Genomic DNA, 47,275 nt, shown 5'->3' with positions numbered 1-47,275 from the left:
TAACGCTCGGGCACATCGCGCCACGGGCTCCCGGTGCGGAACCGCCACATCACCGCGTTCAGGCGCATTCGCAGGTCAGGGATCGGCCCGCGCTCCCCCAACGGCAAGTGCGGCTCGATCAACTCCCACTCGGAATCAGTCAGATCACCACGCGTCACCCGATACATCTACCGCTTCGCGGCCACCCGACGGGCCGCATTTGACCGAACAGTGATCTGAACCTGGAACAGGCCCTAAAGCCACACCCAGGCCCCCGGGTCTCCCGATCGTACGAAGGACCGGAATCAACCCGCCAACACGGTAAGGAGCGCTTCAGTTGGCGGGTGAGTGCGCTACTTGGCGGAGCTGTGCGTTGTAGTTGGCGGGCTGGCTGTCAGGACGCTGATGGCCGGCCTGCCAACTACCTGCCCCACGGCGGTTGCCTGGAGTCGGCAACGTGGGGCCTGGGTTCTCTGCCCACTGTCTGCGTTACTTGCCTGCTTCTGCCGGTGGATGCTGTGACCCGTCGGAATCGAGGGTGAAACGCGCACGTCGCGGGTGCTGTGCGATGGGCCTTGGTACCTATGCGCTCAAATGGCGCCCGAGAGTTCGAGGTACGGGGGAGGAAAAATGGCTGAGGCGGCGTGGAAGCCGGGGCTGCGGGCGGTGGTCTGGATGCTGGTCGCCCTGCTGGTGGCCGGTCTCGGGGTGGCGATGGCCAGCGAGGTTCGCGGGGCGCTGGAGCGGGAGCGGGAGTTCCGGGCCGCGCCGGACTGCGCTTCCGTGCCGGTGAAGGTGTCGGCCTGTCTCTGGGAGCAGGACTTCACCGTCCGCAAGGCCGCACTGCACCGCGGGAAGAAGGGCAAGTCGCCGGAGGCGGAGCTGGTGCTGCCCAGCGGCAAGCCGTGGCACGTGACGTTCCGCAACACCGGTCAGGTGGTGTCGGAGATGGAGCCGGATGACAAGGTCGCCGGCCTGATCTGGTACGGGGATGTCGTCGAGGTCCGGGACGCCGACGGGCGGCGGCAGCAGACGTCCGACGGGCCCGTGAGCTGGCCGGAGGACCGGCTCGGTGGGGCGATCGGCTGCATATCGTTCGGTGCGGTGGCCTTCATCGGCGGTCTGTGGGGGCTGCTCGGCCGCCGCAGCCAGCGGCAGGTGGTGGCCGCGGCCGCCGTGCGGTGGCACGGCCTCGGGATAGGCGCCGCCGCCATCGTGACCCTGTGGGTGCACGCGGCCGCCGGCTGGCCGATGTGGTCGATTCCCGTGGGCTGGGGCGTACTGACGCTGCTCTTGCTGGGCTCCGCGGTTGGCTTTGTCGTCGCCGCACTCCGCGGCGCCATCAAATGACCAGGGGGTGAGCGCCCGGCTTTCCGGCCGTCGAGGGCTCCGCCTATACGTGCAGTCCTCGAGTCGCAGGTGAGGAGACGTGCCGCTCCCCAGCCCACCATCTGAAGCACTCAACCCGCCAACCCAAGCGCTCATCCGCCAACTCAAGGACTCAGTCTCAGGACCTTGAGACTTAGTGCTGTAGCCGACGGGCATACAGGCACACCGGCGCCGCTCGGCCCCTTCGGCCGCTGCGTGACGTGGGCCCGCGAACGTCGACGACTGTCCGCTCTGATGCGCCGGCGCACCGCTGTGGTGGAGGTCAGACGGTGATTGTGAAGACCCACAGGTGAGGGTCGGGACCCAAGAGGATCACGTAGTGGACGATGGCGGCGCTCGTCGTGATGACGCGCACCGTCTCGTCCATCTCGTACTTGTCGGCCTGTGGCCAGGACCAGGGATCAGAGCACGCGCGCAGCACCGCGGCGTGGAGTTCGCCCTTGGCCGGGCCCGGCAGGTTCTTGATCGTCTCGCCAACGTTCGCGGCGAACCGTGCGGGGATGGCCGTCACGCGCCGAAGACCTCATCCATGTCCATCGAGCCCTGTTCGGGCCGGCCGTCGCTCAGCCACTTCTTGTAGGCCACCGCGGCATGCATCCGGGCGCGAGCCTCGCGCATCTCCGGGCTGCCCGACGCGGCGGCCAGATCCGCCTCAAGCACCGACGCGACGTAGTCGCCGATGTCCATGCCGGCCCGCTCGGCGGCCAAGCGCACCCGGTCCGCCAGCTCTATGGGCACTCGAGAGTTCAACTGAGTCTTAGCCATAGCAGAATCCTAGCGATTCGCTACGCACCACGGGAAGGGCGTCATGCAGGACCAGTGCCGGATCCGGTTGGGCTCTCAGCGCGGGCGACGATGTCCAGGCGACCGGCGACCTCGCCCGCCGCGTCTTGCAGGCACTGCTGTCCTTCACCACGGACGGCGACGACCCGCAGGAGGTACGGGCCCTGTTTGCCCACCTGCGGGCAGACGCCCTGGATCATTCGTAATTCGCCGTTCAAGCTGGGTCGTCGCCCTCGACGCCGACACCCGCCGCCTCACGCAGATCGTCCGCCTCAACGACGCCCAGAACGCCGTCCAGGAGACGCTGTTCGACATGGGTGCCGGCATCCCGTGCCTGAACCCTTCTGGTCGATGGTGGAGGGCCAGCGCCCGGTGGTGCTCTGCGGGCCGCTGCACGGCGAGCCCACCACCCAGAACATGCACAGCGCCAAGGCAGCCGGAACGCTGAGAGGCATCGACGCGCGCTCACTGATCACATGACCGGGAAACCTCTGAGGTGGGACATCTTCGCTGTCACCGGTCAATCTCCCGCGTCGGTGGAGCCCGGTCCCGCGCCGTAACAGGACTCGTCGCGCACGGGCGCCGCAGCCCGGTCGGCGGGTCATTCGCGGAACGCGGCGAGGGTGCGGGTGGCGGCGGCGAGGAGGGTGGCAAGACCCAAGCGGGTCTCAGGTGCGTCCGTGCGCGGGGTGCGCCGCGCGAGCGAGTCGGCGATGGAGAAGGCGGCGGCGGACGCAATCTGTCGGTACCGCGCGACGGCGAACACGCCTGCCGCCTCCATGTCGGCAGTCAGGATTCCCTCGGAGGCGTACTGGCTCACCTCGGCTTCGGTCTCCCGGTACAGGGCGTCGGTCGTCCAGGTGCGGCCCGTGTGGGGTGTGGCGCCGAGCGCGGTGAGTTCTCTGACAGCCTGGCGGTCAGGGCGCTGGTCGGCGCGACGTACCGGGCGGGGGCCAGGTAGTGGTGGGAGAGTCCTTCGCCGCGAAGGGCCTCCTGTCAGACCACGAGATCGCCGACGCGGAGGCGTGGGTGCAGGGTGGCGGCCGTCCCGACCGTGATCACGACGCGGATTCCGAGGGCGATGAGCTGTTCCAGGACGAGTCCTGCGGCCGGGGTGCCCCGCCCGAAGCCGGAGCAGATCACGACGTTGCCGCGGATCAGGTGCAGATTGCCCGATACCCAACGCCCCAGCGGCTCCGCGCCATTGCCGCGTGCAGCCTCGTGGGCGAGGGCCTGCTGGTAAACAAGGATGGCGCCGGCGGTGTGGGTGAGGTCGGCGCCGGGGTGGCGGCGGCGGACATGGCGGCGTGTTCGCGGGGGTCGGTGAGCGCGGGCAGGGTGTGCTTGCCGGGGAAGTCCGTGGACGTCAGGGGGCCGGTGCCGGTCACCAGGTGGCCATCCGCTCGTCGAGGGCAGCCTGCAGCCGCTGCTCCTCCTTTGGGTCCGCCTCGTTGACGGTGTGCCAGGGCAGGACTGCGTCGTCGAAGTGCCGCAGGTGGCGGTCGAAGTCGAGGCCGTGGCCATCCAGGATGCGCAGCAGCTCTTCGCGGTCCAGGACTGTCAGGTCGGCGCCGCTGTCGTAGAGGTCCTCCAGGACGTGGCCGACGCGCCGGTCGCCCCGCAGGCAGATGGCTTCCAGGTAGAGGCGGCTTGTCTCCCCGTACAGCACCCGGTAGTGCGCGTCGAAGACCTGCTGGCCGACAAGGCTGCGCAGCCGGTCGGTGATCTCTTCGACGTAGCCGTCGAGGAGGGCCGGGTCTGTCATCTGCAGCCGCTGGGCGGGGGTTCCGGGTTCGGGCAGGAACTGGTGGATTTTGACGATCACGCTGGCGTCCGGCCGGCCGAGCCGTTCGCGGATCTCTTTGGCGCGGTCGGCGATGGAGAGGCGGTCCTGGGGCCGCTCTCCTGGTGCGCCGACGATGAAGTACAGCATGATCGTGTTGATGGCGTCCGAGGCTTCTCGGCACCGGTCGATGGCGCGGTTGACGCGCTCGGGCGTCATGGTCTTGCCGTGCAGGGAGATGAGGTCGGGGTCGGCGAATTCGGGGGCGATGGTGATGATGCCGCGGGCTTGGGTGAGGTTCAGCTCGGTGAACAGGTGCCCGAAGTCGCCGAGTTCGTTGACGTCGCGCAGGTAGTGGGGGGTCATTTCGTCGGCGCGGACCGAGCCGATGATCGTGCTCACGTTGATTCCGCGGGCCGCGGCGCGGTCGCGGTAGGAGCGGATATGGGCCAGCAGTTGCTCCCGGTGCCGGTACTGGGTGAAGGTGGGGGCGCTGATGATGATCTTCGGGACGCCGAGTGCTTCGAGGCGGTCGAGGTAGGCGGTGAGCATGTCCAGCGGTGCCTCGCGGTAGGGCGGGACGCGCAGGGTGCAGAAGTCGCAGGAGTGCTTGCAGCCGATCACGGGGATGAGGCCGGCGGCGGTGCCGTCGGTGATCGGGTAGGCGAAATGGGCCGCGTGGAGTTCGGCCAGCGAGAGCCACTGCGCGTGAACGGCCGCCGGGATGGCGGGGGGTTCGGGGCCTGACCGCGCTGACGCCGCCCCCGTCGACCAGGTCGCAGTCGCCGTCGAACCGAGCTTGGCCGAGAAGGGGATGTTCGGTGGTGGGGTCGCGCAGGGCGTCGAGTATCCGGGCCAGCAGGTCTTCGGTGAACGGGGTGCCGCGGTGGTCGATGTCGGCGCCGGAGGCCAGAGTACCCAGGTAGGCTGCGCGGTCAGCTTCGTCCAGGTGGGCCAGGCACGCAGTGTGTCCGGGGGCGTGGATGCCGCGGCAGCCGACCGGGTCCTCCTCGGTGGCGCCGTAGCCGCAATGCGGGCACAGCGGTGGGGTGATGGACGGTGGTTCGGGCGTTGCAGACGTCATGCCCTAGGGACGATCGGCGCGGCCAGGCAGTTGCCGCCCCGGTCGGGGAGCACTGAAGAACGTACTGAAAGGAATCGTGCGGGACACGTGGACCACCAGCGACTCCAGTAGTTGGCAACAAATAGCCGATAGTTACGGGGGGCTAGGGGTTGCGGGTATGACTCGCCACGGCGCATGCTTTCGATAGCTGCAGGCCAAGGAGCCCCGGCTCTCCGCCTATTGGGAGGCAATCATGATCCACATCACGCTGGGACAGATGCGCTACGTCAACCCCGACGAGGACGGTCTGGGTCGCGACCACGTCGGCTGGGACGCACACATGGACGACGCGGCCCTGTTCCGCGCCAACCGGGGATGCTGGGTCCTGGGGGAGCGGGCCGACCGGGAGCAGTACGCCCTGCTGTCCTTCAAGAACGTCGTGCGCCAGGCAATCGAGATTGACCGCCTGGTTCCGGTGACCGGCGGCAGGCGGGCCATCGAGGGACGGTTCCTGGAGGCGGGGCACCCTGTATACGACGCGTACGTCGGACAGGATCAGCCCGTCGCACCGGCCAGGAACCCAGTGACGTACTTCGAGTCGTCCCACGCGGCGCGGGATTGCGGATGCGGTTGCGGTGCGCCGGTCACCCTGGGCTGGTTCCTGACTGGTCATGACCAAAAGGCCCTGCACGACCGCGTTGCGAAGATCGGCACGGTCCACCAGTTCATCGAGTGGTTCGACCGCACGCACACGGGATGACGGTGCCCGCACGCGAGATCCGGTGCCAGAGAGAGGACCGGTGATGCGGGGGAACGGCAGGCATGTTCGCTCGCCAGGCTGGTCTTCTCCTGTGAACGCTTCGAGGTCGCTGGTCTTGTGATAACTCTGATCCGGTGGAATGGATCTTTGCGCGGGTGGGCCAATGTCGTTGACTTCTCAACTGGGTAACGGGGAACTGAGCACGTGGTGTGCCCGCCGGTTCACCGGTTCGGCGGAGGCTGTCGGCCGGTTGGCCATCGCCACCCGCGGCCGCAGGCGCGTGTTCCCGAGCGGGCAGGTCGACGGACGGCACTGGGCCTCGATCGGCGGCGCGTTCGGCGCCCGCCTGGCCGCCCTGGTGCAGCCCGCACCGCCGTACTACGCGCTGCATGGCCTGGTGACCGCCGGGCTGGTCAGCCGTGAATGGGCCGACGAGCAGGCCGCGCTCTACCCGACCCACGCCGGCCTCGGCAAGCGGGAACGCTCCAGGGCGCTCGACGTACGCCCGACCACAGCGGGGTGGCTGGACCTCGAACCCCCATCCCGGTCCGCACGGTCACGACGCAGCCCCAGTACGGAACTCGACAGCATCGTCACCGGCATCATGCGGCCGGGCTCCCGGGCCGACCGGCACATGGCGGCGGAGCCGGTGCTGGCAAACCTGTTCGACCGTACCCGCGCCTACTTCGCCCAGCACGCGCCCCCGGGACGCCTCGGCACCCCCGGCGCCGAGGCCGGACTCGCCCGTGTCTGCTGGCTGCTGGACATGTTCGAGGACGTCTACCGCTCCGGCACCATCCACGAGTCGATGCACCAGGTCTTCCGCCCGCGCGTCCCCACCGTGGAGAGGATGCGCGCGGCCGCGAGCGAAGCGGTCGTGGACGAGCTGACACGGTTGGCACGGCAGACAGAGATCCACGGCGCCCTGGCCGAGATCCGCCGACTGGCAGGCGATCCACCCGAGGGCCGGCCACTGGGCATCGCCGGGCCCGTCTTCGTCAACCACTGGGCCGACGGCGACCTGCTGATACCCGGCCCGACCGGCTCCACGCTGATCGACGTCAAGACGGTGGTCAAGACCGACAGACAGGACCGCTCCGTACGCTGGCTGTGGCAGCTGATCGCCTACGCCTGGCTGGACATCGCCGACCGCTACCGCATCCGCCACGTCGCGCTGTACCTGGCCCGGCACGGCGTGCTCGTCACCTGGAGCCTGGACTCGCTGACCAGCACCCTGCTGCGCGGCGGCGACCAGAACGAGGCACGCGCCGAGTTCCGCGCCCTGGCCCAGCGGGTGCTCATTGAGGAGGGAGCACGGCTGCCCGGCGCGGACGCGGACCTCCCGCGGTAGGCCGACGGTCGAGCCGCCGAGTCGGACGCTGCGACTCCCGTGACGCAGGGGGTGGCGCGACCGCCGCGGACCGGCAACGGCCTTCCCGTAGCAGAGGCGGTTCGTCAAGCCCAGACAAAGATCGCAGCAGGCTGGTCCTGTGACAGCGTGTGGACTGATTGCCACGGAAGTTGGCCACCGGTTTGTGACAGCGAAGACTGATCGCTCGAACGGCGGATTACGAATGGTCCAGGGCGTCTGCCCGCAGGTGGTCAAACAGGGCCCGTACCTCCTGCGGGTCGTCTCCGTCCGTGGTGAAGGACAGCAGTGCCTGCAGGATGCGGCGGGCGAGGTCGCCGGTCGCCTGGACGTCCTCGCCCGCGGTGAGAGCCCAACCGGACATCATGCTCAGTGCCACCGTGGTCATGTACGAGATGAGGCCCTCCCGCAACTCCGCCAGCGCCTTCTGCCGGTCAACCCCGTCCAGGCCTGCAATGCCGGTGACGACAAGCACCATGCTCTGCAGTCGGCTGGCGCCGTACTGGGCGACCAGTTCCGCAAGCGATCGCTCGCCATGCCCGCTGCGCGCCAGAGCGGCCAGTGCGTCATCGTCACCGGCCCACGCCGCTTCCAGCGCGGAAACCGCGCGCATGACCTGATCCGGGGTCAGCTCTGGTGACATGGGCAACACCGTACGTGAGTTGGACGGTGGCCTCGTAGCGGACAGCGAGCTTGTCGTACCGGATGGCGACGCCTCTGGCCTGCTTCAACAGGCCGATCCTGCATTCGGCCTTGTGCCTGCGCTTGTACATTTCGCGGTCGAAACCGGGTGGCCGGCCGCCCGCCGAGCCTCGATGGAGACGGTGTCCGGCCTGGTCCCGTTTCTCCGGGATGGTGTGCGGGATCTGCCGTCGGCGCAGAAACTCGCGGATCTCCCGGGACGAGTACGCCCGGTTCGGCCAGGACGCTGCCGGGCCGGGTGCGCGGGCTGCTGTCCAGATCCGCATACCAGTTATCACGCCACGTCAATCGTGCAGCAGGCGAACCGGACCAATCTCGACTACGCAACGCCCCTGTGTGACGAGCACGTCCCAGACGCGTCATCCGGACGGCACGGACCCGACGGGACCAGATTCGGCCATCACTTCCCTGTCGCACGTTCTTCCGGTCGCCATTCTCTGAGCGCTCGGAGACTATCGCGGATCCCGATGGATGCGAGGGGTTCTGCTGGTGACGGCGAGACTCCAGGGGATAGGATATCGCGCGCTGCTCGCGATGGCGGTCAGTGAGGTCGGGGTGGGGGCGAAGGCACCGTGATTGAGCTGCAAAAACACGCAACCCAGTGCGGTCTGCCCGCGGTCGTGAACGCGCGTTTGTTTTTCCTGGCCTGCCGCGCTTACAACTCACCCACAATGATCACCACAAAGCGGTCCACGCAACAGCAGTGGGCCCTTTTTTCTTCCGTGACGTTCGCGACCGGCGTCCGCGCCTGGGGTCACGAAGTGGACGTGTAGCGAGAAGCGAGTGCTTCGTTTTCACGACAAGAGAAGTGTGGAGTGTGATGCCATGAACCGACTCGGCAGAGACTCGCGCCGATTAGTCTGGAGGCTTGTGGAGCCGTCGGCGCGCATCGCGTTATCTGTTCTTTTGCTGGCAGGCGGCGCCGTGGGAGCGACGGCTGGACCGGCCGCCGCTTCGACCGCCGACGGCACGCTGACAGTTGAGGTACTGCGCGACTTCTTCGGCACCGGCGTGATCAACGCGACGATGGACGTGCCGCAGCGGGGCATGAAGGTGGAGATCTCCGACCCCGCTGGACACGTTGTCACCGGCGTCACGGATGCCACCGGAAAGATCGTGGTGTCGCGGTCGACCGTGCTGAGCGGCGGCCAGTACCGCGTCGACGTCAGCATCCCGGCGCCGTACAGCGGCTATCTGCAGGCGGCGCCTGCGTCGACGGCGGGGAACCACTTCGACAGCTTCACGTCGTTCGTGGATGTGTCGGGCGGAAAGAACGCCTCGGTGGTGACGGGGGTGTGGGATCCGGCCGACTACGCGCTGCCGGACTCGCGGTACTTCGTGCCGATCCACAACGGCGCCAACGGGACCGACAACCGGGCGTTGGTGGCGTTCGGGACGAAGACCCGGGGCACGTGTCCCACCGATGTGGCGTGCCCGACCACGCTGGCCACGCAGGACCAGGTGGGCACGACGTTCGGGTTGGCGTACGACAAGTACCGGACCCGGCTGTTCCAGAGCGCGTTCGCCCGCCGGTACGCCCCGTACGGGCCGCAGGGCGGGGGCGCGATCTACACGGTGCCGGTCAACGGCTCGGGTGCGCCGGAGCTGTTCGCGCGGGTGCCGGACGCCGCGGTGACGCGGCACGACACCGCCAACATGATCAAGGATCCCGGGTTCACCGACGCGCCGGGCAAGGAGAGCATCGGTGGCCTGGCCCTGTCGGAGGACGGCTCCACGCTGTACGCGGTGAACCTGCGGACCCGCAGCCTGGTGAGCTTCGACGCGACAGGGGCCACCGCCGCGGCGCCCAAGTCGACGGTCCCCATCCCGGACCCGGGGTGCGCGAGCCCCGACGACTGGCGGCCGTTCGGTCTCCAGGTCCACAACAACACGCTGCACGTCGGCGGCGTGTGCAGCGGGGAGAGCACGCAGCAGCGCGCGGACCTGAAAGCCTTCGTCTCCACCTACGACGGCAACCGGTTCACCACGGTGCTGAGCCACCCGCTCACGGACGAACGCGGCAGCGTCTACGGTTCCGGCGACAAGGCCACCCACTGGAACCCGTGGAACACCAGCCTGGACACGTGGGACGACCGGAAGACGGGCAACACCTTCATCGATCCGCAGCCGGAGCTGGCCTCCCTCGCCTTCGCCCGCGACGGCTCGATGATCCTGGGTTTCCGCGACCGGTTCATGGACGTGCTCAGTTGGGGAGGGCTGGACCCCCGCCCGGGGAACAACACGGCGGAAAACGGCATGTCCGGTGGTGACATCACCATGGTCTGCGCCACTCCCACCGGTGAATACCAGTGGGAAGGCACCGGGAGCTGCCCCAACCACGCCACCCCCACCAACAATGGCGGCCAGGCCGCCGATGTCGTCGAATACTTCCCGGGCGACTTTTACACCACCGCGCACCAGGAGACCGCACTGGGGTCGGTGGCCTATATCCCGCAGCAGCAGTGGGTCGTCAGCACGGAGTTCGACCCGGTCGTCAACGTCGCGACCTCAGGGACCGGCTACCACAACATCACGACCGGTCAGGGCCCGGGCAACAACCCGACCGCCAACGGGTTCCAGTTCGTCAGCCGGGAACAAGGCGGGTTCGGCAAGGCCGGCGGGCTCGGTGACATCGCGTACGCGGCGGCGAACGCGCCAATCCAGATCGGCAACGTCGTGTGGTTCGACGGCGACCACAACGGGATCCAGGACCCGGGGCACGTGCTGCTGCCGGGGGCGACGATCAACCTGCTGGACGCGGACGGCAAACAGGTCGCCACGACCAGGACCAATGCCGCCGGCGAGTACTACTTCGGTGGCGTCGGCGCCGCGTACGAGCTCACGCCGGACGCGAAGTACACGGTGCAGTTCGACGTGTGCACCGCGGACACCAGCCAGGTGCCCGAGCAGCCCCCGGCGAGCGAGCTGAGGTTCACGCTCCCACGGGCCGGTGCCAACCGTGCGCACGACTCCAATGTGACCCCGCCGACCACCGGACCGTTGTGCAACGGCAACGCGCCTGTCACGGCGCCGGACAAGCCGGGCGGGGTCGATCACACGATCGACGCCGGGGTGTACATCCCGAAGGAAACGCCGCCCCCGACCCCGACGCCGACTCCCACACCGACACCGACGCCGCCCGCGGCCTCCACGCCGCCGTCGCCCGCGCCGCCTGCCAACCAGCCGGCCCCGGCCGGTGGAGGCGGGGGTTCGCTGGCGAACACCGGTACGCCCGGGCTGGCGGAGATGATCGGCATCGTCGGTCTGCTGGTGGGTTCGGGCCTGGTCATCGCGTTCGTGACCCGGAATCGTCGCGCCCGGCAACACTGAGCGAACCGCACAACGGTGATCAGCCCGTCCGCGATCCGGACGGCGCGGACGGGCAGATCACGTCTCGGCCGGTCCACGAGGGCCGGCCGTGGCGTGGTCTGCCACCGGACTGCCGAGTGCCGCCGCGAGCCCGCGGCGGCCGGACGGTGTGGTGATCGAAAGGATGAATCGGAGAGTGTCAGCGTCGAACCGCGTGCGGAGCGTGAGAATCCGGCAAGCCCCACCGGGTCGTCCGGCTGACCGGCGCCGATGGCCGCGGTCGCGCCGGGCCGCGGCCGTCATCGGCATCGCGGCCGTCGCGGTGGCTGCGGTGGCCGCGGTGGCCGCGTTCCTGGTCGCCGACGGCGGCTCCGGCGCCGGCGGTCCGCGCCCGCTGACGACGGATGAGGCGAGCCGGCTGGCGATCACGCGATTCCGTAACTACCAGGCGCAGGGCCGCGCGGTGACGATCACCGTGCCGGGCACTGCCGGCGGGCTGACCGTCACCGGGTCCGTCGACTATCGGCGCAAGGTCGGTTACGGCGTGGTACACGGCACCGGGCGCGGCAAGTCCAGCGACGGGCTGATCCAGTGGACGCCCACCTCGGTGCACGTCCGCCCGATGACGGACGCCCCGGCGCACGCACCCGCGTCGCCGCCCCGTTCGGGGTGGTACGACCGTCCGCTGCTGTCGTCCGGCAGCGCGCTGGACACCTCCCTGTCCATCGCGCTCGGTCTCGGCGGCGACCGGCCGGACAACGCCGAACTGCTGCCGCAGAACGGCGCCGCCTGGTGGGGGCGGGAGCAGGTGGACGGGCGCTGGGTGGACATCATGACCGGGCCGTCCTCCCCTCACCGCTCCGGTACGGCGGGCAACGTGCGCTACTGGATCGGCTCCGACGGCACCATGTACCGGGTCCGCGTCAGCGTGGGTTCGCAGCCGGAGCCGGTGGTCATCGATTTCGACACCCACAAGTACGTTCCGGTCAAGCCGGCACCCGGAACCACCCCGACCCGGTAGCCGCTGTTCAGGACGTTTGCACCCGCGCGTTCGCGGCGAGCAGGGACGCCGGCGGCAGCCGGATGCCCTCCGTCTTCGGCAGGGCCGGGACGGGCGGGACAGCGGTGGGGCCCGCGGTGGCGGCGTCGGGGAACTGCGGCTGCGGAGCAGGCGCCGCGACCTCGGTGAACGGGATGCCACCGGGTGCCGTCGGCGCCGCCCACGTGCCGGCCGGCGAGGACGACCCGGCCGGAAGCGGGCAGGCCGCAGTCGTCGCGAGCCGGGCGGGCACGGTGATGCGCAGATCGTTGCCCCGCAGGCAGTTGCCCCGTCCCCGCGTGGCGGTGGGGAACATCCAGCCGACGTCGACGCCATTGCCGGTGAACGTGTTGTCCACGATCTGGTTGCCGACCGGAGGTATGTCGGCGGTCGCGGTGATCACCAGCCCGGCGTTGCGGTTGCCGGCGATGCGGTTGCGGATGAACCGGTTGTCGCTGCCGCCGTCGATGCCGGCGCCGATGCCCCACCCGCCGTCGGCCTGCTCCGGGGTGGCCGTCTGCTGGTTGGCGGCGATCAGATTGCCCGCGATGACGGAGCCCTTCTGCGGGAGCAGTTTCTCCTGGTGGTCGGAGTTGGTGGTGAGTCCGACCCGGTTGCCGACCAGGCGGTTGCCGACCACGTACATGTCCTCGCTGGCGTTGGTGCCTTCGTAACCGACCGCGTTGAGTTCGGCGACGTTGTCCCGCACCACGATGTTGCAGGGCTTGCACTGGCCGACATAGATCCCCGAGTCGGCGCCGCCCGACGCGTATGAGTGCTCGATGACACCGTTCTGGGCGGAGAACGCGTAGATGCCGTACAGAGCGTTGCGAGTCGCGGTCACGTGGGAGACCAGGAACGACTTCAGGAAGGTGACGGGCTCGTCGCCGGTGTCGTAGCCGCCGCTTCCCCCGGGCAGGCCGTCGGCCGCCTTCGCCGAACCGGTGACAAGGACCCCGTTCTGCGTGTTGTTCTCCACGGTCAGGTTCTCCACGGCCACCCCGGGCGCCGAGACGACGACGCCGTTCGGCTGCTGCAACCGCCCGTCGATGACGACCTTGTCCCGGGACAAACCGCGAAGAGTGATGCGCGCCGTGTCGATCTTCACCGACTCGTGGTACACGCCCGGCGCGACCAGCACCAGGTCACCGGGCCGAGCCAAGGACACCGCATCCGAGATCGTCGGGGCATCGGCAGGTACTCGGATCGTCACATGCGCACCGGCCGGGCGCCGGCCTTCGCCCGATCCGCCATCGCCGCCGCAGCCAACCACCAGTGTCAGCGTGCCCACTACCGCCGCCAACACGCGAAGAGCTAATCGAGGCATGATCCCAGTCTGGCATGACGCCCAATTCCACGCCAGAATCGCGAGGTTGACCGGCACGAACAATTCGGGTGTGGCACTCTGCACCCCATGCGCCGAGCCGATCACCACCCGTCACGCCGCACGTTCCTCGACGTCACCGGCGCCATGATGGCCGCCGGTCTGACCGCCGGGTGCACATCGGACTCCGCCCAGCCAGGCCAGCACGCCCCTACCCCAGGGGCCACGCCAAAGCCGGTTCCGGCGACGGGCCGCCATCAGGCAGGCATCACGCTCCCCCAGCCGGCACAGCCCAACCTGCTCGCCGTGGTGGCCGACCTCGGTGCCACCGTGGCTCCCGGCCCGTTACTGGCCGAACTCGGCCAGGCCATCCGCACACTCACAGCGGGGACCGACACGCGGCTGCTGGGCCTGCCGCCGGGCGACCTCACCGTGACCGTCGGCGTGGGCCCCCGGCTGGTGCGCACGGCCGGTGCCTCGCTGCCCGGCGCGGCCGACCTCCCGCGATTCTCCCGCGAGCGGATTGCCCCGCAAGCACGCGGCGGTGACCTGCTGATACAGATCTGCGCCAGCGACGCGCTGCTCTTACCGGTCGTCGCCTCCGCGCTTCTGGACCAGGCCGGTGACCGCATCCGCGAACGCTGGCGCCAGTCCGCACGCCGCGGTACGAACGTGTCCGTCGGCAACGGCCTTACCGCGCCACGCAACCCGCTAGGTTTCATCGATGGCATCGTGGGCCCGCACACGACCGCCGAACAACAACGCGACCTGTGGCTGGCGGGGCCCCCTACGGTCGCCGGCGGCACCCTTGCCGTACTGCGGCGTATGGAACTCAACCTGCCGCGGTTCGCCGCCCTGTCCGTAGCCGAACAGGAAGCGGTCTTCGGGCGGCGCCGGGCCAGCGGCGTCCCCCTCTCCGGCGGCCCCGCCGCCTCGGGCCCGGAACTCGGAGCCAAGACACCAGACGGGCGCTATCTCGTCCCCGCGGACGCCCACGTGCGCAGAGCGCACGCCACCGTGGTCGGGGTCGGGCTCATGCTCCGCCGCTCCTACAGCACCGACGAGCCCGCCCCCGGCCTGCTCTTCATCAGCTTCCAGAACGACCTGCGGACCTTCACCGCCACCCTCACCCACATGGACACCTCCGACGCACTGCTGCCCTTCACCACCACAACCGCCAGCGCCACATTCCTGATCCTTCCCGGCTTCGACCGGCAACACCCGCTCGGTTCCCAGCTGTTCGGCTGATCACGATCAACTTGAGGGCGGGGAGACCGCGATGCCTCACACTGCCTGTCGATTTGCATGCGTCGACGCACAGCTGACTGTCCTGGCATCGCCAGTCGCCCGGTCCGCAGGGGCTCGTTCTCGGCTACGCAGCGACCGCACCGGGGGCCATCGCGGAGGGCGTGGCCGTGTTTGGCGGACACTGCGCGCACTTGCCTGATGGTGGAACGCGACCGTGGTCCCACCGGAGAGCGCAGATGCAACCCGCAAGCGTCCCGATTCACTCGCGGATGGTCGTCGCCGCGGGCCCTGCCGCTCACGCGGCAGGGCCAAAACCCAACATCTTCATCGGCCTTCTAGCGGTCCTCGACGCTGATCTCGACCGGATCGCCGAACGCCACTGACCTGCCCCGGAAACCTGGGAATCTGGATGTGTCGGCGTGGGCTTGAACGCGGCCGAGACCCGAGAACCCTGCAGGTAGATGCGTTTGGTCGGTGCCCTCAGGGAGCAGCGTTGAGCAGCTGGGCGAACCGCGCGGGCACCAGTGCTGTGGAGTTCTGGTAGTGGGGGAAGAGCCAGGACTGGCGGCGGCAGAAGTCGCGCAGGTCGTGTCCGAGCCGGTCCGGCTCTCCGCTGATGCTGACCCGGTCGAAGCAGAACAGTGTCGGCTCCGCCTCCGCGCCGGGCCGGATGACGGCCAGTCGGAGTGTTCCGGCGCTGTCCCCGGCCGGCTGCCGTACGACGTTCCACGCCTCTTCGGTCTCGGGGTCGGCCACCCACCACTGGCCCTCCCCTGTGGGTTCAACGGCCAGGCCCTTGTGGGCCAGCCGGTCCAGCCAGGCCCCCGTCAGTGCCTGTACCGCCTCAGCCAGGGCGGGACCGTTGAGCGGACGAGGCTGCAGCTGCCGTTTCACCACGGCCGGGATTCCGGCCGCCAGCACCCGCGCGGGCAGCGACCGGTTGACCAGAGCCCGGGCGGCGACCTGGGTGTGGGCGCCGACCGTGACGCCGGGCAGCACACCCACGTCGTACGCCAGCCACACCCCGCCCCCGATCGTGATGCCCGCGAAGATGCCCGCGAACCCGTCCGCCGCGGCATGTCCGCTGTGGTGGCCGTGTGTCCACAGCGCGACTCTCGCGCTTATCCCCACGTCGTCGCCGATCGTCACCGGCTCGGTGGGGTTGACCCACACGTCCGGGGCGATCTGGCAGCACGAGCCGACCGTGAGCGTCGAGCGTGCCTCCATGCGCGCCCCCAGGCCCACCCGCAGCCGATGACCGAGATAGGTGGAATCACCCACCGTCATCGACCGGCACGTGACCTCGCTGCCGCCATCGAGGACCGATGCCCTGCCCAGCACGAAGCGGTCGGCCGCCAAGACCCGCGTGCTCTCACCCACGCGCGCATCGGCGGCGAGCGTCAGCCGCGCCCAGCGCAGATCGCAGCCCGCACCGATCCGCACGCCATCGCCGATCCGTCGGCGCCCGACCTTGAACCTCACCCCGGGAAACTCCGCTTCCCCCATGGGGACCACCTCCTGGCGATGCCGGCAACTGGCCACCGGGTCTACGGGCGGCGTGCGATGAGCAGGTGCGCCTGCGTCTCGTCCCGAAAGCGCCCGGAGGGGTCGTGCTCCAGGAGCCGGGCCCGCAGATCCTCCTCGAACGCGGGCCGCCGGGCGCCGAGTACGGCGGGGGAGGAGAACGCCTTCGACAGCTGCCGGCCGACGATCTGCTCCAGCGTGTAGTCGACTACGTAGGGGGCGACCACGGCCGTCACATCGCCGAAAGCCGACCGGCGCAGCACCGACTCGTGATCCTCGGACAGCACCTCGGTATACCCGCGGCCGTCAACACCCTTGTGACCTCGCAGGAACTTCTCGCGGACCAGCTCCACCGCCGCGTGCCACGCAGGCCTGCCGCACCCGGGAGCCCGGCGCGAGAGCACCGCGATGAACGCGCCGCGCAGTGTGAGGAGTTCATCCAGAGTGCGCAGCGCCCTGTCCCGGTTCATCCAGTGAAAGGCGTCCGCGATCGTAACCCCCGCCAAGCGGTGCAGGCTCTCGGACGGCAGATGATCCGAATCGCCGACCAGCCACTCGATCCCCCCGGCCCGCACTCGGCGGCGGCCCTGCGCCCCACGTCAAGCATGTCGGGGTTGGGGTCCAGAGCCACGACCGGGATTCCGGGCCCGGCCAGCGCGATGGCCACTGTGCCCGGGCCGGAGCCGAGATCACACACCCGACCGTCCGGGCGGACGAGCGCGGCCACCCGGTCCACCAGCTCATCCGGATACGGCGGGCGGTAGCGGGCGTAGTACCGCGCGGTGCCCGCGAAGATTTCCCCAGGCGGCAGGGGCGTGACTGCCCCACTGGTTCCCCGGCTGCTGATGTCGTCCACGGTGGCCCTCGATTCCGTCGGCTGCCATCCATAGCAACGCAGCCAGGGCTAACCGGGGGCCGGGGTTCGCAAGGTTCACGCTGTCGGTCGCCCCGGAGATGACCTGGTGCGCCCTAGCGTTCCCTTATGTCCGCACAGCAGAAGAAGCGGCGGGAGCGGGTTCTTGCCGTTGCCGCGCACGCAGACGATGAGACCCTCGGAGCCGGCGGGACACTGGCCACGCACGCAGCCGCAGGATCGGATCTGTGCCTGCTCATCCTGAGCACCAGCGCTCTCAGCCGCCCCGGGGCCGACCACGCCGCCGTCAACGCCCACCGCCGCAGCTGTGCGCAGCAGGTCGCCGCGCTCTACGGCGCTCAGCTGCACCTCGAAGATCTCCCGGACAACCAGTTCGACACCCGCCCTCTCCTGGACGTCACCCGGCGCATCGAGAGTGTGATCGCCGACTTCGCCCCCACCCTGGTGTACACCCACGCCGCAGCCGACCTCAGCCGCGATCACCAGATCACCGCGCACGCCACCGCCGCCGCCACCCGTCCTCAGCCCGGAACCAGCGTACGAACGGTCCTCGCCTACGAAGTGCCCTCCGCGACCGGCTGGGGCATCACCACGGCGTTTCGCCCCACCTGGCACCAGCCTCTCTCCACACACGCCGTCAAGGTGAAGATGCAAGCCCTGAGAATCTACGACTCCGAAATGCGCCGCTGGCCGCACTCGCGTTCAGTCGAAGCGATCCGCGCTCAACTCGCCCATCGAGGAGCGCACGTCGGGGTGAACGCTTCGGAAGCATTCGAGGTGATCCGCCACATGGCGTGATCCTTTTACACAGCCGCTTCACGGTCCCCAGGGATGTCCGCGGCAGGGGGCAGAAACGACGCTTCGGCGCTCCCGCTGATCGCCTGCTGCAGTTTCTGCAGAGACCTTGCGTCGAGCCGAGGCAGGCCGTCACGCGGAAACCAGGCCACCTCCACCGACTCCTCGTCGTGCACATGGGCCTCCCCGGAGACCGGCGTACAGAGGAAGACCAGCTCCAGGTACTGCGCACGGTCCCCGTTCGGATGAACCCTGGGTGGGGAGACCGTCACACCCGTCAGCCGCTCCACGCGGACCCGCACCCCGGTCTCCTCGAAAACCTCACGCACCACCCCGTCCGCTGGTTCCTCGCCCGGATCGAGAATGCCACTCAGCAACGACCACACACCGTTGTCCGAGCGGCGATGCAGGAGCACACACCCGTCACCGTCCACCACGATCGCGTTCACTCCGGGCAGCCACAGCAGGTGCTCTGGGCCAACCAGCACGCGCAACTGGTGCGCATAGTCAGGAATCGACATGCCAACACTCTACGAAGACCGCAACCCGGTGACCAACGACGGCCGACCCTACTCAACGCCCAAGTTGCCCTGCTGCTCTGTACAAACCGGTAGTAGATCACAGTGAGTCATCGCGAGGCATTGCCCAACTCTTCACCGGAGCAGCCCAATTCGCCGCCCACCTGCGCCGTCCCGCCCTGCCCATGTTCATCCGGCACGAAGACAGCCGAGTCCTGGGTGCCTCAGGTGCCGTACACCAGCACAGCCGATCCCGACAAGGGAAGACTGGCTCTCGGCGCTCGCGCCAGGCCCGCCGTCTGGGGGCTTCCATCCGGCAGGGCCGGGAGGCCAGTTCCCGCCGGGGTGTGAGAGTCCCGCTGAAAGGCCCGTTCGGCATGGCGCGCTGGTCGGCGGTAACTGCTCCCCTGGTCAGGGAGCCAGCCGCCCTGTACGGCTTTACAGGTAGAGGCGGCTGGTGGGTGCGCACCCGGCGAGGGATCTACTAGGGCATAAGCGGCAATTTGGCTACATCAAACGCCCTCTCAGGCGACCCTATCCAGCCGCGGTGGGCGCGGGCAGACGCCGCAGAGTCATCACGCACGCACGGCGCCCGTCGAGACGGGGCAGCACCCGGTTCGCCTCGCGCAGCATGTTCTCCGACTGGACGTCACCGAGGTGGCGTCGAAGGGCGGCCTGGTGGGCGATCCACAGCCCGTACAGGCGCCGCCACATGGCGGGTTCGCCGGGCCGTTCGTCGATGTGCTCTCGGCGTTCTTGGCCTGCTCGCCGTAAGCCGTGCCGGAGTCCTTCCGTACCGCGCGGGTGATCATCGCGCGGCCGGGGTGCAGGATGCGGTGGATCTCCCGCAGGGCCGCAGTCCGGTCGGTGGCGTTGCTCATCGCGTCCACGCAGACGACTCCATGCGCATGGCCGCCGGGCAGGCCGGTCGCCTCCAGTGTCCCCACCCGGAACTGCGCCCGGCCCTGGGGGAGGAAGGCGGGGCGGCGGGCGGCGGCGAGTTCGATGGCGGTGGGGGAGATGTCGACTCCGGTCAGGCGCAGGGCGAGAGCGCGGGCCAGCCACAGGCCCACGCCGCCGGTGCCGCAGCCGATATCGGCAAGGACCTGGCCGGGCCGCAGGCACAGCCGAGTGACCATCGTGCCCAGGAGAGTGAAGTCGCAGGAGCTGGACGCGGCCACCTCCACGGGGTAGGCGTCGCCCATCGCTTCGGCGTACAGCCTGGTGACCAGATCGCTCGCCGCCCGTGCGGCGTGGAAGGCGTTGAAGTGCTTCTGGAGTTCCTGCTCGGTGGCGGACAGCGCGCTCATCGGCGGATCGACCTCCTGATCCGCCGATTGGCGGATCAAGGCGGGCGCGCACGTCACGCGCTTCGTAGAGTGGCGAGAATCCCTGGAAAGGACTGGCACGAACCCGTGACACCACAGATCGATTACCAGGCGCTGTTCGCGGCCACGCCCAGTCCGTACCTGGTGCTGGGCCCCGACCTGGTGATCGTCGACGTCAACGAGGCATACCTGCGGGCGACCGGCCGGAGCAGACAGGACCTGGTCGGGCAGTACCTCTTCGAAGCCTTCCCGGACAATCCGGCGGACCCCGACGCGGACGGAGTGCGGAACCTGGACTCCTCGCTGCACCGGGTCCTGCGCTCGAAAGAGCCGGACACGATGGCGGTGCAGAAGTACGACATCCCCGTCTCAGGTCAGGCTGGGGTGTTCGAGGAGCGGTGGTGGTCCCCGATCAACACCCCCGTGCTCGCCCCCGACGGGCAGGTGGCCGTGATCATCCACAGGGTGGAGGACGTGACCGAGTTCGTACTGTCCCACCCGAGCCACCGCCCGGCAGCGGGCGGTGAGGCGCTCAGCAACCGGGAGGCAATGGAGAGCGAACTGTACGCGCGAGCACGGGAACTGCAGCGGCTGAACGAGGAACTGCGCCAGTCCCACGCCCGGGAGCGCCAGGTCGCCGTCACCTTGCAAGAAGCCATGCTCCACGTGCCGGACCTGGCCCGGCACCGGGACGTCGCGGTGCGCTACCTGCCCGCCGTCGGGTCGCTGAACGTGTGCGGCGACTGGTACGACGTGGTCAACCTGTCCGACGACTGCATCGGCGTCGCGGTCGGCGACGTCGTCGGACACGGCTTGCAGGCCGCCGCCGTCATGGGCATGCTCCGCAGCGCGCTGAGCGCCGCCGTCAGAGCCGTCGACGGGCCCGCGAAAGCCCTGGAAGTCCTGGGTCTGTACGCCCGGGCCGTGGAAGGCGCGCTGGCCACCACCGCGGCCCAAGCTGTCATCGACACCCGCAGCCGCCGGATCACCTACAGCAGCGCCGGCCACCCGCCCCCCGTCCTGCTGCACCCCGACGGCACCTGCGACCTGCTGGACCGGGCCACCGACCCGCCCCTGGGAGCCCGCCCCCGACACGTCCCCCGCCCCCAGACCGACCTTCCCTACACCCGAGGCGACACCCTCGTCCTGTACACCGACGGGCTCATCGAACGCCGCGGCGAGGACATCGACGCCGGCCTGCGCCGGCTGACCGATGCGCTGGCTCTCTACAGCCGCCTGGGCCCAGAACGCCTCGCCGACGCACTGCTGGCGCGTCTCGGCGTGCCCAGCGGAGCCCGCGACGACATCGCCTTGATCGTCTTGCGCCTATGAACCCGCGCGCCGCGGGCCGCTGCCTCACTCCCGCAGGTCTTGGTGCAACCGCCGCGGCACAAACACCGCGTCGACACCCGCCCATTGCTCGAGCAGCCCCCGCACGGGCATCCTCTTCGTCCCATACGGCCGCCAGTCCCCGATGGTGTCGTGCTGCAGCGCCGGATGGTACACGCTCACTTTCACGGTCTCACCGCTCTGCGTGCGCGCCCCGCAGCCGTGAACAACTGCTGTCGCGAGCCGTGAATAAAGCCACCGCTGGTGCGCAGCAGGGCCACGCCGTGCAGGGCGGTGCCGAGCGGGCTGGCCAGCTCATGGACGTCACTGCCGAGCGCTGCACCGTCCTCGGCAGCGAGGGGCCATGAGGTCCTGACCGTCATCAATGTGCGGCGGAACTGTCAGCTTCAGCTGGTCGCAGTCGCGTGACTTCGGGAGTCTCCACGTGTTGAGGCAGATAGCACTCCTGGCGCTCCGGTTCGGATCGTACGGGCGTGATCCCGGAGGTGGACCATCACTATTCCAGAGCGGCCATCACCGCGCGTGCGGTTGCTTCGTCTGCGGTGGTGACGTCCAGGGCCACCAGGCCGCGCTCAGGTGCAGTGCGCTCTGGTTGTCGCGGCCGGTCTCCAGCAGCATGTGCTGCATGCCTACGGCGAGGGCGTGGTCTTCGAGGTTGCGCAGGATGAGACGTCCGAGTCCGTGGCCGCGTATCTCGGGGACGACGTACATGCGTTTGATCTCGGCGGTGGTGGCATCGCGTCGCCGTCATCCTCCGCAGGCCGCCGGCCCTGAGCGCAGATCGGCGAGGAGGAACAGTCCGTTGGGCGGGGCGTAGCCGGCTGGCGGGGTGTCGTCGGGGGTGGTCGGCGAATCCGTAGAGCTCGCGTTGCTCGTCGTGCAGGCGGTGCAGGAGCACCTGCGCGTCGGGGGGTGGCTGTAGGCGCGGACGGTGAGACGGGCCGCTGGTGCGGGGCGGTGCCGGGTCATCTGCCAGAGAGTGCCGCATCGAGCGCCTGGCGGGTATCCCGCGTCGGGCCCCGGACCCCGGGCTGCGCCGGTGCGGACGTGGCGGAGCATGGCGCGGCATCGTAGGGAGCTGAGGTGGCCGATGCCGTGCGCGGCCTGGACTACGGAACCCGGCTACGAGTATCAATGTCAGACCCTGCTCGTAGCGTCGTGGGTGAGGGCCTGGACCGGCCGGGCCTCTTCGCGCACGGGAGCGGGCCATGAGCGAGATCATTGTGAGCAGGCAGTACCTGGACCGGTTGCTCGCCGACAGTGCGAGCACGTATGGGGCGCCCTACCAGCGGGCCTTCACCGAGCTCGCCGAGACGCACCGCGGCCGTCCCGTAGCCGAGATCCTGCCGCTGCTGCGCCGGGCCGCCGACCAGGCTCTGCTCGGGTTCGCCCACGCCGATCTGCGTGAGCAGGCCGAGGCGATCAGCGCCGGTGAGCGGTACGTCCTGCGCGTCACCGTTGTCTGAAGCACCCGGTCGGCGCTCACCCGTCAAAGGGCTTGGGCAGCGAGGGCTGCACGCAGGTTCCTGGCTGATCCTGTTGCTGTGGCGATGGTGACGGAGCGCGCGGCGAGGTCGGCTGCCGTATCCCGGTCGCCGCTGGCCGCGTAGATGCGGGCGCTCGCGGTCAGCATTTCGGCTGAGCCGCGGACCATCGCGGCCGGCCAGGCGGCGCGGGCTTCATCGAGTGCGTTCTTGCCCGTGCTGAGGAAGGACGTGTTCCGCTGGACGAGGCCGACCATGGCGTGGCCGACCCATTTGCCCAGTTCGGCGGGGCCCAGGTAGCCGATGTAGGGGGGTTTCTCGCCGTCGTCGGCGCGCTCCAGCAGGTTCCAGGCGGTGTTGAGGTCGCTCTGTGAGGCGCGGGCGTTGCCGAGGCGGGCGTGGTGGTGGGCGCGTACGGCGTGCAGCCAGGACCGTACGGCGGGGTGGGCTTTGGTGCCGGACAGGCCAAGGGCGCTGTCGGAGAGCGTGCGGGCGCGGCGGTAGTAACCCTGGTCGGCGAGGATGCGGCTCATCTGCCCAATCAGGTGAGTGCAGGAGGACAGGTCACCCGCCTGCCGGGCGTCGGCGGCGGCGTCGCGGTAGTGCGCGGCGGCGTTCTCGGACATGCCCAGGTCGTAGGTCAGGAAGCCGACGAAGCCGCCGGTATCGGCTGCCAATGCGGCGATGCGCTGCCGCTCGGCCGGGCTTTTCGCGCTCAGGCCGGGCGCCGTGCTGGGGACAACGTCAAAGAGAGCACCCAGGGCTGGTCGGAGAGCATCTCGACGTCCCGGCGGCGGAGGACGCCGGTCAGCACCGCGCGCTCAGCGGCTTCATGACGCAACTCTCGCACTGCCCAGGACCTTCTTCTACTCACTGGAGGGCGCCTGCCGGAGGCGGATCAGAACGGTGAGCTCCCTCGCCTCCGGGGCGTGCATGGCTGACTGGGCGGCGCATACGGATGAAGGACACTCGCAGCTGGTGCGGACGCGAGGTCCCGTATGCCGACGTCGCCCGCAGTGCACGGTCGGCGGCCGGACCGTCGTTGCGCTCCGACTTCATGGTGCGGACGGGACTGCGGGTGAGCGAGTAAGCCAGCGTCCCCGTCTCCCGCTTCTGCGTGAATAAAAGGTACTCAAGGTGCATTACCGGTAATGTCGGCACGGGGTCAAGATCTCCTTTTGTCCCGCATGGTGACTCTCCCGGTGAAGGGGGGCATGGATGGATGATGTGCCACTCAGCCTCGCAGGTTTGCCGGGTGTGGTCGCCGGTCCGATTCTGCGCAGGGTCACTCGCACGCATGCCTCCGTCTGGGTGGCCCTGACACGCCCAGACGACATCACGCTTCACGTACGTCTGGCGGGGCGGCCAGAGACCGAGATCGCTGCTGGGACCGCAGTGCCGACGCAGATCGGCAGCAATCTGTGGATTACCGTCGTGACGGGTTCCGCGCCCGGCGGCGGCTTCGCCGCTGGCAACCTCTACGAGTACAGGCTCACCTTGCCGGGGTGGCCGGAGCCCGCGTGGGCGGATGTCGCCATCGGGACGGCGCTGCCCGCGTTCCCCGGGCCGCCGGCCGCGGTCGAGGACCTTGTCGTCCTGCACACCTCGTGCCGGAAGGTGCACGGACACGGCCGGGACGGTCTGGCCAGTGCGGCCGAACTGATCCGCGGAAGGATCACCGCGGGAGTGGCCCAGCCTCGGCCGCACCTGCTGCTGATGTCGGGTGACCAGATCTACGCGGACGAGGTACCCGCCCCGCTCGTCCCGCGGATTCGCCGTGTCGCGAGCGATCTGGTGGGGGTCGCGGACGACGCCCCGTTCGCGCCGCTGCCCCGGATCGGCGGTCGGCAGCAGCCGTCCGAGGCGCACAAGCTGACGTCGTCAGCGGCGAGCGACCATCTGTGGCTGTACGGGGAGTTCCTGGCGGCCTACCTCCTTTACTGGTCGGACGCGCTCTGGCCGACGGCCCTGCCAAGGTGGGCGGACGTCGTCCCCGCCGTCGATCTCGATCCGGCAGCGGGCCTCGACGAGGCACGCTGGACCGAGCTGCGGGACCTTGTGTCCACGTTCCGAGCGGGGCTGCCGGCGGTGCGCAGAGTGCTGGCCACCGTGCCGTCGCTGATGATCTTTGACGATCACGAGGTGACCGACGACTGGAACCTCGATCATCCGTGGGCCTCCGCGGTCTACGCCGACGCCGGGGGCAGCCGGGTCGTCTCCAATGGGCTCTTGGCCTACGCCCTGTGCCAGCACTGGGGGAACGTACCGGACAGGTTCGCGGTAGTCGGCACGCCCGAGGCCGCTCTCCTGGCTGCCGCGACCTGGACCGGCGCGAGCCCCGACAGTCCTGCCCTGCGCCACTCGCTCGGCATGCCCCCGGGTCCGCCGACCGCGCCGCCGTCGACGCTGCGCGACCTGACAGCGGCGGACGCCGTCCGCTACGACGTCTCGTTGGGTCCGGACGACGGCTGGCCGGTGCGGGTCATCGCCCTCGACGAGCGGACGGCCCGCGAGTTCCACCGGGTGGACCGGCCTGCGGCCCGGGTGAGTATGGCGGCGCTCGCGCTGATGCTGCCGGGGCCTGCCGGGGCGGCCGCGCCGCTGACCGTGGTCGTCGCCCCATCCCCGGCCCTCGGCACCCACATCGTCGAGCACGTGGTCCAGCCGGCGGCAGCTCTGTTACCCGGCGGCTCGGTCTACGCCGACTTCGAGTCGTGGTCGGCCGCGGTGCCGAACCACCAGGAATTGCTGCGCCGGGCCGCGGCGTACGGGCCTGTGGTCTTTCTCGGCGGAGACGTCCACTACGGCTTCACCTCGGCGCTGGAGTACACCCGTGGAGGTGTCACCACGCGCGCCGCGCAGGTGACGAGCAGCGCGGCGCGCAATGCCGACTCCAAGACGATGGTGCTGCATCTGCTCGGTGACCTGGCCATGCGTCTGGGGATCGAGCGCGTGCGCGATTTCGCCGGTTACCCGGGCCTCGGCGCGGCGCAGCGCGATCGACTCCTGTCCCCGCCGCCGGCGGGTACGTCACTTCCTTATGACGATCTCGTAGATGTCCTGCTGGGCCGTGTGCTCCGTGCCGGGCAGGAGGCCCCGGCGGTGATTTCCCGGGAGGTCGCGGACGCCTATGGCCTCGGCCCCGGGGAATGGCGCTATGTGATCGAGCCGGTGGACGACGAGACGTTGCCGCTGGCCGGGCCGTTGCTCACCGACCTGTCCGCCGCGCCGTCACCGGCGTGGGCGGGGTGGGATCCGGCGAAGTCGTTCCTGATGCTCAGGGCCCTGCGCGCGAGCGATCTTCACCGCATCGGGCGCGTGTACACCGGGCTGCCGCAGGTGTCGCTGCTGGAGTTCGGCACAGCGCCTCTCACTGTGCACCACCACCTCGTGGCCCAGGTCGGCGACGAGGCGTCCGGCACCACGGTGCACCGCACCGACACAGTGGTGGAGCTGACCTGATGGCCGAGAAATCCGTCATCGAGATGATCTCCGAGGGGTTCAGCGAAGCCATGCGCTCGGCCCTCGACGGCCGGAACCCGGGCCTGCCCCCGCTCGCCCCGCCGGACGCCGCGGGCGCACGCGCATCCCTCGCGGACCTCGCAGCCCTCGCACAGGCCGTTACCGCCGCCGCGGACCCGGCGGCCTGGCTCGACGCGCTCGTCACCTGGCGTGACAAGGTCCGCGAAGTCGCCGAGAAGGCGTTCGGCGGTCCGCGGGCGGCGGAAGCGGCGCTCGTGCGCTTCGCCGAGGAGCGTATGCCGCGCACCGCGGCGTTTCTCTCGCTCACCGGGGTGTTCGTCCACGAGCTGGCGGGGCCCGACCGTGTGGACCGGCTCAAGCTGCGTGCGCTGCTGAACGATCCGGGGACGCTGGTCAACGAGGCCCTGTGGGACGCGCTACTCGGCGATGTCGGCATCCCGGCGACCGGCCAGCTGCCCGCGGTCGTCATCGCGCTGCTCATCCTCGCTCCCCAGGCGGTCATCGCGCTGGCCCCCGGTGACGTCACCGTCGCGGGCCTGGCCGCCCCGCCAACCGCGTCGCCCGGTCCTTGGCGGACGTTCCGTGAGGCGAGCGAGGGGTGGATCTCCGTCACGGTGCCGATCGGCGACCCCGCCCGCCCGGCCCCGGTCCCCGACGACATCTACGACTTCGCCGCCGATCTCCTCCCCGACCTGACAGGCACCCTGGCCGTGCGCTCGCAGCGGCTCGCGAAGCCCGGCGGGGGCAATCTCACGGTCTTCGAGCTGTGGCTGGCCGTCGCCGTCGAGGGCGACAGGTGGCAGTACGACTTCGACGGTGGATGGTTCCTGCGCGTGGAACCGGGCCTCACCAGCGGTTTCGGCTACGACGGCAGCTGGCACGGCGCTTTCCGCCAGTTCGCCCTCGACCCGTCGCGGGTTCCCGGCCCTGGCGATCCGGTGGTCGTCAGTCTGGGGCGGGAGCGCGGGCCCGGGCAGCCGGACCTCGTCTTCGGTCCCCCGTACGACACGCGGCTGATCGCGAGTGATCTCGGCCTGTTCCTGCGGGTACGCGAGGACCACCCGGTCATCGAGATCGGCGCGTTCCTGCACGGGTTCTCGGTCGTGCTCACGAACCGCTGGTGGCGCACCTTCGGCATCACGGACACGCTGCTTCGGGACGGTGTCCGGTTCGGCCTCGATCTCGACATCGCCTACGTCGAGGGCAAGGGCGTCCAGCTCAACCTCAGCAGCGGACTCGACGTCACTTTCGGCGTCGACTGGGAGATCGGCAAGGACAGCGTCGTCGGCGCCAAGCTGCACACCGTCCGGCTGCGGGTGCCGATCGCGGCGACCGAGGACAGCTTCCGCATCCGTGCCGAGGTGCGCTTCCACGCCTCGGTCCGTGTGGGCCCAGTGACGCTCGTCGTCGACGGGCTCGGCGGCTGGGTGGGCTACTGGGCCGAGCCGGGCGCCGACCGGCATGCCGGCTTCCTGCCGCCGACCGGTGCCGGCCTGCAGATTTCCGCCGGTGTCTTCACCGGCGGCGGCTTCCTCGACTTCACCGGCGGGCCAAACGATCGGTTCGGCGGGCTGGTCCACGTCAAGGTGGCCGCCTTCGAGGTGACGGCCTTCGGCTTGCACGAGCTCACCGGGCAGCCCGGGGAGGCGAACCGCCGCACCTCCCTCGTCATGGTGCTGGGCATCCGGTTCTCGCCGGGGGTCCAGCTCGGGTTCGGGTTCGAGATCTCCGGATTCGGCGGGCTGGTCGGGATCAACCGCCGCGCGGACACCGATGCGCTGCGGGAGCGGCTCACCTCAGGTGCCGCCGGGAATGTGCTGTTCGCCGAGGATCCGGTGCGCAACGCACCGCGGATCCTCGGTGACCTCGGCGCCCTGTTCCCAGCCCACCCGGGCAGTCACGTGTTCGGCCCGACGGTCCAGCTGAGCTGGCTCAACCTCGCAGGCGCCAAGATCTTCAGGCTCGACGTCGGGATCTTCTTTGAGTTCCCGGGGCCGACGCGTGTCATCCTGCTTGGCTCGGCCCGGGCCCAGGTGCCTCCGGTGAAGGACGTACCGCACCTCGTCGACATCCGCTTCGACATCGTCGGCTTCGTCGATGTCCCCAAGAAGATCGTCGAGTTCGACGCGACGCTCATCAGCTCCACCATCATGCAGGTGTTCCACCTAACCGGGGACCTCGCCTTCCGCGTCGCTTGGGGTGATCACCCGTATGTTCTGCTGAGCTTCGGTGGGTTTCACCCGGCTTTCAAACCGCTGCCTGCCCGGTTCCCTGAACTGACCCGGCTCGCGCTGACAGTCAGGTCGGGCTTTCTCTCCGCCGGGGTCTTCTTCCGCGCCGAGGCGTACCTCGCCGTCACCTCGAATACGGTCCAGTTCGGCGGGCGGGTGGAACTCGGTTACGCGGTAAGCCGGTTCAACCTGGCCGGGTTCATCAGCCTCGACGCCCTCATTCAGTTCAGCCCCTTCTACTTCGAGGTCTCCGTCAGCGCGGGCGTCCGCCTGCGGTGGAACAGCAGGACGCTCGCCGGGGTACGGCTGGAGGGCACGATCAGCGGCCCCGGACCTGTCACCCTGACTGGGAAGGCGTGCTTCGAGATCCTGTGGTTCGACATCTGTGCGGACGCCACCATCGTGCTGGGCGGTCCGTCGGCGCCTGCGCCGCCCGCCGTGAGCAGTGTCGTGCAGGCGTTGGCGGGTGAGCTGCGCGATCCCGCGAACCTCACGCATATCGGCGGTGACGACGCCCAGGTGGTGCAGAAGCCACGGCCCCGCGTGGCGGGAGACCACCCGCTGGTCTCCCCGCTGGGCACGCTCCGCTGGACCCAGAAGCGCACCCCGCTGAACCTGCTGCTCGACCGCTTCGAGGGCCAGCCGCTCGCCACCGCGCAGGCGGTGACTGTCCACTGCCCGCTGGCGGGCGGCACGGCCGTCGACTGGTTCGCCCCGGGGGCGTTCGCGGACCTCAGCGAATCGGAGGCGCTCAACCGCCCGGGCTTCGAGCGGCTTGACGCCGGCATCGACATCGGTTCCGGCGAGTTGGCGGTCTCCGATGCCGTCCGGCACGACGTGACCGTCGTGGAGGTGCGGCTGCCGAGCCCGCCACGCCTCGGCGTCCTGTCTCTGCCGCTGCCGGCCGTGACCGTCGCCGCCGTCCGCGCGCGGAGCGGCCCGGCCGCAGTTCGGACCGCCACGGCCGCGATCGGCGTGCACGAGGAACGTTTCGCGGTCCGCGGATCGGACGGCCCGCTCATCGCCGATGGCCTCAGCGTCAGTGAGGCTCACCAGCGGGCGCGTGTCTCGCGCGCTGTCCCGCTCCACCCACGTGATCTCGTCGACCTGGGGGCGATCTGATGGCAGGCGTGCGGTTGGACTTCTCCGGCTGGAGCCGGTCCGCCATCTATACGACGGTGACGGACCCGGCGCTCACCGCGAGCGGCCGACTCACCGGGCATGTCGATGTGACGCTACGCAACACCGAGCCGCCCCGCGAGAGCATTGGCGAGACTCTCGCCTTCGACCTGCTGGGGCCCGGCGATGTCGCAGAGCTCAAGCCGGGCGGCGTCCTGCACATGATGCCGCCGCCCGGCACGGCCGACTTCGAGGAGACGAAGTGCGTCTACACCGAGCTGTCCGCGGCCGATCTGCCGTGGCGCTACACCCCGGAGCTCGCTGCGGGCCGCACGCTGCGCCCGTGGATCGTACTCGTGGTGGGAACCCCGGCCGAGGCCGCCCTCCAGCCGGGCGGGACCATCACGCTCACCGACGGCGTCCTGGCAGCGCACGACCTGCGTCATTCGGCACGCTGGGCCCACCTGCAGGATGACGCCGACCATCCTGGCCTGCACAGGGTCGTCCGGCTGCTCTCGCCAAGGGACTTGGCGGCCAACACCGACTACATCGCTGCCGTCGTGCCGGCGTTCGCAGCGGACGGCCGTCCCTCGTGGGACGCTGGCACGGCGCAGGTCACCCTGCCCGTGCATCACTGGTGGAGCTTTTCCACAGGCCAGGAGGGCGATTTCCCCACCCTCGCGGCACGGTTGAAAACCGGCGGGGCGGCGGACCTGGGCCGGGCGCCGATGCGGTACACGCCGCTGGACGGGGGCGAGCCGCTCCTCGTGCGCGGTGCGCTCGCCCCCGTGGGCAGCGTGGATGACGCTGTGCCGCCCAGCGTCGCCGCCGACCTTGCGCTGCGCACGGGCGCGCTCATCGACCCACGGCGACCGGTGATCTCCCTGCCGCAGTACGGCGATGCGTGGGTCGCCGATCCTTCCGCCACTGTGTGGGGCGGGGTGTTCCGGACTGACCCTCGCCATCGGGCCGTCGCCGGCCTGGGTTTGAAGGCAGGTATCGACGCACAGGACCTCCTGGCCGATGCCGCGTCGGCACAGGCCGGGGCGCTCGACGAAGCTGCCGCCCGGATCCGCCACCTGACGGCGGGCATCGCAGCGGCCAGGTCGCTGTGGACGCGTCGGCTCCCCGCCGATCCCATCCGCCGACTCGTGCTCCTGGGGCCTGCTCTGCGGCGCGTACTGACGCCGTCGGGCACCGTCCTTGCGAGGGCAACCGGAACGGGCCGACCGCTGCCGTCGGCCATCTTCTCGGCGGCTGCCCGGCGTGTGCTCAGGACAGGGCCCGCCCGCACGGCACTCGCGGCCGACCGTGCCACCGACCCGCGCGCCGTCCTGGTCGCGGCGAACACCTGTCCGCCCCTGCCGCCGCGGGCTCCCAAGGGGCTGCCGCACGGCGACAGCCTCAGCGAACACACCGGCACCGTCAACCTCGACAAGGCCATCGCAGCGGGCGTCGCTTCCGAGAAAGTGCCGCTTCGGCGCTTCAGTAGGCTCGTGGAGTCTTTCGACCGCTCTCCATACAGCCCGTCCACCGTGAGGACGTTCGACCAGGTGATGCGGTTCTGGCTGGACCGAGGCGCCGAGGGACAGCCCATCCCTCTGCTCGCGATGCTCACGATCCTGGACCCGCCAGACGGCGAACAGCCACCCGAGGATGAGCTGCTCACGTTGCTGCGAGGCCTGGGGCACGGCGACGCCGAACCGGACACCGACTCACTGCTGGAGCTGGCCACAGGGCTGGTCACCCGGCCCCCGGAACGGCCCTGCACTCCCGTCGCACTCGACGCACTCGCGACAGCCGTCGGCTCAGCCTTCAACCCCACCGTGGCCCGCCCGTTCGTGGCCGACCGCGTGCTGGAGACCATCACCGGGCTCGACGACCAGGCACTCACACCTCCGGAGCTCTGCCCCGACCTCGACGTCCCCGCCTGGCAGCTGCTGCGCGACCGCCACCCCGACTGGCTGCTGCCCGGGGCCGGCACCATGGAATCCGACCGCGTCATCGCGATGACGACCAATCCGGCGTTCGTTGACGCCTTCCTGCTCGGCCTCAACACGCAGACCATCGGGGAACTGAGGTTCCGCAACATCCCCATCCGTACCGGATGCACACCGCTGCGCCAGTTCTGGGCCCATACCCACCCGACGGGCGAGAGCTACGACGACGACATCGTCGGCGTGCACCGCTGGCCCGATGCCTCGCCTCTGGGCAGCCCCGGCCACCGGCCCCCCGCAGCCACCAGCGACCTCGTCGTTGTCTTCCGGACCCCGCTGTTCCGCCGCTATCCCCAGACCGTCGTCTACCTCGCGCCCACCCCGCTCAACGGAACCGACCCCGACTGGCAGGCCGAACCGGACCTGGCGAACCGGATCCTGCCCTCGTTCCAGGGCGTTGTGACACCGGAGATCGTCTTCTTCGGCTTCGATCTCGACCCCGGGCAGGCCAGCCGATACTGGGTAGTACTCGAGGAGCCTCCGCACGGCGTCCAGTTCTTCAGCGGACCCACCCCGGGGATGACGCCGCAGCAAGTGGCCGTCTTCACTGACCCCGCAGCCCATCCCGACGGCGGGAGCTTCGCCGATGCCGCCTTCGCCGACCCCTACCGGGTGATGATCCGCGGAGCCTCCCTGATCCCGGTGACGACATGACCGATTCTGCCCATGTGGGAAATGTGCTTGCGGCGGGCGCGTCGATCGGCGTCCTGCTGCCGCTGCGGTTGGAAACCCGGTTCTTCCCGCCAGCGGGAAACGCGGGCTGGATGCTCAAGGTGCGCATCGTGCCGGACGCGGCCTTTCTGGACAGACACTATGCCGTACCGACGGCCGCCGAGCTCGACGCCGTCGAGGCATTGTGGCAGCTGACCGCCAACGATCTCACCACACCGGACGGCATAGCACAGTGGCGGCGCTTCGCGGCACAGGTCGGTGCCGCCCGGGGGGCATGGCTGGCCCGTACGTTCCCGGCTCGGCCGGCTCCCGCCGGAGGGTGGACGATCAACCGCCCGGCACAGGTCCGCGAGGGCCTGGACAGCAGCCGGGTCGCCGGCCTGCCGCCGACCCTCGAACTGTGGCTAGGCCGCGGCGGCGCCGCGCCTTCACTGCTCGCCTCGCTGACGGTCGACCACACCCGGCTCGGTCTGGATCCGCCCGATCCCACCACGGGCGAGACGCGCTGGTGGACCTCCTTCGCCCGGGCGAAGGAGGTCGGGCTGGGCGCCGAGGTGGATCTCGGCCCGGACCGCCCCGACGACATCGACGTCCTGTATGTCACAGGGCTCGGTGACGCCGATCCGGCCGAGCTCTTCACCAGCCACCGCGATGCCGGGAATCTCGGTGTACTGGCCCTGGGCACGCCGACGAACAGCGTGGACGGCGAACCCGCGGCCGACCTTGCGCGCGATCCCGAAACCTGGCGCGTGCTGCTGACCACGCCCCCGCCACAGCCCGCCGCCGAAGCCCTCGGACTGGCGCTGACCGGCCGGCCCTCGGCGCTGGCCCCGCTGCCCGGCGCGGACATCTACCATGTGCCCCTCAACCAGGCGCTTGTGGCGGGCCTGTGGTCCGCACTATGGGGTCATGCAGTGAAGGACGTGTGGGGCCTCGGTGACCGCGGCCTCGCGGCAGGCCTCTGGGCACTGGACAATCTCGTGCCCGAGGGGCCGCTGCCGCCCCTGCGGATCGGCGACCAGCCCTACGGCGTCCTGCCCGTCTCCAGCAGTGAGCGCTGGGTCCCCGAAGCGTCGGACCCGGCGGTCGAGGCCGGTATCCTCCCCGTCGTCGCCGGTCTCACAGACGCCGCGGCGCGGGCCGCGGAGGCGGCCGGAACGGTCGTGGGAGCAGAAACCGAGCGGCTGCTCGACCTCATCGGCCGAGTCCCCATGTCACGCGGCTACGCCTGGCGTTGGGCTCTGCCGCTGGAACTGGTCCACCTCCTGGAGTGGGCTTTCGGCGACGGCGCAACGTTTCCGGCGCTGCGCTCGTGGTGGGACGCGACAGCGGCGCCGGTGCTCGCCCTCGCCGGACCACCGCGGCGCCGGTACGCAACCATCGGTGAGCCACAGGACCTGCGGCTGCCCCTCGTCGTCCCGGGCAATCTGCCCGAAGGCACCACCCTTGACGACATGCTCGAGCGGCTGCTGATGGCACCGCCGCAGCAGTTGGCCTCCGCCGGGCAGATCAGCGAGATCTTCCGCAGGAGGATTCCCACGAGCCTGCTCTTCCGGCTGCTTCTGCACGCCCGCCTCGTCGACGCCGCCGAAGTCGTCCGCGCCGCGAACAGGCAGACGGGACCGCTGCTGGAACCGATCCAGACACCAGCAGCTGATCCGACGGAGCTGGCCGGGTGGGGTGCGCGGTTCGCTCCTTCGCTCCTCACCCACGATGCGGCGGGCACCCTGTTCGGCGCTGGCCGCGCCGGGGTCGCCGCGCTCATCGGCGCCGACCCCGCGGCGCTCGAACGCGCCTTCTGCGCCACTCTCGACACCGCCTCCCACCGGGTCGACGCGTGGCTTACCGGAATCGCATGGCGGCGCCTGCGCGATCTGACCGCCCGCACTCCCCAGCCGGTGTTCCGGCTCGGCGCGTACGGCTGGCTCGACGCGCCACGGCCGCGGACGGCCGCCGCGCGGCCCGCGGAGTTCCTGCACGCGCCCTCCCAGGAACAGGCCCTCACCGCCGCCGTGCTGCGCGACCGCGCGCTGTCGGACGCCGAGCCGGGCCGCTGGCAGATGACCCTCGACTCCGACAGCGTGCGGCTTGCCGCCCAGCTCGCGGACGAGGTACGCCTGGGAGCGCATATCAGCGAGGTGCTGGGGCGCGCGGTCGAGCGCGCCGTCGGCGCCCGGTCCGCCGTGGAAAGCCTCCGTCGGCAGTTCCCGGTGCGTAAGGAGCACGCCGGGCGGCGGGTGTGCGACGGACAGGCCGTGCTCGCACGGTACGTCGCCAACCCGGCAGGCCTGGGTCTCAACGCCGGGCAGCTCGAGGCGCTCGCACCGCTCGCCACGGCCGTCGACGTGTACGGGGATCTCCTCGTGGCCAACGCCGTGTTCGACGTCGTGTCCGGCCGGGGCGGGATGGCCGCCGCGTCCATGGATGCCGCGGCGGGGCTGGCGGCACCACCCTCCCTGGACGTCCTGCGCACCCAGCGGGCAGGGCGGTCGGCACGCAGCACCGTGGCCGTCGCGCTGCCCGCCGATGCGCCACCGGCCGTCGTCGACGCGCATACCAGCCCGGGCGCGCTCGCCGAGCCCGCGGTGGCCGCCCTGCTCACCGCCGAGACCGGCGACCCGGCCGGAGCCGCATGGACGTGGCAGGTGGTCGACGAGCAGGCGGCCGTCCTCGGCACTGTCACCCTCGCCCAGCTCGGCCTGCAGCCGGTCGACACCCTGTCACTCTCGGGCGCGGACCTGCACCGGCTGGTACTCGCCGCCCTGCCAGGTGCGGCGGTCGTCCCGGAGGGCGACCTGCCAGCGCAGCTGGCGGCCCGTCGGCTCTCGGACATTCTCGGCGGCCGCCCCGTCGTGCCGGCCGACCTGTCCACGGTCGGCACTGCTCCCCCGGCAGCCGCCGTCCAGAGCGAACTCGCCGCCCGCTACGCCGCGGTGCACGCCCTGGCCCTGGATGTGCACGCAAGCCTTGCCGCCGCGCCAGGTGCGGGACCGGCCGCCTTGCGGCAGGCATTGGTGGACGCCGCACGCTGGGGCATCACCCCGCTGTCCGCCGACGGCGCCGGGGACGCGGTCCTCGTCACGAGGGCGGGCATCGCGCTGGCGGAGCGGCTGGAGCGCTCGCCGTCCGTCGCGGAGGCCACCGACCTCGCCCCGGCTGGTCTGGCCCGAGCCCTCGCCGAACTCGTCTCCCCCGAGGGGCGGTTGCCCGTCCTGTCACGGCTACCGCTGGACACTTTCCCCACACCGCTGTCCGCAGAGCCGTCCGCCGCCGGTACGGCGCTCGACCCGGACTGGCTGGAGGTCGTCTCGGCCGTACGCCCACACGTGGCCCGGCTGGAGGTTCACCAACTGGGGCGCCGGATCGCCGGCGGCGCACCGTTCAGCGCCTGGTCCAATCGTCCGGGCGATCCGTGGCAGCTCGACCCCTCACTGGACCCGATCGGCCCTCAGCCACACGGACTGGTACAGGAGACGAACCTCCTGGCCGTGTTCGGCCCGACCGGCACCCTGGAGCCCGGAGCCGATCCGCAGCGCAGCGTCGCCTTCGGCCTCCTCGACTCATGGAGCGAGGTGATCCCCTCCGGCGAGCACGTGACCACAGCCGCCTTCCGTATCGACGCACCCGGCGCACGAGCCCCTCAGGCCGTGCTCATCGCGGTACCGCCCGATGTATCCGTGCCCTTGGACACCTCAGGACTCATCGACATTCTCGGCGAGGCGCGCCGACTGGCCCGGGCCCGCGCCGCCGGCCCGGACGAGCTCGATGCCTTCGCCGCGGGCGAACCCTTGACTCTGCTGCCGGTCAACCAGCCAACCGGCGTGAGACTGGAGCCGAGATGATGCGCTACGACATCGGTCGTCGGCTGGAGCCGATCCGCCCAGTCGCAGATCTCGACCGCGGATTCCGCGCGGAGGTCGCCGATCCCACGTGGTTCCTCGCCCGGCAGTGGCAACTCGGCGAGCACCAGGGCGAGGACGCGGCCTCCCCCACCCTCGTACGGCATGTGACAACCCACGACCCCATCGACCCGCTCGACGGCGATCCCGCCACGGATCCCACCCTGGTGCCGGCCGAAGCGATTATCGAGTCAGAGCCCGACGAATGGTGGACTCCAGGCCGTCGCATCCGCATCGGCCGCGACGCCGCCCCAGTCGTGCCCGCCGACCATGCCGCCGACGCCAGCCTGCGCTTGGCCGGGCTGCCGGTGCCGTATGACCAGTTCGACGGGTCAGGCCTCGACGGACTTGCCCTCTACCGGAGGCGAGCGGAACTGGGTCTGCCCGATACGCTCTTCGCAGACGTCCCCGCGCCACCGGCCGACCTGTGGGACCCGTCCGAGTTCGTGCACTCGGCAGCCTTCACCAGCGGTCCGGCCACCCTGTCCGTTCCCCGGCACGACGGAGGCGCCGTCGACTGGTACTCGGTCTCGGCTGACCGGCCCCTGCCCGGACCGCCGATCCCCCCGGCACCCGTCGAGGTGCTGCCAGCCCGAATGAAGTACCCCGGTGCGCCGCATCCGCGCTGGTGGCAGATCGAGAACGCGCACGTCGACATCGGCGGATTCCCGCCCGACCGCAGCCACTTCGCCACAACCCTGCTCATCGACCTGGTGATGTCCCACGCGGACGACTGGTTCAGCTTTCCCGTCCAGACACAGGCCGGCAAACTCGTCACACTGCGGAAGGTCATTGTCCTGGACGCGTTCGACGAGAAGACGATCCTCCAGCCGCCGTCGGACTGGTCCCTGTTCCGCGTGACAGGGCTCTCCGCCACCACGCTCATGGTGTGGCCGACCGCGGTCACCCCCCTGACCAGCCAGCCTATGGACGATGTTGTCATCGGCGTGGATGAGGACGCCAACTTGCTGTGGGCCGTCGAACAGCGGGTCGGCGGCTGGGAACTGGCGCCTCCCCCACCGGCGGAGCCGACACCAACGCCCGCACCCCCCGGGCAGGTGCTCGCGAACGAACGTGTCCAGTACGACTACCTCCTGAGCAGCCGACTGCCACGGTACTGGCATCCATACCAGATCCACGAGCCAAACGGCCGCCGCACCTTCGTCCAAGGCCGCCTCGCCGATCTGCAGGCAACCCCGCCGGCGCCGATGTCGGCGCCCGTCAGCCCGCTGCTCCACGACCCCCACGCGCCAGCATCGGGCCCGGCCCACCGCATCGAACCATCCGCGGTCCCCGCCACCGGCCTGCGGCTGCAGCGGCAGTGGGTGCTTGCCCGGCGCACCAACGGTGTTCCCGTCCTGTGGATGCAGCGACGGCGGCTGCCCCTGCACGGTCCGCCGGTCTCTGGTTTGCGGTTCGACGTCGTCAGCGAAGTTCCCACCGTCACGACACCGTAAGAGGCTCGCAAGACCAAGACGTCGTTGTATTCGGCTGTGGTGGGCCCGTTTGTTTGTAGCACCCCCCTTGAGACACTCCCAGGCTGGAACAGGTTGACAGACCGCATAACGGCTTCGGACAGCCACGAGCACCACGCCGGCACAGGTTGACCGGAGGCGGTGCCCAGAAGGTGCTCGGCTGCGTTCAAGGCACGCAGGGTGGCCCTTTTCTCCCCCTGGGCTGCGTGTGCGCGGGCGAGGCGGAGCTGCAGCAGCGAGCGGGCGGCGGGGTGCTCGGTTCGGGCAAGGGCGTGCTCGAGAATTCCGGCGGCGGTCTTGCTGTCCTTGCGCCAGGACGCCTGGTAGGCGAGGTCTACATGACCTCGCCGGCCGGTTTCGGCATCGAGATCGGCGCGGGCGGCGTGCAGGTCGACGAGGGCACCTGGGTCAGCCGGGTCTACACCGCCGACATCTGGGGCCATCACCCGGCTTCGTGAACCCGACGTCGCCGCTCGCCCTGCTCGACGAATCCCTCCGACGAAAGCGGTCTGTTCGCCATGCTCCAGAGCTATCTGCAGGACACCTGGATCACTCCCACGGCCACGGCCACGGAGGCGTCGGCGGCCGAGGTGCACGACGCGGTCACCGGTGACCTGGTCTGCCACGTCTCCTCCGAAGGCCTCGACCTGGCCGGGGCGTTCACCCACGCTCGGCGCGTCGGCGGCCCGGCCCTGCGCGCCCTCACTTTCCACCAGCGAGCCGATCTCCTGGACGCGATGGCCGCGGTCGTCCGCGCCCGCCGCGAGGAGCTGTATGTCCTGTCGGCCCGCGCCGGAGCCACTCTCAACGACGCCCGGTACGACGTCGACGGCGGCATCCGCGTCCTGCGCGACTACGCTGCCCGGGCCCGCGCCGAGCTGCCCGACACCCCCTTCCTCGTCGAGGGACCGGCCGAACGCCTCGCGCGCGGCGAGGACTTCCTAGGCGTCCACCTGTGCACCCCCTCGCCGGGCCTGATGCTCCAGGTGAACGCCTTCAACTTCGCCGTCTGGGCCCCGCTGGAGAAGCTGGCGCAGGCCGTGGTGGCCGGTATGCCGAGTGTGGTGAAGCCGGCCACCCCCACTGCCTACCTCACTGCCCAACTGGTGCGTATCGCCACCGAAGCCGGAGTCCTTCCGCCCGGAGCGCTGCAGATGGTCGTGGGTTCGGTACGCCCGGCCCTCGACCTGCTCGAAGAACAGGACGTGCTCTCCTTCACCGGCTCGGCCGCCACCGCCGCGAAGCTGCGCACGCACCCCAACGTCGTGGCCCGGTCGGTCCGCTTCAACGCGGAGGCCGACTCCGTCAACGCCATCGTCCTCGCACCGGACGTCCAGCCCGGATCACCGCTGTTCGACGCGTTCATACGCGAAGTCGTGACCGAGATGACGGTCAAGGCGGGCCAGAAGTGCACCGCCATCCGCCGCGTCCTCGTCCCACGGGAGCACGAATCCGCCGCCCACGAGGCGATCTCGGCCGAACTGGCGGGCGTGACCATCGGCAACCCCACGGCGGAGGGCGTCCGGATGGGCGCCGTCGTCAGCCTCGCGCAGCGGGACGACGTACGGCGGGCAGTGCGCCGGATCGCCGAGTCCGGCCGCTTCGTCCACGGCGACCCCGACAAGGTACGGGTGATCGACGCGGACGCCGAGCGGGGCGCCTTCCTGGACACCCTGCTCATCTCGGCAGACCCGGACGCCGCCGCGCCCCACGAGGTCGAGCCGTTCGGCCCGGCGGCGGCCGTGCTGGCGTACCGCGACACCGCCCACGCCACGGATCTGCTAGCCCGCGGCCGGGGCAGCCTCGTGGCTTCCGTGGTCGGCGACGACCTCGCCTGGACGACCGCGTTCGTGCAGAAGGCGGCACCCTGGCACGGGCGACTGCACCTCCTGGACTCGACGAACATGGCCCAGACGACCGGCCACGGATCACCGCTGGCCGCCCTGCGGCACGGCGGCCCTGGGCGGGCGGGCGGCGGCTCGGAGATGGCCGGAACCCGCGGCGTCGTAGACCTCATGCAGCGCACCGCGATCCAAGCCTCACCACGGTGGCTCGCCTCACTGCACGGGGAACCGTCGCCCGCGGCGTCCGACTCCGCCTGACGCCATGAAGACTTCCATGGATTCGGCAACTGAATAGGACCCCGGCCCACGAATGGGGCGCACGCGCCCTGGAATCGGTGGTTCTGCAGAAGTGCTATTCGGCGCTGCGCCGCACACACGAAACGAGCCCTACCGGCGGTCCTGCGCGATGTCCGCTAGCAGGGCGGTCACTCGTGCCTCGGCTCGTTCGTAGACCCCTCCTCCGGGCGCGACGTGCACCCGGTCCGCTTCGACCGCCTCGAGCGCGGACTCGGCGACCTGGCGGGGGGAGAGGGTGCCGCCGTGCGCGGCAGCCAGTTTCCGCATGGCTGCTGGGCCCATGCCCGGTGGCAGCTCGATGGCTCCGAGGGCTGCGGAGTTGGGACCGATGGGGGTATCGACGAGCCCGGGGCACAACACGGTCGCGCCGACATCCGGCCAGGCCGTCCTCAGCTCGGCCTCGAGGGTTTCGGTGAGTCCGACGACGGCGTGCATGGTGCCCGTGTACGGCGTTCTGCCGGGCAGCGGAGCCAGACCTCCGGATGACGCGGTGGTGAGGAAGTGCCCGTGGCCCTGCCGGATGAGGTGCGGTGCGAACGCGCGGACCCCGTGTACGACACCGAGGACCTTGAGATCGAGCGTCCGTGTCCAGCGTCTGCTCCCACAGGGGGCGTCGGGGCAGACCACACCGGCGTTGTTGCAGACCAGGTCTACGCGTCCGAACTCTGCGAGTGTCCGCTCGGCGAGCTGGTCGACCGAGTGGGGATCGGTGACGTCCGTGACGACCGGGACGACTCTGGCCCTGCCGACCCCGAGGGCACCCGCCGCCGTGGTCACCGCTTCGGCGCGGACGTCGCTGAGGACGACGTGCACGTCCCGGGCGACGAGGGCCTCGGCCAGGCCGTGGCCGATGCCGCTCGCTCCGCCGGTGATGACCGCGACCTGTCCTGGCTGGATCTTCATGCCTGGCCGCTCTTCTCCGCTGCGCTGCGCTGGTAGCGCAGTCCGTGCCGAAGCGGAAGAGGGGGTCGACGGTGTCGAAGGGGACGTCGGTGCGGCTGGCTTCCACGGCGGCCATCGAGCGCGGCAGATCCACGGGCAGTGATCCCTCCGGCTCGGCCTGGCCGAAGAGGACCTCGACGAAAGGGCGGTCGTCGGTGCCGAAGGAGGCGAAGACCGCGGCCGGCGACAGGACGTCCGTGAGGACGGCGGGACGGTCGAGGTAGACGTCGAGGACGGTGGGCACCTGCTCGGCGATGGACCGGATCCGCTCGCGGTCCTCCGGGCGGAATTCGAGGCTGCCGTTGTGCAGGGAGCCGAGGGGAAGTGCAGAGCCGGATCTGCGTAGTCGGGGGGCGCGGGTGCGCACGATGGCGACATCCGCCTCGGCGGGGTCGGCGCCACTACAGATGCCACGCTTCGCTGAGACAGCAGAGCCCCTGAGACACCCGAAGTGTTCCTAACGTCCGCGGCTTGCCCAAGGGAACGCCGTCGCCGTTGCGCGAGTACGCCCGCCTCGCCCCGACCCGGGCCGCCGTCATCAAGGGCTTCGCGCAGGGCCTGGCCGACCGGCACGGCGTGACCGTGTGGGCCTGGAACAGCCCGTACTCCGGTGGGTGGGAGCTGGACTGGGAGCGCGCCAGCGGCGGCCCGACCAAGGAGCAGGTTCGCCAGGAGCTGGCCGACGACCCTGCGGCCGCCTCGTACGCCGACGAGGTCACCCTGTGCCCGACGTGGGGGCGGCTGACGCGCAAGGCGCGCGAGCTGCTGGAGCCCGACGCGGCGGTCATCCTCGACACCGTTATCCGGGCAGAGAGCTGTCTCACCAGCGGATCTGTCTCGGCGGATGTGTGGGAGAGATTCACTCGATCGAGCACGTTGTCTCCGCCCGGAGGTGCCGTCTGATGGCGGAAGCGACGGAGGACAGTCGGCGGAGGCACTTCTCGACCCGGGTGAGCAATAGTCCCCGAGTTCCGTGTTCGTCCGCAGCTCCCTGGCACGACTGAGAGTGCCTGGACCTGGGCCTGTTACCTCGTTCGGGTGACTGCTGGCCGTTCTGACCCAACCTCGTCCGTGGTGCGCAAGCCTCATCCCTGTCGGGATTCCTTCAGTCTGGGTGAAGTCGTGGAGGCGTGGGTTGGCTCTGGCCGTAGTGCGCGATCTGCGCGAGTACCGGGCGCCGGTGAGCGAGGAGGAGCTCGCCGAGTTCGAGACCGATGTGCTGTCGGGGTTCGTGCTCGCGCGAGCCTCAGCCGGTCTGGTTGACGGCACGATCCGCAACGACACCAACCACCTGGAGCTGATCCGAGACTGGTTCGGCCGTCCGCTGTGGGAGATGGAACCGGCCGACGCCGACGTCTACTTCGGCAAGGTGCTCCGCGACGCCAAGCCCTCGACCCGGACCGGTCGGGCGGGCGCGCTGGCGGTGTTCTTTCAGTTCCTTGAGCTGCGGCACAAGGTCGAGCTGCACAACCTCACCGGCCGTGTGGTCGAGTGCCCGCTGGATGAGATGAACCGGCCGCGGGCCTCGGTGGAACCGCAGCTGCGGATCCCGCCCAGCGAAGCGGAGATCGAGGCGCTGTTCGCCGGATGGCGCGAGGAGCTGGTGACCTGCCGCAAGTTCGGTCCGGCCGCCCGTAATTACGCGGTGGCCCGGCTGGCGGCGGACGTGGGACTGCGGATCAACGAGGCACGAATGCTCGACCTGGACGATGTCCGGTGGGAGTTGGGCCGGTTCGGCAAGCTCAACGTCCGGCACGGAAAGGGATCCCGGAGGCGTGGGCCGAAGCCGCGGCTGGTGCCGCTGATCAACGGCGCCGACCGCAACCTGCGATGGTTCATCGAGGACGTATGGGGCCACTTCGACGCCGACCACACCAGGCCCGGTGCCCCGCTGTTCCCCTCCGAGCGCAAGAACCGGGACGGCTCCTGCTCGCGGGCGACCGCCGACGTCTTCCGCCGGTCGCTGGCCGATGCCGCCGCCCAGCATCTGCCCACTTGGGCCGGGAAGCTCACCCCGCACGTGCTGCGGCATTTTTGTGCCTCCCAGCTCTATCTCGCCGGTATGACCTTGTTCGCGATTCAGGAGCTACTCGGACATACCTGGACCGGCACCACGGCCCGGTATATCCACGTCCACGGCAGCCATGTCGAAGACGCCTGGGTCGCCGGACAGCAGCGTGCTACCGACCGATGGAAAGGACTGGCCCAGTGAAGTGGAACCTTCGTCTGGCGGCTGCCAACCGCGGCATCTGGAAGGCCAGCGAACTCCAGCGGATGCTCGCCGAACGTGGCGTGGTGATCAGCGCGGGGAAGATGTCGGGCCTGTGGTCCGGCCAGCCGAACACCGTCAAGCTCGACGAGCTGGACGTCATCTGCGCCGTGCTCGGCTGCGGCGTCGAGGAACTGCTCCAGCCCGAGCCGGAGCGAGTGCCGGAGCCGATGCTGGCGACCGACTCACAGGCCGCTGCGGTGGGCCAGCCGCGCGCCGTCGCCCCGCGTCCTCGCACCGGCCGGTCTCTGCCACCGCGATGACCTGCGTGCACTGTGGCAAGCCGCTGCCCGATGGGTCTCGGCGAGACCGGGCGTACTGTGACAACAAGTGCCGGGGCCTGGGCTCCTACTACCGGCGCAAGGCGGGCGTCCCACCCCCGCCGCGCTGGCAGCATCCCGCCTTGACCTCAGACAACCCCGCGCTGCGGTCGGCTGCGGCCCACGCCAAGCAGCTCGGCGAGACCAACGGATGGTCGCCGTCACTCGTGCGGTGCGCGATGGACGGCCTGACGGCGGTGCTGGAGGGCGGCCCGCCTGGCAAGCCCGTGAAGCTCACCGAAGTCCGTGCGCGAATACCGCGACACGCTTCCAGCCATCGGGTCGCCGAGGTCCTCACCGACCTGGAACTCCTGGAAGGTGACAGCGCCTTGGCGATCCGTTCCTGGATCGACGACCGCACTGCCGAACTGCCCGCCGGCTTCGCCAGCGACATCCGCGCCTGGCTGCTGGTCCTGCTCGACGGCGACAGCCGTGCCAAGCCCCGGTCCCGTACCTGCCTCTACGTCTACTTCGGCTGCGTTCGCCTCCTGCCGGAGAACTGGGCGGCGACCCGTGGGCACCTGCGCGAGATCACCGTCACCGACGTCACGGCCGTGCTGTCACCCCTGCGCGGATGGCAGCGGCGCAACGCGATCGCCGCACTACGCTCCCTGTTTCGCTTCGCCAAGAAGCGCGGCCTGATCTTCGCCAACCCCACCACCCGCCTGAAGGCCGAGGACATCCAGCGCAGCCTCTGCCGATGACCGACGCCGAGGTACTCGCCGTCGAGCGGATCGCCGTCACCCCGGCGCAACGGCTGGTCGTCGCCCTGGCCGCCGTCCACGCCGCCCGCGCTACGGCCATCCGACGCCTCACCTTGGACGACCTCGACCTTCCCAACCGCCGGATCACCATCGCCGGACACATCCAACGACTCGGTGAACTGCCCCACCAGACCCTGCTGGCCTGGCTCGCCCAGCGTCGCGTCACCTGGCCGAAGACCCCCAACCGGCACGTTCTGATCAACGCGAAGACCGCCCTGGGAAGCGAGCCCGTCAGTGCCGAATACCTCAAGCGGCACCTACTGCACCAGGGCGTCTACCTCGAACGCATCCGCGGCGACCGGGTACTGCACGAGGCACTGAGCGTCGGCGCCGACCCGCTGCACCTCGCCCTCGTCTTCAACATGTCCCACACCGCCGCGAGCCGCTACGCGGCCATCGCCCAGAACCTGCTCGACGACCAGATCGAGCAGGCCGCCGAGGGTGAATGAGTATCCTGTTGATTCAGTGGCGACTGTCTCGTCTCATGCTAATTGGCCCCTGTAGCAGGTGATCTGGTCCGATTCGCTCGTCGGCTCAGGCGACCTGGTCTGGTGGCGCTACTCATGTCACGCGAGACCTCGACCCGCACTGCGATGTAACCCCGGGATCTCGGTGACCAGCACGCGCCACTACTGTGGACCGATGTCATCGATCAAGAAGTTCCAAGTCACCTTCGACTGCGCAGAACCTGAGCGCCTTGCTCGTTTCTGGTGCGAGGTGTTGGGGTATGTCGTACCGCCGCCACCGGAGGGGTTTGCCACTTGGGACGATTTCAAGCGCTTGCAGCCACCTGAGCAGCGGGATTCATGGTTCGCCTGCATAGATCCCTCAGGTGTGGGCCCGCGACTGTACTTCCAGCGCGTCCCCGAAGGCAAGGCCGCCAAGAACCGGCTGCATCTTGACGTGCGGGTCGGCACTGGACTCGTGGGTGAAGAGCGCCTCGCCGCGCTTGAGGCCGAATGCGCACGACTGGTCCCGCTCGGCGCGGTACACGTGCAAACGTTGTATGACGGCAATGATTCGTGCATCCCGATGCAGGACATCGAGGGCAACGAGTTCTGTATCGACTGAGGGGCCACGAACGTGTCCTCGTTCTGCCCCCATGGGCCAAGACGAAGAACCGCCCCCGACCTGTCAGGTCGATGGTCTTCAACTGCTTCGACCCGCAGGCACGGAAGCTCCGGCCCTAACCGGAACAGCAGCGACGAACCCACCGCACTTCCGAGCCTGCCTGCCGAAGGCGTCGTGGGTTCCCGGTGAAAGTCCCTCAGTCACGCTGAACCCACGGCCGTCGTGCCGGTAAGAAACGTGTCACCAGCCGCAAAGTAGGCCGGGAACCGGAAAGCCGTCAGTGTCGAGGCGTTCTCGGCGGTGGGTGGGCGTCGTTGAGTTGAGTTACTCGCGGACCTGAGCGTTCACTGTGGGATGCGCGTCACCGCTGTCCGCGCCCAGGCCCGCGAGCAGGCGCAGCCCGTCCTCGGCGGGGCTGCCCGGGGCCGCGGACAGCACCAGTAGCTCCATGCCCGATTCGTCCGGTAGCGCGAAGTTCTCCTGGTGCAGGTCCAGCAGTCCGACCAGCGGGTGCCGGTACGCCTTGCGTCCATGTCTGCGGGCGCGCACGTCCGCGCGGGCCCAGAGGCGGCGGAAGCGCTCGCTGCCCATCGCCAGCTCGCCGATGAGCGAGGCCAGGCGGGGGTCCTCAGGGTATTTGCCGGCGGCCAGGCGCAGGTGCCCGACCACGTCGAGGGTGCATTTCTCCCATTCCGCGTAAAGGCCGCGCTCGGCCTCCTCAAGGAAGATGTGCCGGGCGGTGTTCAGGCCCGGCATCGGCCGGCCGTAGAGGAGCCCGGCGAGGCGGTTCCCGGCGAGCACGTCCAGGCGGTGGTCCATGATCAGCGCGGGTGCGTCGGCGACCAGGTCGAGGACGCGCAGCAGCTCCGGCCGGAGCCGCCCGCCCGGCGCCTTCGCGCGGCGGCGGCGCTGTCGGGCGAGCCGGTAGAGGTGCCCGCGTTCGGTCTCGTCGAGGCCGAGGACACGGGCGAGCGCGTCGAGGACCTGCTCGGAGGGCTGGGTCGCGCGGCCCTGCTCCAGGCGTACGTAGTAGTCGACGCTGACTCCGGACAGGTGCGCGACCTCTTCGCGGCGCAGCCCTTCGACCCGGCGGCGGCTGTCGGTGGGGATGCCGACGGCCGCCGGGTCGACCCGGGAACGCCGGGTCCGCAGGAAGCCCGCAAGATCGTCCATGCCCCCAGTATGGCCTCGGTGGTGCCCGTGAAGGTGGTCCTGCCGATACCAGGAAGTCCCGTCCGATGGAAGAGGCGCCCCTGAACGCCGGGCGCCGCGGCGCCCAGAATCAAAGGCACTCGATCCGAAGGAGTTCCCATGAAGACGCTGATCGTCTACGCCCACCCGGAGCCGAAGTCGCTCAACAGCTCGCTGAAGGACCTCGCGGTGTCCACATTGGAGACCGCCGGGCACGAGGTACGGGTAAGCGATCTGTACGCGATGAACTGGAAGGCGGCCGTGGACGCCGCGGACTACGGCCCCGACGCCTCAAGTCCGCTTAAGGTCGCCCTGGACTCGGGCCGGGCCTTCGACGCCGGGACGCTCACCCCGGACGTCCTCGCCGAGCAGGAGAAGCTGCTGTGGGCCGACACGATCATCTTCCAGTTCCCGCTGTGGTGGTACACGATGCCCGCGATCCTCAAAGGCTGGGTGGACCGGGTGTTCACCTACCACTTCGCGTACGGCGTCGGCGAGCACAGCGACACCAGGTACGGCGAGCGCTTCGGCGAAGGCACCCTCGCGGGCAGGAAGGCTCTGCTGTCGGTGACCGCCGGCGGCCCGGAGTCGCATTACGCCGCTCGCGGGATCAACGGCCCCATCGACGATCTGCTGTTCCCGATCCACCACGGCATCCTCTACTACCCGGGCATCGAGGTGCTGCCGCCGTTCGTGCTGTACGGCACCGACCGGATCACCGGCGAGGACTATCCGGACGTCGCCAAGGCATGGGAGCAACGCCTGCTCACCCTGGAGTCGACCGAGCCGATCGCGTTCCGGCGGCAGAACTTCGGGGACTACGAGATCCCCTCGCTGCACCTGAAGGAGGAACTGGAGCCCGCGGGCCGCACGGGTTTCGGGCTGCACATGCGCGGCTGACCGCCGGCCCGATACCCCGAGCTGGGCGCAGACAATGCCCAAACGGCGTGCTGCCTCAGTCGGCAGCTGGGGATGGTCTCGCCAGTGAGCACTGTGCAACATGAAGTACGCAGGTCACGGGTCTGGTGTGCAGGGCAGGCGGGATACTCACGCTGGTCGTCGGCGGGTGTCCACGGTGAA

At 69.9% G+C, this 47,275-nt stretch carries 38 protein-coding genes and 3 pseudogenes; 24 read left to right on the top strand and 17 right to left on the bottom strand.

Annotated features, from left to right (window positions below):
• Window positions 1-167: transposase (locus tag ACIHCQ_RS41830; RefSeq protein WP_399674246.1), on the bottom strand; the 167-nt coding region annotated here is incomplete at its 3' end.
• 442 nt (window positions 168-609) lie between these two features.
• Between ACIHCQ_RS41830 and ACIHCQ_RS41825 the strand changes: the two genes are divergently transcribed.
• Entirely contained in the window at window positions 610-1,329 is a 720-nt protein-coding gene (locus ACIHCQ_RS41825; protein WP_399674244.1) for a hypothetical protein, read from the top strand.
• Between the two features lie 301 nt (window positions 1,330-1,630).
• Here the strand turns inward: ACIHCQ_RS41825 and ACIHCQ_RS41820 are convergent, their stop codons facing one another.
• Window positions 1,631-1,879: a hypothetical protein gene (locus ACIHCQ_RS41820; protein WP_399674243.1), complete on the bottom strand. Its 249-nt coding sequence runs from the start codon at window positions 1,877-1,879 to the stop codon at window positions 1,631-1,633.
• Window positions 1,876-2,133 carry a hypothetical protein gene (locus ACIHCQ_RS41815; RefSeq protein ID WP_399674242.1) on the bottom strand — a complete coding sequence of 86 codons (258 nt, stop codon included), beginning with the start codon at window positions 2,131-2,133 and terminating at the stop codon, window positions 1,876-1,878. The genes ACIHCQ_RS41820 and ACIHCQ_RS41815 overlap by 4 nt, the downstream gene beginning before the upstream one ends.
• A gap of 348 nt (window positions 2,134-2,481) precedes the next feature.
• Here ACIHCQ_RS41815 and ACIHCQ_RS41810 point away from each other — a divergent pair, with 348 nt between their 5' ends.
• Entirely contained in the window at window positions 2,482-2,631 is a 150-nt protein-coding gene (locus tag ACIHCQ_RS41810) for a hypothetical protein (RefSeq protein WP_399674241.1), read from the top strand.
• Window positions 2,632-2,752: 121 nt separating this feature from the next.
• Here ACIHCQ_RS41810 and ACIHCQ_RS41805 read toward each other — a convergent pair.
• Together ACIHCQ_RS41805 and ACIHCQ_RS41800 are read right to left on the bottom strand one after the other, a co-directional pair.
• A pseudogene (locus ACIHCQ_RS41805) lies at window positions 2,753-3,294 on the bottom strand (hypothetical protein).
• 241 nt (window positions 3,295-3,535) lie between these two features.
• Window positions 3,536-5,018 (bottom strand): annotated as a pseudogene (locus ACIHCQ_RS41800) (radical SAM protein).
• A gap of 232 nt (window positions 5,019-5,250) precedes the next feature.
• Here ACIHCQ_RS41800 and ACIHCQ_RS41795 point away from each other — a divergent pair.
• Both ACIHCQ_RS41795 and ACIHCQ_RS41790 read left to right on the top strand, forming a co-directional pair.
• Window positions 5,251-5,757 (top strand): hypothetical protein, encoded by a 507-nt coding sequence (locus tag ACIHCQ_RS41795; protein WP_399674240.1) that lies wholly within the window; start codon window positions 5,251-5,253, stop codon window positions 5,755-5,757.
• Window positions 5,758-5,920: 163 nt separating this feature from the next.
• A complete protein-coding gene (locus ACIHCQ_RS41790; protein ID WP_399674239.1) occupies window positions 5,921-7,108 on the top strand; it encodes a hypothetical protein in 1,188 nt (395 codons plus the stop codon).
• Between the two features lie 217 nt (window positions 7,109-7,325).
• Here ACIHCQ_RS41790 and ACIHCQ_RS41785 read toward each other — a convergent pair whose 3' ends face one another.
• Window positions 7,326-7,769, bottom strand: a complete 444-nt coding sequence (locus ACIHCQ_RS41785) for a hypothetical protein (RefSeq protein ID WP_399674238.1) — start codon at window positions 7,767-7,769, stop codon at window positions 7,326-7,328.
• A gap of 983 nt (window positions 7,770-8,752) precedes the next feature.
• Between ACIHCQ_RS41785 and ACIHCQ_RS41780 the strand changes: the two genes are divergently transcribed.
• Together ACIHCQ_RS41780 and ACIHCQ_RS41775 are read left to right on the top strand one after the other, a co-directional pair.
• Window positions 8,753-11,158: an SdrD B-like domain-containing protein gene (locus ACIHCQ_RS41780; protein ID WP_399674237.1), complete on the top strand. Its 2,406-nt coding sequence runs from the start codon at window positions 8,753-8,755 to the stop codon at window positions 11,156-11,158.
• A gap of 319 nt (window positions 11,159-11,477) precedes the next feature.
• The gene (locus ACIHCQ_RS41775) at window positions 11,478-12,158 is read left to right on the top strand and encodes a hypothetical protein (protein WP_399674245.1); all 681 of its coding nucleotides are present in this window, start codon (window positions 11,478-11,480) and stop codon (window positions 12,156-12,158) included.
• A gap of 7 nt (window positions 12,159-12,165) precedes the next feature.
• Here the strand turns inward: ACIHCQ_RS41775 and ACIHCQ_RS41770 are convergent, their stop codons facing one another.
• Window positions 12,166-13,503, bottom strand: coding sequence for a right-handed parallel beta-helix repeat-containing protein (locus ACIHCQ_RS41770; RefSeq protein WP_399674236.1), 1,338 nt, complete (start codon window positions 13,501-13,503; stop codon window positions 12,166-12,168).
• 87 nt (window positions 13,504-13,590) lie between these two features.
• On the opposite strand from ACIHCQ_RS41770, the gene ACIHCQ_RS41765 reads away from it, so the two are divergent.
• Complete coding sequence (locus ACIHCQ_RS41765; RefSeq protein WP_399674235.1) at window positions 13,591-14,748, top strand: Dyp-type peroxidase; 1,158 nt, start codon at window positions 13,591-13,593, stop codon at window positions 14,746-14,748.
• 480 nt (window positions 14,749-15,228) lie between these two features.
• On the opposite strand, the gene ACIHCQ_RS41760 is transcribed toward ACIHCQ_RS41765, so the two are convergent.
• Genes ACIHCQ_RS41760 through ACIHCQ_RS41750 form a run of 3 tightly spaced genes read right to left on the bottom strand, consistent with a single transcriptional unit; the run spans window position 15,229 to window position 17,128 of the window.
• A complete protein-coding gene (locus ACIHCQ_RS41760; protein WP_399674234.1) occupies window positions 15,229-16,254 on the bottom strand; it encodes an acyltransferase in 1,026 nt (341 codons plus the stop codon).
• A 41-nt stretch (window positions 16,255-16,295) separates the two neighbouring features.
• Window positions 16,296-16,742, bottom strand: a complete 447-nt coding sequence (locus tag ACIHCQ_RS41755; protein ID WP_399674233.1) for a hypothetical protein — start codon at window positions 16,740-16,742, stop codon at window positions 16,296-16,298.
• Complete coding sequence (locus ACIHCQ_RS41750; protein WP_399674232.1) at window positions 16,739-17,128, bottom strand: class I SAM-dependent methyltransferase; 390 nt, start codon at window positions 17,126-17,128, stop codon at window positions 16,739-16,741. The genes ACIHCQ_RS41755 and ACIHCQ_RS41750 overlap by 4 nt, the downstream gene beginning before the upstream one ends.
• Before the next feature lie 126 nt (window positions 17,129-17,254).
• On the opposite strand from ACIHCQ_RS41750, the gene ACIHCQ_RS41745 reads away from it, so the two are divergent.
• On the top strand, window positions 17,255-17,944 hold the full coding sequence (locus ACIHCQ_RS41745) for a PIG-L deacetylase family protein (protein WP_399674231.1): 690 nt from the start codon (window positions 17,255-17,257) through the stop codon (window positions 17,942-17,944).
• A gap of 5 nt (window positions 17,945-17,949) precedes the next feature.
• Here ACIHCQ_RS41745 and ACIHCQ_RS41740 read toward each other — a convergent pair whose 3' ends face one another.
• Together ACIHCQ_RS41740 and ACIHCQ_RS41735 are read right to left on the bottom strand one after the other, a co-directional pair.
• On the bottom strand, window positions 17,950-18,462 hold the full coding sequence (locus tag ACIHCQ_RS41740) for an NUDIX hydrolase (RefSeq protein WP_399674230.1): 513 nt from the start codon (window positions 18,460-18,462) through the stop codon (window positions 17,950-17,952).
• 572 nt (window positions 18,463-19,034) lie between these two features.
• Window positions 19,035-19,769 carry a class I SAM-dependent methyltransferase gene (locus tag ACIHCQ_RS41735; RefSeq protein ID WP_399674229.1) on the bottom strand — a complete coding sequence of 245 codons (735 nt, stop codon included), beginning with the start codon at window positions 19,767-19,769 and terminating at the stop codon, window positions 19,035-19,037.
• Between the two features lie 105 nt (window positions 19,770-19,874).
• On the opposite strand from ACIHCQ_RS41735, the gene ACIHCQ_RS41730 reads away from it, so the two are divergent.
• Window positions 19,875-21,119, top strand: a complete 1,245-nt coding sequence (locus ACIHCQ_RS41730; protein ID WP_399674228.1) for a PP2C family protein-serine/threonine phosphatase — start codon at window positions 19,875-19,877, stop codon at window positions 21,117-21,119.
• A gap of 182 nt (window positions 21,120-21,301) precedes the next feature.
• Here ACIHCQ_RS41730 and ACIHCQ_RS41725 read toward each other — a convergent pair whose 3' ends face one another.
• Together ACIHCQ_RS41725 and ACIHCQ_RS41720 are read right to left on the bottom strand one after the other, a co-directional pair.
• A complete protein-coding gene (locus ACIHCQ_RS41725; RefSeq protein ID WP_399674227.1) occupies window positions 21,302-21,499 on the bottom strand; it encodes a hypothetical protein in 198 nt (65 codons plus the stop codon).
• 151 nt (window positions 21,500-21,650) lie between these two features.
• Window positions 21,651-21,860, bottom strand: a pseudogene (locus ACIHCQ_RS41720) (GNAT family N-acetyltransferase); the annotation flags it as partial.
• 485 nt (window positions 21,861-22,345) lie between these two features.
• On the opposite strand from ACIHCQ_RS41720, the gene ACIHCQ_RS41715 reads away from it, so the two are divergent.
• Entirely contained in the window at window positions 22,346-22,603 is a 258-nt protein-coding gene (locus ACIHCQ_RS41715; protein ID WP_399674226.1) for a hypothetical protein, read from the top strand.
• Between the two features lie 23 nt (window positions 22,604-22,626).
• On the opposite strand, the gene ACIHCQ_RS41710 is transcribed toward ACIHCQ_RS41715, so the two are convergent.
• Window positions 22,627-23,298 (bottom strand): hypothetical protein, encoded by a 672-nt coding sequence (locus tag ACIHCQ_RS41710; RefSeq protein ID WP_399674225.1) that lies wholly within the window; start codon window positions 23,296-23,298, stop codon window positions 22,627-22,629.
• A gap of 757 nt (window positions 23,299-24,055) precedes the next feature.
• Here ACIHCQ_RS41710 and ACIHCQ_RS41705 point away from each other — a divergent pair.
• The 7 genes from ACIHCQ_RS41705 to paaZ all read left to right on the top strand — a co-directional run bounded on the left by ACIHCQ_RS41705 (window position 24,056) and on the right by paaZ (window position 39,599).
• Window positions 24,056-26,083: a hypothetical protein gene (locus ACIHCQ_RS41705; protein WP_399674224.1), complete on the top strand. Its 2,028-nt coding sequence runs from the start codon at window positions 24,056-24,058 to the stop codon at window positions 26,081-26,083.
• Entirely contained in the window at window positions 26,083-29,457 is a 3,375-nt protein-coding gene (locus ACIHCQ_RS41700; protein WP_399674223.1) for a DUF6603 domain-containing protein, read from the top strand. The genes ACIHCQ_RS41705 and ACIHCQ_RS41700 overlap by 1 nt, the downstream gene beginning before the upstream one ends.
• A complete protein-coding gene (locus tag ACIHCQ_RS41695) occupies window positions 29,457-32,105 on the top strand; it encodes a hypothetical protein (RefSeq protein ID WP_399674222.1) in 2,649 nt (882 codons plus the stop codon). Before ACIHCQ_RS41700 ends, ACIHCQ_RS41695 begins: the two co-directional genes overlap by 1 nt.
• Complete coding sequence (locus ACIHCQ_RS41690; protein ID WP_399674221.1) at window positions 32,102-35,965, top strand: hypothetical protein; 3,864 nt, start codon at window positions 32,102-32,104, stop codon at window positions 35,963-35,965. The genes ACIHCQ_RS41695 and ACIHCQ_RS41690 overlap by 4 nt, the downstream gene beginning before the upstream one ends.
• Window positions 35,962-37,479: a hypothetical protein gene (locus tag ACIHCQ_RS41685; RefSeq protein WP_399674220.1), complete on the top strand. Its 1,518-nt coding sequence runs from the start codon at window positions 35,962-35,964 to the stop codon at window positions 37,477-37,479. The genes ACIHCQ_RS41690 and ACIHCQ_RS41685 overlap by 4 nt, the downstream gene beginning before the upstream one ends.
• Before the next feature lie 224 nt (window positions 37,480-37,703).
• A complete protein-coding gene (locus tag ACIHCQ_RS41680) occupies window positions 37,704-37,955 on the top strand; it encodes a hypothetical protein (protein ID WP_399674219.1) in 252 nt (83 codons plus the stop codon).
• Window positions 37,956-38,015: 60 nt separating this feature from the next.
• On the top strand, window positions 38,016-39,599 hold the full coding sequence (gene paaZ / locus ACIHCQ_RS41675) for a phenylacetic acid degradation bifunctional protein PaaZ (protein ID WP_399674218.1): 1,584 nt from the start codon (window positions 38,016-38,018) through the stop codon (window positions 39,597-39,599).
• A 129-nt stretch (window positions 39,600-39,728) separates the two neighbouring features.
• On the opposite strand, the gene ACIHCQ_RS41670 is transcribed toward paaZ, so the two are convergent.
• Window positions 39,729-40,541 carry an SDR family oxidoreductase gene (locus ACIHCQ_RS41670; RefSeq protein ID WP_399674217.1) on the bottom strand — a complete coding sequence of 271 codons (813 nt, stop codon included), beginning with the start codon at window positions 40,539-40,541 and terminating at the stop codon, window positions 39,729-39,731.
• A gap of 510 nt (window positions 40,542-41,051) precedes the next feature.
• On the opposite strand from ACIHCQ_RS41670, the gene ACIHCQ_RS41665 reads away from it, so the two are divergent.
• The 6 genes from ACIHCQ_RS41665 (at window position 41,052) to ACIHCQ_RS41640 (ending at window position 45,004) form a co-directional block, all read left to right on the top strand.
• Window positions 41,052-41,483: a hypothetical protein gene (locus ACIHCQ_RS41665; protein WP_399674216.1), complete on the top strand. Its 432-nt coding sequence runs from the start codon at window positions 41,052-41,054 to the stop codon at window positions 41,481-41,483.
• Between the two features lie 232 nt (window positions 41,484-41,715).
• A complete protein-coding gene (locus ACIHCQ_RS41660; protein WP_399674215.1) occupies window positions 41,716-42,792 on the top strand; it encodes a tyrosine-type recombinase/integrase in 1,077 nt (358 codons plus the stop codon).
• Window positions 42,789-43,112 carry a helix-turn-helix domain-containing protein gene (locus tag ACIHCQ_RS41655; protein ID WP_399674214.1) on the top strand — a complete coding sequence of 108 codons (324 nt, stop codon included), beginning with the start codon at window positions 42,789-42,791 and terminating at the stop codon, window positions 43,110-43,112. Before ACIHCQ_RS41660 ends, ACIHCQ_RS41655 begins: the two co-directional genes overlap by 4 nt.
• A 140-nt stretch (window positions 43,113-43,252) precedes the next feature.
• Window positions 43,253-43,873, top strand: coding sequence for a hypothetical protein (locus ACIHCQ_RS41650; protein WP_399674213.1), 621 nt, complete (start codon window positions 43,253-43,255; stop codon window positions 43,871-43,873).
• Window positions 43,870-44,382, top strand: a complete 513-nt coding sequence (locus ACIHCQ_RS41645; protein ID WP_399674212.1) for a hypothetical protein — start codon at window positions 43,870-43,872, stop codon at window positions 44,380-44,382. Before ACIHCQ_RS41650 ends, ACIHCQ_RS41645 begins: the two co-directional genes overlap by 4 nt.
• Before the next feature lie 193 nt (window positions 44,383-44,575).
• Window positions 44,576-45,004, top strand: a complete 429-nt coding sequence (locus tag ACIHCQ_RS41640; RefSeq protein WP_399674211.1) for a VOC family protein — start codon at window positions 44,576-44,578, stop codon at window positions 45,002-45,004.
• A gap of 324 nt (window positions 45,005-45,328) precedes the next feature.
• On the opposite strand, the gene ACIHCQ_RS41635 is transcribed toward ACIHCQ_RS41640, so the two are convergent.
• Window positions 45,329-46,177: a helix-turn-helix transcriptional regulator gene (locus ACIHCQ_RS41635; RefSeq protein ID WP_399674210.1), complete on the bottom strand. Its 849-nt coding sequence runs from the start codon at window positions 46,175-46,177 to the stop codon at window positions 45,329-45,331.
• A 138-nt stretch (window positions 46,178-46,315) separates the two neighbouring features.
• Here ACIHCQ_RS41635 and ACIHCQ_RS41630 point away from each other — a divergent pair, with 138 nt between their 5' ends.
• Window positions 46,316-47,095 (top strand): NAD(P)H-dependent oxidoreductase, encoded by a 780-nt coding sequence (locus ACIHCQ_RS41630; RefSeq protein WP_399674209.1) that lies wholly within the window; start codon window positions 46,316-46,318, stop codon window positions 47,093-47,095.
• The last annotated feature ends 180 nt before the right edge of the window (window positions 47,096-47,275 follow it).

The organism is Streptomyces sp. NPDC052236, assembly GCF_044548015.1.
In the GTDB taxonomy this organism is placed as follows: domain Bacteria; phylum Actinomycetota; class Actinomycetes; order Streptomycetales; family Streptomycetaceae; genus Streptomyces.
Note: the sequence above shows the minus strand (reverse complement) of the source record. Positions and strands in the feature narration are given on the sequence as shown.

What these genes read in the sequence shown, in the direction of transcription:
- ACIHCQ_RS41815 (WP_399674242.1), bottom strand. Translation starts at nt 2,133, where the DNA reads ATGGCTAAGACTCAGTTGAACTCTCGAGTGCCCATAGAGCTGGCGGAC.
- ACIHCQ_RS41785 (WP_399674238.1), bottom strand. Translation starts at nt 7,769, where the DNA reads ATGTCACCAGAGCTGACCCCGGATCAGGTCATGCGCGCGGTTTCCGCG.
- ACIHCQ_RS41765 (WP_399674235.1), top strand. Translation starts at nt 13,591, where the DNA reads ATGCGCCGAGCCGATCACCACCCGTCACGCCGCACGTTCCTCGACGTC.
- ACIHCQ_RS41715 (WP_399674226.1), top strand. Translation starts at nt 22,346, where the DNA reads ATGAGCGAGATCATTGTGAGCAGGCAGTACCTGGACCGGTTGCTCGCC.
- ACIHCQ_RS41670 (WP_399674217.1), bottom strand. Translation starts at nt 40,541, where the DNA reads ATGAAGATCCAGCCAGGACAGGTCGCGGTCATCACCGGCGGAGCGAGC.
- ACIHCQ_RS41770 (WP_399674236.1), bottom strand. Translation starts at nt 13,503, where the DNA reads ATGCCTCGATTAGCTCTTCGCGTGTTGGCGGCGGTAGTGGGCACGCTG.
- ACIHCQ_RS41795 (WP_399674240.1), top strand. Translation starts at nt 5,251, where the DNA reads ATGATCCACATCACGCTGGGACAGATGCGCTACGTCAACCCCGACGAG.
- ACIHCQ_RS41745 (WP_399674231.1), top strand. Translation starts at nt 17,255, where the DNA reads ATGTCCGCACAGCAGAAGAAGCGGCGGGAGCGGGTTCTTGCCGTTGCC.
- ACIHCQ_RS41790 (WP_399674239.1), top strand. Translation starts at nt 5,921, where the DNA reads ATGTCGTTGACTTCTCAACTGGGTAACGGGGAACTGAGCACGTGGTGT.
- ACIHCQ_RS41700 (WP_399674223.1), top strand. Translation starts at nt 26,083, where the DNA reads ATGGCCGAGAAATCCGTCATCGAGATGATCTCCGAGGGGTTCAGCGAA.
- ACIHCQ_RS41645 (WP_399674212.1), top strand. Translation starts at nt 43,870, where the DNA reads ATGACCGACGCCGAGGTACTCGCCGTCGAGCGGATCGCCGTCACCCCG.
- ACIHCQ_RS41635 (WP_399674210.1), bottom strand. Translation starts at nt 46,177, where the DNA reads ATGGACGATCTTGCGGGCTTCCTGCGGACCCGGCGTTCCCGGGTCGAC.
- ACIHCQ_RS41725 (WP_399674227.1), bottom strand. Translation starts at nt 21,499, where the DNA reads ATGACGGTCAGGACCTCATGGCCCCTCGCTGCCGAGGACGGTGCAGCG.
- ACIHCQ_RS41630 (WP_399674209.1), top strand. Translation starts at nt 46,316, where the DNA reads ATGAAGACGCTGATCGTCTACGCCCACCCGGAGCCGAAGTCGCTCAAC.
- ACIHCQ_RS41755 (WP_399674233.1), bottom strand. Translation starts at nt 16,742, where the DNA reads ATGAACCGGGACAGGGCGCTGCGCACTCTGGATGAACTCCTCACACTG.
- ACIHCQ_RS41825 (WP_399674244.1), top strand. Translation starts at nt 610, where the DNA reads ATGGCTGAGGCGGCGTGGAAGCCGGGGCTGCGGGCGGTGGTCTGGATG.
- ACIHCQ_RS41760 (WP_399674234.1), bottom strand. Translation starts at nt 16,254, where the DNA reads ATGGGGGAAGCGGAGTTTCCCGGGGTGAGGTTCAAGGTCGGGCGCCGA.
- paaZ (WP_399674218.1), top strand. Translation starts at nt 38,016, where the DNA reads ATGCTCCAGAGCTATCTGCAGGACACCTGGATCACTCCCACGGCCACG.
- ACIHCQ_RS41735 (WP_399674229.1), bottom strand. Translation starts at nt 19,769, where the DNA reads ATGAGCGCGCTGTCCGCCACCGAGCAGGAACTCCAGAAGCACTTCAAC.
- ACIHCQ_RS41685 (WP_399674220.1), top strand. Translation starts at nt 35,962, where the DNA reads ATGATGCGCTACGACATCGGTCGTCGGCTGGAGCCGATCCGCCCAGTC.
- ACIHCQ_RS41690 (WP_399674221.1), top strand. Translation starts at nt 32,102, where the DNA reads ATGACCGATTCTGCCCATGTGGGAAATGTGCTTGCGGCGGGCGCGTCG.
- ACIHCQ_RS41695 (WP_399674222.1), top strand. Translation starts at nt 29,457, where the DNA reads ATGGCAGGCGTGCGGTTGGACTTCTCCGGCTGGAGCCGGTCCGCCATC.
- ACIHCQ_RS41640 (WP_399674211.1), top strand. Translation starts at nt 44,576, where the DNA reads ATGTCATCGATCAAGAAGTTCCAAGTCACCTTCGACTGCGCAGAACCT.
- ACIHCQ_RS41740 (WP_399674230.1), bottom strand. Translation starts at nt 18,462, where the DNA reads ATGTCGATTCCTGACTATGCGCACCAGTTGCGCGTGCTGGTTGGCCCA.